The sequence below is a fragment of the Modestobacter sp. Leaf380 genome, assembly GCF_001424485.1.
Taxonomy (GTDB): domain Bacteria; phylum Actinomycetota; class Actinomycetes; order Mycobacteriales; family Geodermatophilaceae; genus Klenkia.
This window is the reverse complement of the sequence record NZ_LMQC01000020.1, coordinates 399,115-453,726: the sequence shown is the minus strand read 5'-3', so window position 1 is coordinate 453,726 and position 54,612 is coordinate 399,115. Positions and strand designations below refer to the sequence as shown.

The following is a 54,612-nucleotide window of genomic DNA, read 5'->3' as shown; positions in this document are numbered from 1 at the left end:
ACCGCCTGGTGCCCGGCTTCGAGGCCCCGATCAACCTGGTCTACTCCGCGCGCAACCGCTCGGCCTGCACCCGGATCCCGATCTCGGGCGACAACCCGAAGGCCAAGCGCATCGAGTTCCGCGTGCCCGACCCGTCGGCCAACCCCTACCTCGCCTTCTCGGCGATGCTGATGGCCGGCCTGGACGGCGTGAAGAACAAGATCGAGCCCCCGGCCCCGGTGGACAAGGACCTCTACGAGCTGCCGCCCGAGGAGGCCCTGGGCATCGAGAAGGTCCCGGCCTCCCTCGACGCCGTCCTCGACCGGCTCGAGGTGGACCACGACTACCTGCTCGACGGTGGCGTGTTCACCTCCGACCTGATCGAGACCTGGATCGAGTACAAGCGGGAGCACGAGATCACCCCGATCCGCCTGCGCCCGCACCCGCACGAGTTCGCGATGTACTACGACATCTGAGTGACACTCGCCCCTGACCTGCGGGTTCTCCGCAGGTCAGGGGCAGAAGTCCGCACAGAGTCCGCGCGAGTCGCCAGCACTGCACCCACGGCGGCTCGCGCGGACTCGTCTCTGTCGGGCATCAGGTGCCCGTAGGTGTCCAGCGTCGTGCTGGCTGACCCGTGCCGGAGCCGGTGCTGCACGACCTTGACGTCGAGCCCGGACGCGATGAGCAGGCTCGCCAGGTAGTGCCGCAGGTCGTGGAACCGGAACCCCACCGGTAGGCCGGCCACCTTCGGCCGGGCCGCCCGCACGGCGCGCTCGATCGCCCACGTCGATGACGGGCCCCCTATGCCGTCGGTCACCAGTCGGTCACTCCCCCACCGCTTCACCGCGGCCGCCAGGGTCAGCGCGAGCTCGTCCGGGATGGGCAGCGGCGTGCGAGACGTCTCGGTCTTCAGCGGCTGTCCGTCGCCCTGCTGCACCGGCCGGACGATGCCGCGCATGAAGTCGACGTCGTCGACGCGCAGGCCCACCACCTCGGCCGTGCACAGGCCGACGAAGGCGCCAAGCAGGACGGCGGGCTGCAAGTGCTCGGGGACGGCGTCGTGCAGCGCCCAGACCTGCTCCGTGGTCGCGACGTAGGGCCGCTGCTTGCCGGCGCCCGGGCTGGTCCGCCTCGAGCACGGGTTCCTCGGGATCAGCCCGTCGTGCACGGCGTCGCTCATGACCTGGGACAACCGGCTGTGGAGCGCGTAGACGTAGCTGTCGGCCAAGCCCTGGGCGCGCAGCCCAGTCGTCCAGGACCGGACGTCGGACGGCTTCACCGAGGAGAGCCGGCGCGGCCCGAACGCAGCAGTGATGTGCGCCAGGTGCACCTCGGCCTGGCGCACCGTGCTGGCCCGCCGGGTGCCGTAGCCGGCCAGCCACGTCTCGGCCCACTCCCCCACCGTCGTGCGGGCCGTCCGCGGGTCGATGTAGGCGCCCGTGACGACCGCCGTGGTGACCTCGTCAAGCCAGCGCTGGCCGTCGATCTTCCGGTCGAAGTGGCGGGCGTGCTCTTTGCCGGCGAGGTCCCGGTACCGAGCCATCCAGCGACCGTCAGGCCTCTTCGCGAGGCTCGCCACGATCTTCCTTCTCCTTCGCCGCCTGGAGTCGGGCTTCGCACCGCGTGATCTCAGCGATGTAGCGCTCGCGCATGGGCGCCAGCTTCTTCATCTCGTCGTCGAGATCCATCTGCCGCATGAGGATCTCTTCCAGTGCCAGTTGAGCCCGCTCAAGGGCAGCCGCGGCTCGGGCTACCTCCTGCGTCGGAGACCGCTCAAGCAGCACGGCGAGGGGTACACCGAGCGCCGCAGCGAGAGCGTCGACCTCGTTCACGCGGATCGGCCGCTGGCCGGCCTCCAGCTTGGCGATGAGCGACTGGTTGCCGGAGCCGAGGTTGGCGAGCACCCCGAGCTGGGTCTGCGTAAGTCCGCGCTGCTCCCGCAGCTGCCGGACGTGTCGCCCCACAAGCCCCTCTAGATCGCTGCCATTCTTTGTCGCCACAAGACAAAGACTATCATCCCACACACGCTTGCGTCAATGTCGCCTAGCGCGTACTACTCATTGTCGGGACAGGAAAACGCCTGTCATGATGAAGAGGCGGGCACTCATGTCGACATCCGATCAGCTGCTCCTACCGCCTCAGCGAAGGAGAGCGGCTCCGGCCCTACTGACTGGCCAGCCCCGACGGGTCGGGGCGTAGGAGGGCCACCCGATGGGGTTGACCCAGCGTGGGTTCCTTGCCACGGGTCAGCGTGTGGATGCATCCTGTCTGCAATCGGTTGGTCGCGGGTTCGATCCCCGTCGGCTCCACTCGTGGGGCTGTAGCTCAGCGGTAGAGCACCCGACTCTCCGATAGAGGGGGCCATGACCCAACGGTCATGGCCCCCTCGCCACTTCAGGGCCCTGCTGGCGGGTTCGACCTGGGCGACGGCTTCTGACGTGCCGCCTCCGATCGGGCACGATGTGTTAGGTGGTCGACGAACAGACACCCGAGGAGCTTGACGCCCAGGTCGGCCCAGGTAGCGCCGTGGAGATGGTCTGGGCCTGGGTCGACGTCGTCCTAAACGAGGGGGACTGGAGCACGGCCATGAGGGCGTCCACGCCGGAGCTGCGCCTCGCGTGTGCGCAGCACTGGGTGCTGGCTGCTCAGCGGGCGCGGGTCTCGGTCGTGGCTGGATGGGACCGAGATGACCTAGCCCGTGCGCTGGCCGCACCCGATGAGACCAACCCGTGCTGGCCCACCTACGCCCACGACAGGGTCAACAGCTTCAGTCACTTCCGCGGGATCAACTTCGGCGCCGGGAGTCGCCCTCGCCCCGTCGACCTCGACCACGAGCGGGTCGTGCTCATCGACCTGGACGACAACTCGCACGGGCGCCGCACCATCGGTGGCCGTGACCTCGCTTACCGAGACGAAGGTCAGCAGATCGTCGGGTGGCCGCTGCTCGCTCGCCGCTCCCGCGGCACGTGGATCGTGGCCAGCTACGGCTACGACCTGCCGGTGCCGGGATGGCCACCGGCCCTGGGGTGACGCAGGAGGACACGCAGCCGTTTCTGCTGCGCCGTCGACAGTGGCGGTGCCTCGCGTCCAGCACGACGACCAGCCTCGCGGGCCGCAGCCAAGGGGCCAGGACGTGGGTCTTGCTCGCTGCTCTCCACCCTGATCACCATGCCCAAGTATGCCGGGCAGATGGAGAGGTGTCGTGGCCGCCGGCCGCCGCGACCGGTCGCGACAACGAGGTGGACGCGTCGGGCGGCACCCTAGTGGACGCGTCTCCGCTGGCCACCAGCGACATGTGTCGTGCTGTCCTCGAGGACGACGCGACGCTCAGGACCGGTTGGACGCGTTGCCGTCGGCCGCCCGCGACGCGTCGCCTAAATCTGCACGACGTGTCGGGCCCCCTTTTGAAATCGAGCCCTACGTCCGTGGCGGGCGGTGACTACGGTCCTCGGCATGGGTGATGCGGCGACCTGGACGGCCGCAGTCGTGGCCGCGCTCGCGCTGGTGGTCTCGATCGTCGCTCTCCGGTGGGCCAGGCAATCTGCTGTAGCCGCAGAAGCATCGGCGGTGGCCGCCCGAGACGCCGCCGACGCCGCCCGAGACGACGCAGATGTCGCGATTCGCGGGGAACAGGCCCAGCTACGCGCCCAGGAGGAGGCCGCCGTCACCTGGTTCATCAGCTGGCCGGGAACCTCGACTGTCTTACTGGAGAACGTGGGCGCCCAGACGGCACACCACGTGGAGGTCGTGCTCAGCCCGCACGGCGGCAGCGCCGTCCCCAGCCTGCGGTCAATGTCGCAAGCCGTCTACCCCGGAGGCGGGATGCGCATCGACGTCCGCCACCACACCAAGACCGGCACCTGGCTAGAGGTGTCCTGGCGACTGTCGGATGACCTGCAGGAGGCGCCGCGCACCAAGCGGCTCGGCCTCGGCAGGCGCTGAAGCAACTTTTCTCGACCCCCCGGACCCCAGGAAACTGTCGGTGCCCCCGTGCACCATCCCGGCTCATGGACATCCTCAAGCGTTTCGGCACCGTCGTGGTCATCAGCCAGCTCGTCGCTGTGCACGGCGGTCAGTCCCTCTCTGACCGACGTCAAGGCCGTCTTCGCGCACGGCTTCGTCTTCATTCGCGACAACCACAAGGTCACCGCCATCCCTGCGGTGTCCGTTCAGCGGGCAGACGGCATCACCGAGTATCGGCCGTGAACCTTCGTCGGGGTCGACGGGTCCCGGGCGAGCGAGAAGTGCGCATCCGAGCCGGAGCAGACTCGTTGCTCATCGACAGGTTCCACACAACGACGAGAGGGATCGACCGATGAGCTCAAGAACCATCCGGGACCGCGTGACCGAGCGCCTCGAGGTGAGTGGCAGCTTGAAGGTGCAGGGGTCGGTGGAGGCTGGCGCGACGGTCTCGGGCTCGCTGATGGTGCAGGGTGCGTCGGCTGGCGAGTTCGTCGTCGAGTCCGGCGGCAACCTCGTGCTGCAGGGCGCTGCTGCCGGCGACTACACGATCCGGCACGGTGGTGTTATCGCTGTCCAGGGTGCTGCTGCAGGGTCGTTCTGGGTAGAAGACGGCGGAACTCTTGGAATCAGCGGGGTCTGGAGCGGGCAGGTCCGCCAGTGGGACGGCCGGGTCCTGGTGTCGGCCGGCACCGTGTTCGCGCAGGGTGAGTCGGGCGAGGTGCTGCAGGCGGACGGCTCGTTCGTCGCCCACCCCCACGGCGGCAACGTCAGCATCAACGTCGGCAACGAGACCTGGCTCGAGTGGGACGAGGACGACACGTTCTACCCGGCGCGTCGCCGAGAGGACTGACGGCAGCTACTGGTGCCTGTCGGGGTTGGCGCACCGGTAGCTACCGGGGATCCAGCGGTCGTCGCGGTGATCGATCGAGTTCGCTGGGATCCAGGTCGTGACCGTTCGTCCCCCGCACTGCGGGCAGGGGCCGTCGCTGTACGTGGAGCGCTCGCTGGTGCTGTAGGTGCCGTCCTCGGCGGGCATGGCCCGTCCCTTCCGTCGCGGTGCACCGGCACGTGCCGGTGCGCCGTGATTGTCGCGCGGGGGCAGTCTGCCCGGACGGGTGGCAGCCTCCGGTCATGACACTTCTCAAGCCGCCCAGTGACGACGGAACGCTCGTGGTGACCTACAAGGGCAGTGCTGGCTTCGGCGGGAGCGTCTTTGGCCCATCCGAACTGTTCCGGGACGTCGCCGGCTACGAGGGCTCGCAAGCATTGACGGTCGTCCACTTCAACGACGGGACGACGGTCGAGTGCAGGGATGTGCTCATGGTCAGGACGTAACCCGCCGGCCCAGCGGCGGCACTTGGAGTCGAGGACCAGTACCTGAGCGCGCCCTGTGTAATGCTGCACACACTGTTCAGCGAGCGGGGAGTCAGCGAGTGCCCACCTTCGGCTACCGGGTCTTCGGCCTTCGAATGACCCCTCGAGGTCGACCCGAGGACTTCATGGACTTCGGCAACGTCCACGACGGGGACACTGCTCTGCAGCTGCTTCGGCGGGTCCTCTCGCCGGCCGACGCCAGTCGGGACGACCGCAACCAGCGCCTGACCGCTATCGACGACGTCGTCGACCTCCGCCGCGGCCTGCTGGCCGAGGTGTCCTCCGGAGTATTCGGGGAGGCGGGATACCTGCAGGATGCGGACGACCCGACCAAGCGCATCCCGATCGGGTTGGGCGACGCCACCATGCGTCCTCTCCGCAACCTGTTCGTGGTCCCGGAATTCGGGACCTACGGAATGATCGTTGCCGAGGCTCGCGGTCGAGGCACGGTCCTCCCCGGCTTGATCAAGTACCTGAACGGCGTGCTGCCGGTCTACCTACGGACCGATCGAGATGTCGTGGACGCCAGCGCCTGGGCCGACGAGCTGGCCAACTCCAGCGTTAAGGGCTTCGAGCTGCGCAGCCAGCACCGATCCGCAGACGGGACGCCGTTCGTTCGGGAACAGGGCGTGCGACGGGTCAACCTCTCTGTGTCCGTCGAGAAGAATTCCGAGCTCGCCGAGCGCTTGTCCGGTGCGTTCCGGGAACTACGCTCGGGTGGTGAGCGGCTCAGCCTCTCCGGCCTGGTGCACCTCGACGGCATCAACGAAGACGAGTTCGACGAAGAGCGCATCCTCTATAGCGACGGGTTCGGACGCCCCCGATCTCTGGTCGTTTCGTCAGACCTGCCTGCTTTCGTGTACCCGTTCGACCCGCCCGACGAGCGACCCGACGACGACGCCTTCCTCGCGGAGGCCAAGGACACGGTCGAGCGCCTGGCGCCCAACATCGACGACATGGCCGACCTGCCCGACGACTGGGCGGGCCGACCGCGCACCACGTAGACCACCGAGGGAGACACCGTGAGCATGATCGAGCGCTTCTCCGTCTCCCCGGTGCTCGTGGACTACTGGGGCACCCTCACCGACCGGAACACCAACCGGCCCGACCGCCGCGCCTACGCCATCTCGTACGGGTTGCCCGCGGTCCTGACCGCCGTCGCGGTCTGGCGGGGCTGGAAGCTTCCCGAACTGTCCGTGCTGCTCGGTGGCACCTCGCTGCTCGTTGGGGCGCTGATCGGCCTGTTCTTCCACCTGTCCAGCGTCCGCCTGCAGGTGGAGAACGACCCGCGTCTACGGTCCCTGCGGCGAGTGCCAACGCTGGTCGATAACACGGCCATTACCGTGCTTTACGCCGCTGGCGTGGCCATCTTTGTGTCGGTGGTCATCGTGGTCGCCGCGGCTCTCCCGAGGACCGCGCCCAGCTGGTCCACGCTGACGACCACCGTGGCGTCGATCTACCTCTGCACCCACCTGGTCGTCACCATGCTCACCGTGCTGCGCCTGGCCTGGGGGGTGTACGTGGAGGTCTACAACGTCCCCACGCCCAGCACTACCGGCCGGCGCTGACCTCGGCAGCAGCCTCGCGCCCGGCGATCCACCTCAGCAGGGCCACGTGAGTGATGCCCCGACGTCGGCGTCCTTCTGCATAGGTGATGGTGGGCACGTCGCCAGCGCGGATCAACTCCCATAGCACGGTGGTGCTAATGGACAGCTGCTCGGCGGCTTGGTCGACGCTGTAGACCAGGCGGTGGTGCGGCCCTGGGCAGGCCGTCAGGGTGTCGACCATCGGGACGTTGACGGTCGACGCCGGAGGCAGCGGCTCTGACACCGGCCGCGCGACGGGTGCCGATGGGCTGGGCGGGAGCCCCCGGCGCGTGCGGATGCGGCGCTCGAGCTCGGCAACCGACGGGCCACCGCGCTGGTGGGCGGCCTCCGCTGCCTCGCGAGGGGTCCTCGCGTTCTGCTTCGCGATGGCCTGGGCGAGCGTGCGGCCGGCAGAAGCGATGCACTCCTCTCGCGTCCGGGGTCCACCCTGGTGCTGTTCGTCCACTCGGCCAGCATGGCGGGGTGACGCGTCACGTGGTGCGTCTCGTGACGCTTCACTCGAACCGGCCGCACGGAGCGAATTCGGTCAGCCCCAGGGTTGCCACCCGGCCCGCAACTTCTCGACGAAGGCGACGAGGTCCTGCTCGGCCACGTAGCGACGGCCGCCCATCAGGACCGACGGGAGCTGGTCATCGCGCATCAGCCCGTAGAGCTTGGTCCTGCTGATCGACACCCGCTCGGCGGCCTTGTCCAGGGTCCACAGCAGTCGTGGTGGCTCACCGCCCGGCTCCGCGACGGGGAACTGAGGTGCCGGGGCGGGGATGTGAGCCGCCAGGAGGGCGGCCAGCGGGCAGACGACGTTAGCTGGCGGGTTCACACCCCGATGTTGGGCCCAGCGCGGCGCCGGCGGTACGTCGCCGAGCGAGGCACCAGCCCAGTCGTCGACGCTGGGGCCGGGGCGCGGTGCAGCTCAAGCACAGCCTCGACGTCCACGACGGTGAAGTGCGGGGCCTCGCGGGCCATCCGAACGTGCGGCCACCGACCGGCACGGGCCTGTGTGCGTACGTAGTGCTCCGAGCAGCGCAGCGCCCGGGCCACCTCCTCGACGGTGTAGAGGAGGGGCAGTCCGGGCGCGCGCTGGTGCTGGGTCACGCCTCAGATCGTGGCCGTCACGCAACCAGCCCGGTGACCTGACCGGCCCACATCACCGCGGTGAAGAACCCGACCGAGATCGACTGCGCGAACACTGCGGCGCCCAGCGCGATGCCGCCGGCCACCATGTCCCGCACGATCCGACCGCGGCGGGTCAGCCGCAGCGGCCCGGCCGGCGCCCGATCGGTGCTCACGCGACACCGTCCAGGCGGTCAGCGGCGGCGCGCAGCGCGGCAGCTGTCTCGGTCGGGGTGCCCTGCTGGATGGCCAGGTGGCGGTCCTCGTCCCACCAGGCGAACGGCTCGCCCAGGCCGGGCACCACGGAGATCGTCACCGGCCCGTCAAGCGCAACCGGTGGCGGCCCATCGCCGTCGAGCCGGTCGCAGGCCGCCAGCAGGTTGGCCGCGAACACCCGGGCCTGCTCGGTGCTGGTGAACCGTGCGTCCAGCGCAGACAGGAAGATGTGCGGGTCGCTCCCGACGATCGCCATGGCCCCGCCCGGGGCGGAGATGCGCACCTCGAGGGTGGCCTCGGCGTAGCAGGCGGTAGGCAGCTCGTCGCCGCCCACGTGCACCATCGCCGGGGGCGCTGCCCATGTGTGCAGCACCACCGCCGACTGGTCGACGCTGTCGACGTTCAGGTGGGTGTTGACGGCCCACGCGGGCCGAGCGAGCTGTCCCTCGGCAGGGTGATTGCCGGCGGGGTGGGGTCAGTAGTGTCGATCATGGGTCCTCGTCCTCTACTCAGGGTGGGGATCAAGGCCCTGTCGTCGGTTGCACCCGACGGCGGGGCGGCTTTGTTCTGGTCCGCAGGTAGTCCGCAGGTCCGCGAAAAGTCCGCAACAGAGCTAACTCTCTTCGACAACACCTCGTTTTCCTGGTGCGATTACCCGCAGCTCAGACGGTAGAACTAGCACCAGCTCATCGCAACCGTCTAGCGGGAACGAGTTCGCGATGTACTACGACATCTGATCCACCGGCACGCGACCGCGGCCCCCGACCTCACCCGAGGTCGGGGGCCGCGGTGCGTCTGCCCGTCGGAGGGTCGGGGGGCGGCCGGGTGGACGACCCGGCCGGGAAGCGTCCACCACCAGGGCGCGACCTGCCCGAGCCGACCGGCGGTCTCGGCACTCCTCGCCGTCGAATCGACATGTCTCCCCGCACTATCGTCGAGTCAACACCCGACCACGAGGAGCAACCGATGGCCCGCACCACCCCTGCCGCTCCCCGCCCCGAGCTGGCCCTGGTCGGCGGTTGCGCGTGCGAAGGCGCCCGCTGCTCCATGAGCGGTCCCTGCCTGGACGCGGCACTGTCCGACGAGCGCTTCGCCGTCTGGGCCCCGCGCCGCCGGACCCGCCTGCGCCTGGCCTCCTGACCCACCCGCCGGCTCCCCTGAGGGACCCGGTTTTTCGACTCAACTAGTTCCGCATGTGTCCGTAGTGAGGTCGTCGGCACCACCGCCACGACCACGCCGAGGAGCCACCGTGCTGGGACGACCCAAGACCCGGGTGACCACGACCCACCCCGCCGACGTCCCCCGCGACGTCGAGGCGCTGGAGGAGGTCATCGCCGCGCTGGACTCCGGGGTCTCCGACGAGGCCTCGGCGCACCGCGTCGTCGTCGCCACGCTGGTGCGGGCCCTGGGCCTGGACTACGGCGCCGTCTGGCTGCCGGGCCCCGGTGGCCTGGTGCTGGCCCACGAGACCGGGCCGCTGGTCCCGACCATGGAGCGCTCCTGGGACCGGGCGCGGGTGCTCACCCGGGAGTCCGGGCTGGGCGGCCAGGCACTGGCCCGCCGCACCCCGGTCCTGGCCGGCCCCACGACGGACGCCGCCACCTGCACCCGCTGGGCCACGGCCTCGGCCGCCGGGGCGGGCCAGGGGTGCTTCCTGCCGGTCCTCGAGGACGGCGAGGTGGTGGCCCTGCAGGAGTTCTACGCCCGCACCGAACTGCCCTTCTTCGGCGCCCGGGCGGAGAAGTGGGAGGCCCTGGCCCGGCTCACCGCACACGCCCGCCGCCGCGCACTGGCCGAGGCGCTGCTCCAGGAGACCGTCGACGACCGCCTCGCCGTCACCTCCGTCGTCACCGAGATCGGGAACGCCACCACCCAGGCCGACGCCCTGCGCACCGCGCTGGACACCGTCCGCAGCGCCTTCGGGTGGGCCTACGGGTCGTTCTGGGCGCTGGACACCGTCAGCGGCCTGCTCCGCTTCGAGACCGAGTCCGGTTCCGCCGGTGCCGAGTTCCGCGAGGTCACCCTGGGCGCCAGCTTCGCCGAGGGCGTCGGGCTGTCCGGGCGGGCCTGGCGGGCCCGCGACCTGGTCTTCGTCCGCGACCTCGCCGAGATCACCGACTGCGTCCGGGCGCCCGCCGCTCAGCGGGCCGGCGTCCGGTCCGGGGTGTGCTTCCCGATCACCATCGGCGGTCAGGTCATCGGCACGATGGACTTCTTCACCACCGCCACCATCGACCTGTCCGAGTCCCGCGCCTCGGCGCTGCGCAACGTGGCCCAGCTGGTGTCCCAGCGCTTGGAGGTCGTCCGCCGCACCGAGAACGACGCGACCAACGCCCGCGCGCTGCTGGACACCGTGGCCCGGCTCCGTCAGGCCGCCGACGACGCCGGCCGGGTGGCCGAGGCCGCCGTCGGCCAGGCCGCCGCCATGACCGCCGAGGTCGACGCGCTGGGCGAGGCGTCCACGGCCATCGGCGAGGTCATCCGGATCATCTCCGGCATCGCCGACCAGACCAACCTGCTGGCCCTCAACGCCACCATCGAGGCCGCCCGGGCCGGGGAGCTGGGCCGCGGGTTCGCCGTCGTGGCCAACGAGGTCAAGGAGCTGGCCCGGGAGACCGCCGGCGCCACCCAGCGGGTCGCCGACCAGATCGCCGGCATCCAGGACACCACCCGCTCGGTGTCCGCCGGGATCCTGGCGACCAGCCAGCAGATCGGCCAGCTGGACGCCGTCCAGGCCCGGATGGGCGACGTGCTGGAGGAGCAGGCCCGGATGGCGGCGGCCTTCGAGGGCTGAGGCGACCCGGCGCCCCGTGTCGGGGCGCCGGGTCTGCGGTCACAGGACGAAGAGCATCTCCTGGTAGGTGGGCAGCGGCCACAGGTCGTCGGCGACCAGGGACTCGACCTGGTCAGCCGCCGCCCGCACCGAGGCCATCGCCGGCAGCAGGGCGTCGCGGGCGTGCTCTGCCTCGGCCGACGCCCCGTGCCCGGTCTCCGCGGCCAGCGCCGAGCGGAGCACGGCCAGCCCCTCGCGCAGCTGCGCCAGCGGGGCGCTGATCTCCTCCAAGGGAACCAGGTCCGGCTCGAGCCCGACGGCCTTCAGAGCGGCCAGGTTGGTGGCGATCTCGGTCTGGTGCCGGACCGCCGCCGGCAGCACGGACGTCGTCCCGATCTCCAGGGTCAGCCGGGCCTCGACGCCGATGGTGAGCGCGTACTGCTCGAGGCCGATCTCGTAGCGGCTGTGCATCTCCCGGTGGCTGAAGACCCCGTACCGGCTGAAGAGCTCCAGCGCCGGCTCGCTGACCAGCTCGGGCAGCGCGTCCAGCGTCGTGCGCAGGTTGGGCAGACCGCGCGCGGCCGCCTCGACCTGCCACTCCTCGGAGTAGCCGTCCCCGTTGAAGACGACGGCCCCGTGGTCGCTGATCAGCTCCTCCAGCAGCTTCTGGACGGCGGTGTCGAACGCGGTGCCCGCGGCGACGGCGGCCTCCAACGTGGTGGCGATGTGGTCCAGCGCCTCGGCCATGATCGTGTTGAGCGTGACCATCGGCCCGCCGACGGACTGCAGGGAACCGGGCGCGCGGAACTCGAAGCGGTTGCCGGTGAAGGCGAACGGGCTGGTCCGGTTGCGGTCGCCGGGGTCGGTGGGCAGCACCGGGAGGGTGTCCACGCCGATCATCAGCGTGCCTTTCTCCTTCGACGAGGTCGCACCGCCCTTGGCCACCTGGTCGAACACCTCGGCCAGCTGGTCGCCCAGGAAGATCGAGATGATCGCCGGCGGTGCCTCGTTGGCGCCCAGCCGGTGGTCGTTGCTGGCCGAGGCCACCGACGCGCGCAGCAGGCCCCCGAACTTGTGCACCGCGCGGATGACGGCTGCGCAGAAGACCAGGAACTGGGCGTTCTCGTGCGGGGTCTCACCCGGCAGCAGCAGGTTGCCCTCGGAGGCGTTGCCCAGGGAGAAGTTGACGTGCTTGCCCGACCCGTTGACGCCCTCGAAGGGCTTCTCGTGGAAGAGGCACTCCATGCCGTGCTTCTGGGCGATCCGCTTGAACGTGGTCATCAGCAGCTGCTGGTGGTCCGCGGCGACGTTGCCCCGCTCGAACACCGGCGCGATCTCGAACTGACCGGGGGCGACCTCGTTGTGCCGGGTCTTGGCCGGGATGCCGAGCTTGAACAGCTCCCGCTCGGTGTCCATCATGAAGCCGAGCACCCGCTCGGGGATGGCCCCGAAGTAGTGGTCGTCGAACTCCTGGCCCTTGGGCGGCTTGGTGCCGAACAGGGTCCGGCCGGCGTTGAGCAGGTCGGGGCGGGCCAGGTGGAAGTGCCGGTCGATGAGGAAGTACTCCTGCTCGGCGCCGCAGTAGGAGACGACGGCGTCGGGCTGCTCGTGCCCGAACAGCCGCAGGACCCGCTCGGCGTGCACGGCCATCGACTGCTGGGAGCGCAGCAGCGGGGTCTTGTGGTCCAGGGCGTCACCCTGCATCGACACGAAGACCGTCGGGATGCACAACGTGTTGCCGTTGGGGTTCTCCAGCACGTAGGCCGGGCTGGTGACGTCCCAACCGGTGTAGCCGCGGGCCTCGAAGGTGTTCCGCAGCCCGCCGCTGGGGAAGCTGGAGGCGTCCGGTTCGCCCTGGGTGAGGGTCTTGCCGGCGAACTCGGCCAGCGCCGAGCCGTCCCCGGCGGGCTCGAGGAAGCTGTCGTGCTTCTCCGCGGTCAGGCCGGTGAGCGGGTAGAAGACGTGCGCGTAGTGGGTGGCCCCCTTCTCCATGGCCCAGTCCTTCATCGCCGAGGCGACGGCGTCGGCCACCAGCGGGTCCAGCGGGGCCGCGTGGTCGATGGTGGCCAGCACGGAGCGGTACACCGACTTGGGCAGTCGCTTCTGCATGACGGTCTTGGAGAACACGTTGGCCCCGAACACCTCGCCGGGGGTCTCCCCCAGGTCGAAGCTGACGGCGGGCGGTACGTACGCCTCGACGTCCTTGATGGCCTGCAGACGGACGGCGTTGCCGCTCATGGGCGCTCCTGGCTCGACGGCCGGACCTGTCGGTCCCGGTCCTGCGCCATGGCACCAAGTCCCCGGATCGGGCGTGTTTCCCGGTCGTGAACACCGCGCACGGGCCTGACCTGCGGGTGTTCAGGACCCCCACCGGGCTGGGCATGACCAGGAGCATGCCGCTGCCTGAGCCCCGGGGTCCCCTCTCCTCCGCGCTGTTCGCCGACCTCGTCGGTGGCCGGTCGATCTCCCCCGCCACCCTCGCGCTGGCCGACCAGGCCGCCGCCACCCCCGTGCCGGTGGCCGACGACGACCTGCAGATCACCCTGCACACCTGCTACGAGCTGCACTACCGCGGTTTCCCCGAGGTCGACGAGCGCTGGGAGTGGGACCCGGACCTGCTGCGCCTGCGTGCGGTTCTCGAGGACCGGTTCGAGGCAGCCCTGCACGAGGCGGCCGACCGCTGGGTCGACGACGTCGCCCCGGCCGGGGAGACGGTGGACCGGCAGCTGGCCGCCATGGTGTCCGCCGACGACGGGCCGTCGCTGTCCTCGTTCATGGCCAAGCAGGCCGACGAGCGCCAGTGGGCCGAGTTCCTCACCCTGCGGTCGGTCTACCACCTCAAGGAGGCCGACCCGCACACCTGGGCGATCCCGCGGGTGACCGGCCGGGCCAAGGCCGCGCTGGTGGAGATCCAGGCCGACGAGTACGGCGGCGGCTCCGCCGTCCGGATGCACTCGGCCCTGTTCGGGCGCCTGATGCGCACCTTCGGCCTCGACGACACCCACGGCACCTACGTGGACGCGGCCCCCGCCGAGCAGCTGGCCACGCTGAACGCGATGAGCTTCTTCGGACTGCACCGACGCCTGCGGGGGGCCACGATCGGCCACCTGGCGCTGCTGGAGATGACCTCCACCGAGCCCAGCCGCCGGTACGCCGCCGGGCTGCGCCGCCTGGCCAAGGGCGACGACGCCACGCTGTTCTACGACGAGCACGTCGAGGCCGACGCGGTGCACGAGCAGGTCGCCTCGGTGGACATGTGCGGGTCGCTGGTGCGCGACGAGCCGCAGGTGCACCGCGACGTGCTCTTCGGTGCCGCGGTCGCGCTGGAGCTGGAGACCCGGGCCGGTGCCCGGGTGCTGCAGGAGTGGACGTCGGGCCGGACCGCCCTGCGCACCGTCGCCGGGGTCCCCGCGCACGCCTGACCACGTGGACGCCTGACCCGCCGCAGACGACGGCCCGCCCCCCACGTGGGAGGCGGGCCGTCGTGGCGTCTCAGGACTCCTCGGCCTCCAGGGCGGCCAGCCGGGTGGCCGGTCGTTCCTTGCGGGGTGCCGACGGCGCGGAGAAGCCGGACCGCTTGTGGCTGCCGTCGCAGAAGGGCTTGAGCCCGGACTTGCCGCAGCGGCACAGCGCGACGACGTCGCGGCCCGGGTCGAACTCGTTGCCGTCGGCGTCGACGAGCCGGAAGTCACCGCGGACGACCAGCGGGCCGTCGCGGTAGGGGGTGATGGTGGCGGGCTCACGGTCGTCGGGCACGGTGCTGCCATTCCCCACGGGCCCGGGGGTCCAACCCCCCCGGGCGGCCGCGGCGTCCCGACGGTCCCGGCGGGTCAGGACCCGTCGGGCTCCATGCCGTAGAAGACCTGCTCGACGACGGTGCGGGCGTGCCGGGTCGCGCGGCGGTAGTCGTCGAGGAACTCCCCCGGGTCGACGTCGGCGCCGTAGCCGCTGGCCCGGGCGACGCCGGACAGCTCCAGGCCGGGGCGGGGCAGCTGGTCCCCCGGGCGGCCGCGGACCAGGAAGACCGCGTTGCGCGCCTGGCTGGCCCGCTCCCACGCCTCGCGCAGCGCCGCCACCTGCTCGCCGGTCAGCAGCCCGTCGGCGGCCAGCACGTCCAGCGCGGCGATGGTCGGGGTGACCCGCAGGCCCGGGTGGTCGTGGGCGTGCTGCAGCTGCAGCAGCTGCACCGTCCACTCGACGTCGGCCAGCCCCCCGCGACCCAGCTTGGTGTGCGTGGCCGGGTCGGCGCCGCGGGGCAGCCGCTCGCTCTCCACCCGGGCCTTGATCCGCCGGATCTCGGCGACCTGGGCGTCGGTGAGGCCCTCGGCCGGCCAGCGCATCGGGTCGACCAGGTCGCAGAACTGCCGGCCCAGCTCCTCGTCCCCGGCCACCGGCTCGGCCCGCAGCAGCGCCTGCACCTCCCAGACGGAGACCCAGCGGGCGTAGTACTCCCCGAACGCGGACAGGCTGCGCGACATCGAGCCCTGCCGGCCCTCGGGGCGCAGGTTGGCATCCACCTCGAACGCGGGGTCCGGGGCGGGCTCCCCGAGCAGCCGGCGCAGGGCGTGGGCGATCGCGTTGGCCGCCCCGACCGCCTTGGACTCGTCGGCGCCCGGGCGCACCCGGTGCACGAAGAGCACGTCGGCGTCCGAGCCGTAGCTCATCTCCCGCCCGCCCAGCCGGCCCATCCCGATGACGGCCATGTCCACGGGGACCTGGTCGACGGTGACCTTGGCGTCCGCGGCCCAGCTGCGGACGGCGGCGTCCAGCCCGGCCTGCAGGGTGGCGACGGCGACGTCGCGCAGCGCCACCCCGACCGCGACGACGTCCAGCCGGCCCAGCAGGTCCGCGCAGGCCACCCGCAGCAGCTCGGTCCGGCGCAGCGCGCGCAGCACCTTGACGCCCTCGGCGGCGTCCCCGGCGCGGGCCACGGACTGCCGCCAGGCCGAGGACAGCGTGGCGGCGCTGCGGGGTTCGAGCTCCTCGTCGCGGGCCAGCAGCCGCAGCGCCTCCGGTGTCCGGGTGAGCAGCCCCGCGACGTACTGGCTGGAGCCCAGCAGCATGGCCAGCCGCTCGGCGACCTGGCCCTCGTCCCGGAGCAGCCGCAGGTACCACTGGTTGCCGCCCAGGGCCTCCGACACCTGCCGGTAGGCCAGCAGCCCGGCGTCGGGGTCGGCGCAGGAGGCCAGCGTCTGCAGCAGCACCGGGAGCAGGTACCGCTGCATCGACGCCGAGCGGGACACCCCGCCGGTCAGGGCCGCCAGGTGGCGCAGCGCGCCGTCGGGGTCGGCGAAGCCCAGCGCCCGCAGCCACGCGCCGGCGGCCTGGGAGCCCAGCGCGAGCTGCTCGCCGGGCACCCGGGCCACCGCGGACAGCAGCGGCCGGTAGAAGAGCTTCTCGTGGATCCGGCGCACCTCACGGGTGTGCAGTGCCAGCTCCGCGCGCAGCACCGCGACGGCGTCCCCGCGGTGGTCGGGCTTGTAGCCCAGCGAGCGGGCCAGCCAGCGCAGCTGCACCTCGTCGGTGGGCAGCAGGTGGGTGCGGCGCAGCCGCAGCAGCTGCAGCCGGTGCTCCACGGTGCGCAGGAACCGGTAGGAGGCCAGCAGGGTGGCGGCGTCGTCCCGGCCGACGTACCCGCCCACCTGCAGGGCGAGCAGCCCCGGGATGGTGCCGCCGGTGCGCAGCGTGACGTCGACCCGGCCGTGCACCAGCTGCAGCAGCTGGACCGAGAACTCCACGTCGCGCAGCCCGCCACGCCCCAGCTTGAGCTCCCGGTCGGCCTGCGCGGGCGGGATCAACGACTCGACCCGACGGCGCATGGCCTGCACCTCGGCGACGAAGCCGGGCCGGTCGCCGGCCTTCCAGACCAGCGGCCACAGCGCGTCGACGTACTCCCGGCCCAGCGAGGGGTCACCGGCCACCGGGCGCATCTTCAGCAGCGCCTGGAACTCCCAGGTGCTGGCCCACTGCCCGTAGTAGGCGGCGAAGGAGGCCACCGTGCGCACCAGCGCACCGGCCTTGCCCTCGGGCCGCAGCGCCGCGTCGACCTCCCAGGCCGCCTCCCGGCAGACCCGCATCAGGGTGCCGGCGACCCGGGTCGCGCTGGCGACGGCGGCCCGCTCGTCGGGCTCGCCGGGCCCGTCGGTGACCGGCTCGGCCACGAACACGACGTCGACGTCGCTGACGTAGTTGAGCTCCCGGCCACCGGTCTTGCCCAGCGCGATGACGGCGAGCCGGCAGGGCGTGGCGTCGGCGGGCTGGTCGGCCACGGCGATGGCCAGCCCGGCCGACAGCACCGCACCGGCGATGTCGGCGAGCTCGCCGGCGACGTCCTCGGCGGGCAGGCCGTCGCCGAGGTCCCGGCCGGCCAGCGACAGCACCGCCCGGTGGTAGGCCCGGCGCAGCATCCGGACCCGCTCGGGCGAGGCATCCGGGGCGGCGGAGCCCAGCCGGACGCCCCACGGCGGGTCGTCGGGGTCCGCACCGACGGCGGCCAGCAGCTGGCGCTCCAGGAAGTGCGGGGTGGGCCGGGCGGTGCCGCGGCCGTCGTCGTCGAGCACCGTCCAGTCACCGGGGTGCGCGACCAGGTGGTCGGCGAGCCCCGAGGACGCCCCGAGGACGGCGAGCAGCCGTCCACGCAGCGTCGCCGACCCGCGCAGCCGGGCCAGCAGCGCGGCGGCCGAGCCGCCGGCGGGGTCCGCGCCGTCCAGGGCCTCGACCAGGCGCCACAGCGACAGGGCCGCCAGGTCGGGGTCCCCGGCGCGGGCGAGCGCGGCCACCACGGGAGCGGCCTCGGGGTCGGCGGGCTCGTTGCTGTCCAGGTCCCACAGGCCCAGCGCGGGGTCGCTGAGCAGACGGGCGGCGCGGGCGCCGTCGTCGAAGCCGAACCGGACCAGCCGGACGACGGCCCGGCGGGGGACGTCGGCCAGGTCGACCATCGCCACCGGGTCAGTCCGTCGCGGGGTGGTGCGCGGCCCGGGCCTGCGCGTGGGCGTGCACGACGGCGGCGAACCGGCCGGCGAACGGTGCCCACACCGCCTCGAGGTCGGGGTGCACGTCGGCCGCGGCCAGGCAGACCGTCTCCAGGTCCCGCCCGCTGGCGGCGACGCCGGTGGGGTCGCCCTCGGCCCACTGGCGGACGATCTCGGGGGTCGTCTCGATGTGGAACTGCAGGCCGTAGACGTTCCGGCCGACCCGGTAGGCCTGGTTCGGGTACGCCGGGTTGCTGGCCAGCAGGGTGGCGCCCTCGGGCAGCCGGTCGATCTCGTCGTGGTGCCACTCGAGCACGTCGGGGCTCAGCGGCAGGCCGGTGAAGACCGGGTCGACGTCGGCGGCGTCCCGCTTGGCGACCAGCGTGGCGCCCACCTCGGGCCCGTCCGCCCCCACCCGGGTGCTGCCGCCGCCGACCTGCGCCAGCAGCTGGGCGCCCAGGCAGACCGCCAGCGTCGGCACGTCGGCGGCCAGCGCCTGGGCCAGCAGGTGCCGCACACCGACCAGCTCGGGGCTGGTCTCGGCGTCGTCCAGGGAGGACTGCGGGCCGCCCAGCACGAGCAGCCCGTCGTGCCCGGTCAGGTCGGCGGGCAGCTCGTCACCCCGGTCGCAGTGCCGGGCGTCGAGCTCGAGCCCGGCGTCGGCCAGCCACTGCCCCAGCCGGGCCGGCGGGTCGGTGTCGGAGGGCACGACGACGAGCAGACGGGTCACGGGGGTGAGCATATGGAACGGCCCCGGTGCAGGGTCCCGGCCCGCGCGGAGCGTGGGCCGGGACCCTGCACCGGGGCCCTTCGTCACAGGCCCGGCAGGTACCGCCGCAGCTCGAAGGGCGTCACGTTGCGCCGGTAGGAGTTGAACTCCTCCCACTTGTTGCGCAGGAAGAACTCGAACACGTGCTCCCCGAGGGTCTCGGCGACCAGCTCGCTGTCCTGCATCGCGGTCAGCGCCTCGCCCAGGCTGACCGGCAGGTCCTCGTAGCCGGCGGCCCGGCGCTCGGTGTCGGTGAGCGACCAGACGTCGTCCTCGGCCTCGGGCGGGAGCTCGTAGCCCTCCTCGATCCCCTTGAGCCCGGCGGCCAGCAGCACCGCGAAGGTCAGGTAGGGGTTGCAGGCGCTGTCCGGGGAGCGGACCTCGACCCGGGCCGAGTTGGCCTTGGAGGGCTTGTAGGAGGGCAGCCGCACCAGCGCGGAGCGGTTGGCCTTGCCCCAGGTCGCCGCGGTCGGGGCCTCGGTGCCGGCCAGCAGCCGCCGGTAGGAGTTCACCGTCTGGTTGGTGACGGCGGTGACCTCGCGGGCGTGCCGCAGCAGCCCGGCGATGAACTGCTTGCCCGTGGTCGACAGCCGCATCGGGTCGTTGGCGTCGTGGAAGGCGTTGCGGTCGCCCTCGAACAGCGACAGGTGCGTGTGCATGGCCGAGCCGGCCAGGTCGGTGAACGGCTTGGGCATGAAGGTGGCGTGCACGCCCTGGGCCAGCGCCACCTCCCGGACGACGTGCCGCAACGTCATGATGTTGTCGGCCATCGACAGGGCGTCGGCGTAGCGCAGGTCGATCTCCTGCTGGCCGGGGGCGACCTCGTGGTGGCTGAACTCCACCGAGATGCCCATCGCCTCCAGCGCGAAGACCGCCTCGCGGCGGAAGTCGTGCGCCACGTTGTGCGTCGACAGGTCGAAGTACCCGCCGGTGTCGGCCGGGGTCGGCGGCGTCCCGTCGTCGGGGAGGTCCTTGAGCAGGAAGAACTCGATCTCGGGGTGGGTGTAGAAGGTGAACCCCATGTCGGCGGCCTTGCCCAGCGTGCGGCGCAGCACGTGCCGGGGGTCGGCCCAGGACGGCGACCCGTCGGGCAGCGAGATGTCGCAGAACATCCGCGCGGTCTCGCTGGCCTGGCCCTTGACCCCGGGCATCACCTGGAAGGTGCCGGGGTCGGGCTTGGCGAGCATGTCGGACTCGTAGACCCGGGCGAAGCCCTCGATGGCCGAGCCGTCGAAGCCGATGCCCTCGGCGAACGCGGCCTCGATCTCGGCGGGCGCGACGGCCACGGCCTTGAGGTAGCCCGAGACGTCGGTGAACCACAACCGCACGAAGCGGATGTCGCGTTCCTCCAGGGTGCGCAGGACGAACTCCTGCTGACGGTCCATGGCGGCCATCCTCGCCTCCGAGCGTGTCCGGTTCGTTACGACACCCGGGAGCCTGCCCCGTCCGGGTGCCGGCTCACACGGCGGGGTCTCAGGTGACGGTGGGCGCCAGCGCGGAGCCGGCCACCCACTCCTCCCAGCCGACGTTCCAGTCACCGAAGCCGTCGGTCTCCTCCAGCGTGCCGCCGGCGCCGGCGACCTGGACGACGTCGCCGCGGCCGAAGTTGTCGTAGAACCAGCCGGCGTTCGCCGTGGACACGTTCAGGCAGCCGTGGGACACGTTGCGGGAGCCCTGGTCGCCGACCGACCACGGGGCGGCGTGCACGAAGATCCCGGAGTTCGACAGCCGGGAGGCGTAGTCTACCGGCGTCCGGTAGCCGCCGGGGGCGTCGGTCGGCACGCCGTAGGTGGAGCTGTCCATCGTGTACTGCCGGGACTGCTGCATGACCACGTAGGTGCCCGACGGGGTGGGGCTGGAGTCCTTGCCCAGCGAGGTCGGCATGGTGCGGACCAGCGCGTCGTCGACGTAGAGCCGCAGCTGCAGCTCCTCGGCGTCGACGACGGCGACCTTCTTGGGCCCGATGTCGAACTCGACGTGCTTGCTGGCCTGGCCGTGGATGCCCTCGCCCACGTCGACGCCGTAGGTGTCCACGTCCACGGCGACGTGCGTGTACGCGGGCCAGAAGTCGGCCGGCCGGTAGTGCACGGTGCGGTCGGACAGCCACGACCAGGACCCGGCGACGGCGGGGGTGGTCACGACCGACAGCCGGCGTTCGACGGCGGCCCGGTCGGTGACGTCCTCGTCGAAGGTGATCGAGATGGGCTGGCCCACGCCGACGACCGGGGTGTCGGCGTTGGGGAAGACGGTGGGCATGGTCAGCGTGCGGGGGGTGACCGTGCCGACGGTGCCGGAGGTGGTGCTGGTGGTGCCGGCGGCGTCCGCTGCGGTCACCGACACCGAGTAGGTGGTGCCGTAGGCGAGGTCGGTGGCGGCGGTCCAGGTGGACCCGGCCGGGTCCAGGGCGCCGTCCAGCGGCGTGCCGTCCGCGGCGGTGACGGTCACCGCGGTGAGCTTGCCGTGGCCGGCCCGCACCGACAGCGGGGTGACCGGGTCGACGTCGGTGGCACCCAGCGGCGGGTCGACGCTCACCACGGCCGCCGGGACGGGCTGCGTGCTCGGCGCGGCGGACGTGGCGGTCGGGGCCGACGTCGCCTCCTCGGGAGCGCCGGCGGAGCAGCCGGCGAGCAGCACCGCGGCCACCGCGGTGAGCGCGACGAGGGGGGTGCGGAGGGTGCGGGCACCGAGCATGTTCGTGGACCTCTGCCTCTGGTCGGGCGCCGGGACGAGCCGGTCGACGCAGAGTCTGACATGCGGGAACGCCCCGTCCCGGTCGACCGGAGTGGAGGATCGACGGACTTCCCGGGCGGACACTGGCAGGTGTCTCCCGGGACGTGCGGGTGCAGGATGGCCGGGTGACCACACCGTCGTCGTCCGACCACACCGAGTCCGTCCTCTACGGCGGCACGTCCACCGCCCGGGTGCGCATCCACCACCTCCAGCAGGCCAAGGCCGCGGGCGAGCGGTGGGCGATGCTCACCGCCTACGACACCTACGCGGCGCGGGTCTTCGAGGAGGCCGGCATCCCGGTGCTGCTGGTCGGTGACTCCGCCGGCAACGTGGTGCTCGGACACACCTCGACGGTCCCGGTGACCGTGGAGGACCTGCTGGTGTTCACCAAGGCCGTCACCCGGTCCACGTCGCGGGCGCTGATCGTGGCCGACCTGCCCTTCGGCAGCTACGAGGAGTCCCCGCGCCAGGCGTTCGAGACCGCCGTCCGGATGATGAAGGAGGGCGGCGCGCAGGCGGTGAAGCTCGAGGGCGGCGCCCGGGTGGCCCCGCAGGTGCGGCTGCTCAGCGAGAACGGCATCCCGGTGATGGGCCACGTCGGGTTCACCCCGCAGTCCGAGCACTCCCTGGGCGGGTTCCGGGTGCAGGGCCGCGGCGACGGCGCCGACCAGGTCCTCGCCGACGCGCGCGCGGTGGCCGACGCCGGTGCCTTCGCGGTCGTGCTGGAGATGGTGCCGGCACCGGTGGCCGCCCGGGTGACCGCCGAGCTCGCCGTCCCCACGATCGGGATCGGCGCCGGACCGGACTGCGACGCCCAGGTGCTGGTCTGGCCGGACATGGCCGGGCTCAACGGGGGCCGGGTCCCCCGGTTCGTGAAGAAGTACGCCGACCTGCGCGGGGAGCTGCTGCGCGCGGCCCAGGAGTACGCCGCCGAGGTGCGCAGCGGCGAGTTCCCGGCCGCCGAGCACAGCTTCGAGTGAGGACGCCGGGGAACCGGCCCGCCGGGCTCACCCGTGCGGGCGGTACCCGGCCATTCAGCTGAACCAGAACGTCCGTAATGCCGAAGACCCGGAGGACCACCCCCGTTCGAGAGGACCCTCCGTGCCCATCACCCGCAGCAGCGTCATCGGCGTCGCGTCCGGGATCGCCTTCCTCGCCGCCGTCGTCGGCGGCGTGGCGGCCAACGCCGCCCCCGGCGACCCGGTCCCGTCCCTGAGCACCGAGGCCGACGGGGCGGCGGTGACCGCACCGACGGCCCCCGTGGCCGAGGCCGCCCCCACCGCGGAGACCGCTGCCGTGGCCCAGGCCGCCGACCCGGCCGACACCGCGGCCACCGCGGCGGTGGCCGGGACGGCCCCGGTCGCCAGCGCCGACACCGTGGCGGGCACCGCGCCGGTGGGCACCCCCGGTGTCGCAGGCACCCCGGGGACGACGGCGGAGACGGCACCGGTCGGCACCGCCGGCACCCCGGCCCCGGTCGCGGGCACCGCGGGCACCGCTCCGGTCGCCGGGACGGCCGCCGTCGGGACCGCCGGCACCCCCGGTGTCGCCGGCACGACCGCGACCACGGCCGACGTCGCCACCACCGCGCCCGTCGGGACCGCGGCGCCGACCGCGACGACCGCGCCGACGGCGCCGGACGCCAACGGGGGGTGCCCTCCCGGGACCACGCTGGGTGTGGGCCTGCTCGGCATCGAGGTCTGCGTCTGACCCGGGCGACCGGGGCCGGGCAGTGGGTCTCCCCGACCGCCCGGCCCCCGTCGTCGGGGGGACCTGCCCTCAGACGTCGGTGACCCGGATGCCGGCGTGCACCTCGTACCGCCGGTTCACCGAGACCAGGTTGATCGTCAGCGCCTCCACCTGGCGGGCGTTGCGCAACCGGCCCGCGTAGACCCCGCGCATGCCGGGGAGCCGACCGGCCAGGGCCTGCACCAGGTCGGTGGCCTCCCGGTCGTCCCCGACGACCATCACGTCGCCCTCCAGGGTGGGCCGGGACAGGTCCTCCAGGGTCACCGCGGACAGGTGGTGGAAGCCACCGACCACCGAGCTGTCGGGCAGCAGCGCCGCCGCCTGCTGGGTGACGCTGCCCTCGGGCACGTCCAGCACGTAGGCGCCGAGCTCGTCCCAGCCCATCGGCACCACGCAGTCGACGACGACCTTGCCGGCGAGCGGGGCGGCCAGCCCGGCCAGGGTGTCGGCGTGACCGGCGAAGGGCACCGCGACGACGACCAGGTCCGCGGCGCCGGCGACGTCGTCGTTCGACCCGCCCTGCACCGACACCTCTCCCCCGCCGGCCGCGCCGGCCCGGCCGGCGACCGTGGCGGCCACCTCGGCGGCCCGCTCGGCGTCTCTGGAGCCCAGCAGGACCCGCTGGCCGGCCGCCGCCCAGCGCACCGCCAGACCGCGCCCCTGGGGCCCGGTCCCGCCCAGGACCCCAACGACCAGGTCCTCCACCGCTCGCCGCTCGGCCACGCCGCCTCCAGTCCCCCGGGCCGCCCCGGTCGGGTGGCCCTGCCGACGATCATCCCCCGCCCGGTCGCCCCGGGCAGGGTGGGTCAGGCCTGCTCGCCCCGGTCCCAGGCGCGGTCCTCGGCGTCGGCCCGCTCGTTGCGCTCGGCGACCCTCTCCAGGGCGTGCGCGGCCTCGTCGCGGGTCTCGAACGGGCCGAGCCGGTGCCGCTCGGCACAGCCCTCGGCGCCCTCCACCGTCTGGTGCTTGATGCAGTAGAACCACGGCCCCTCGGCCATCGTCGGACCTCCCAGTCGGTCTCACGTGCAGACGTGCTCACCCTGGCACCCGTCGTCACCGCCCGCCCCTCGGTGGCAGTGAGCCACCTGGCGTGACGCATCGTGAGGGCGCGCGCTACACCCCGGGGTGCGGTGGCAGGCCGGGGCGCCTCCGTCCGGCCCGGTTCCGGGTACCGGTGCGGCAGACTCCGACGGTGCCCCGTTCCTGGAGCGACTCCACCGATGCGGTCCGACGGACCGGGTCCCCTGCCGGCGCGCCCGGCCGCGGTGCCGACTCCCGGACCCCCGCCCTGGTGATCGCGGCACTGCTGGTCATCGGAGCGGGGTTGGGGACGATCAACCTCTTCGTCGACGGTGTCCTGCGCGACGGCACCCCCCGGGTGGTCTACGCCGCCACCATGGCGCTGCTGGCGGTGATCGGGGTGCTGCTGGCGGTCCGCCGCCGGGCCGGGCGGTGGACGACGTTCGGCCTGGTGCTGACCGGCGACGTCGTCTACGTGGTGATCGCGATGTCAATCACCGACCCACTGCGGTACGCGAACCCGCTGATGATGCTCTTCGCCGCCTTCGTCGCAGCCTGGTTCCTGGACCGCTGGATGCTGGCCGTGCACGTGGCGCTGGTGCCGGTGGCGTGCTGGATCGCGCTGGCACCCAGCTTCCCGGACACCCCGGCGCTCGCCGTCCAGGTGGTGGTCAGCGCCGGGATGCTCGACGTCGCCGCCCTCGGGGTCTTCGTGCTCCGCCGCCGGGTGCAGCGACTGCTGAGCGACACCCAGCGGCTGTCCTCCACCGACCCGTTGACCGGGCTGGCGAACCGCCGTTCCCTGGTGTCCAGCGCCGACCGGCTGTGGCGCCAGGCGTTGCGCGACCGGCAGCAGGTGGCGGCGCTGGTGCTGGACCTGGACCACTTCAAGGAGCTCAACGACCACCACGGGCACGCCACCGGGGACGCGGTCCTGCAGGCGGTGGCCCGCGGGCTCGCGGGCGTCGTCCGCCCCTCGGACGTGCTGGCCCGCACGGGCGGTGAGGAGATGGTCGTGCTCGGGCTGGCCGCCGACGCCGGGGAGGCCCGTCAGCTCGGGGAGCGGCTGCGCGCCGCGGTGCGGGCCGCGGCCGTCGACGGGACGTCGGTGACCGCCTCGGTCGGTGTCGCCCTGGTGCACCCGCTGGTCTCCGACGACCCGCAGGACGCCGTGTGGCGGTTGATCGACCGGGCCGACGCCGCGATGTACGAGGCCAAGCAGGCCGGCCGGGACCGCACCGACCTGGCCCCCGACCGGCTGCCCGTGCCCCGGACGCCCACCTCACCGCTGTCGGTCGACGGCGTCGGGATGGCCTGACGCGGGCGGTCCCGCGCCCGTTCTGCTCTAGTGGGGGCATGGCCCAGGGACTGCTGCACCGCACCGCCGGGATCGATCCCACGGCGGTGGTCCCGCTGCCGCTGCGGGACCAGGCCGAGGTCCGCGACCGCTGGCTGACCCAGCGGCTGCAGGACCTGCTGCCCGACCTGATGGACGACGCCGGCATCGACCTGTGGGTCGTCGTGGGCCGGGAGTACAACGAGGACCCGGTGCTGCCCACGCTGCTGCCGGCGTCCTGGCTGTCGGCCCGCCGGCGGACGATCCTGCTGCTGCACCGCAGCGACGACGGCGTCACACCGATGGCCGTCGCGCGCTACCCGGTCGGCCAGTTCGTCCAGGCCTGGGACCCCGACGACGACGAGCCGGGCGCCACCGCCGAGCAGTCCCAGTGGGCCGCCGTCCGCCGGGTGGTGGAGCAGGCGCGGCCGCGGGCGATCGGCGTCGACGTGTCGGCGACGTTCGCGCACGCCGACGGGCTGTCGCACACCGAGCACGGGCTGCTGGTCGACGCGCTGGGCCCCTGGGCGGAGCGGATGGTGCCCGCCGAGCAGCTCGCCGTCCGCTGGCTGGAGACCCGGCTCCCCGAGGAGGTCAAGGCGCTGCACGCGATGAACGCGCTGGTGCACGACACGATCGCCGAGGCCTTCTCCCCCGCCGTGGTCACCGTCGGGCAGACCACCGCGCTGGACGTGGCGTGGTGGATCCGCCAGCGCTTCCACGACCTGGGCGTCGAACCGTGGTTCCAGCCGACGGTCGGGCTGCAGCGGGCCGGGGTACCGCTGCTCGACGAGCGCGGCACGGTGCTGGCCGGTGTTCCGCACGACGCCGTCGTGGGGCCCGGGGACCTGCTGCACTGCGACGTCGGGCTCAAGACGCTGGGACTGACCACCGACACCCAGCGCAACGCCTACGTGCTGCGCCCCGGGGAGACCGCTCCCCCGGCCGGCCTCGTGCACGCCCTGGCCGTCGGGAACCGGATGCAGGACCTGGTGACCGAGGCGATGGTGCCCGGCCGCACCGGGGACCAGGTGCTGGCCGCGGCCCGCGCAGCCGCGGCCGCGGAGGGCGTGGACGGCGACGTCTACAGCCACCCGGTCGGCTTCTACGGCCACGGCGCAGGCCCGGCGATCGGCATGTGGGACGCCCAGGGCGGTGTGCCCGGCACCGGCGCGGTGCCGGTCCGCACCGACACCACCTGGGCGCTGGAGCTGTGCGTCCGGGTGCCGGTGCCCGAGTGGGACGGCCAGCTGCTGCGGATGGCCCTGGAGCAGGGCATCGCGCTCACCGCCGACGGCGTCAGCTACCTCGACGCCCGGCAGACCGAGCTGCTGACCCTCTAGCGCGCGTCCCGGGTCGCCTTGTCGTTGGCCTCCTGCAGGGCGTCGGCGAGCTCGTCCTTGGTCATCGTCGAGCGGCCCTCGACGCCGGCGTCCTGGGCGAGGGAGTACAGGTGCTGCTTGGAGGCGTTCGCGTCCACACCGCCCTTGGAGTCCAGGTCGGTGTCGCGGTCCCCCTCGGCCGACTGCTGGTCCGAGGGGCCCTTCCCGCCGTCCTCCTTGGGCTGCCAGTGGTCGCCCACCTTCTCGTGGGTGTGCTTGACCGCGCCCCACGCGACCCGGTTGGCGGCCTGCTCGTCGCCGTCGTAGGTCCCGATCGCGCTGTCGTGGGTCTTCGCGTTCGTCTCCTGGGCCTTCGCGTCCGAGCGCTGCAGGGTGCTGGGCAGCTCGTCGGCGATCGGCTTCCCGCTCTTCGTCGTCTTCGGCATGGCCGCGCTCCTACCCGGCCGGCTCCTCCAGGAACGTCGTCCAGAAGGCGCGTTCGTCCTCGGTCAACGGTCGTGAGGCACCCAGGCCCGGCTCGACCACCACCAGGACGGCCACGACGGCGATCGCCACGTGCCCGTCCTGGCGCAGCTCCTGACGGGTGGTGACCGAGCTGGTGCCCAGCCGGGTCACCCAGCTCTCGATCGTGACCTGCTCGTGCGGGCGGTAGTACAGCTGCCGCCGGTAGTCGACCTCCAGTCGCGCCAGGATGACGGGCGGCGCGCTCGAGCCGTCGCCGCCCGCGGCGGTCTCGCTGGCCATCGTGAGCCGGGCGTCCTCGAGCAGGCTCAGCGCCCGGGCGTGGTTGACGTGCCCGTAGACGTCCGGGTCCGACCACCGCAGCTGGACGGCGTGCTGGTGCCGCACCGCTCAGACCGTCTCGTCGCTGCTGCGGTGGCCGCCCTGCGCGTCGTCGGCGTCGGGGTGCAGGGTGCGCTCCTCGGACTCGGCCAGGATCGCCTCGGCCTGGGCCTCGGGGTCCGCGCTGCCGCCGGTGCTCTGCTCCTCGGGCAGCAGCTCGGCGCGGGTCTCGACGTTGTGCTCGGTGACGTTGGCGCGGGCCTCGGGCGAGGGGTCCTTCTGCGTGGTCATGCCCCGAACCTAGGTCCCGGGCCCGCGCCCACGCGCGCTCAGTCCGTCAGCCCCGGCGTCGAGGCGTCGGTGTAGCGCAGGACCGCCGCCACCGGGACGTCGCCGGGCACCGCGGCCCGGGGGACGACGACGACCGCGGCGTCGCTGCCCGCGGCGGCCCGGACCAGCGCGCGGTCGGCCGGGACGGCGGTCCCCCCGTCCAGCCCGAGTGCGGTCATGTCGGCATGGTCCACCCCGACCTGCAGCGGGTCGGGTCCGACCAGCAGGGCCTCGTCGACCCCCTCGTCGGGCAGCACCAGGGTCTCGACCTGGGCCTTGCGCAGCGCCTCCACGACCGGCGCCACCCCGGTGACGGCCAGCCCGTGCGCGGCGGCGGCCTGCACCTGCTCCAGCACCCGGGTCTGGTCGGCGGCCTCGTGCTCCGCGACCAGCTCCGCGGCCCGCCGGTCGACGACGTCCCGGTCGGCGCCGGCCGCGCGGCCGCCCTCCTCCATCGTCACGGTGAGCGCACCCAGCTCCGTCCCGGCCCGGTCACGGAAGAGCTGCCGGGCCCGGACGTCGCCGGCCACCAGGACGAAGCGGGCCCCGACCCGGGCGGCGAGCCGGTCCACCACGGCCAGCACCCGGTCGGCGTTGTGCACCCAGGTGTTCTCCGCGGTGTGCTGGTAGCGGTGGTGGGCCCACCCGCCGCCGGGGACCTTGCGCATCGGGAACGTCTCGCCGTCGACGGACTCCTCGTCCAGCACGACGTCGGGGGCGGTCTCGACGGTGACGTCGGCGCCGACCCGGTCGGCGACCACGACGACGTGCGGCACCCGGCCGGGGAGCTGGCGCAGCACGCTGGTGACGTCGGGCAGCGGCGCCCACTCGACGAGCTCGCGCAGCGGTGCACGGGCCAGCGGGGTGTCCACCAGCACCTCGCCGGTGGGGCCGACGACGAGCGCGCGGCCGCGCAGCTCACCGGACACGCCCTCGGGCGGACCACTGGACAGCCGCTCGCGGACGGCGGTCACGACGGGCTCCGGCGCGCCGGTGCCGGCGAGCTGCTCGGTCAGGCCACGGACGCGCAGCTCGAGCTCGGTGTCGGCGTCCTCGGTGGTGTGGCTGACGTCGGCGCAGACCGTCGCGTACGGGCCGGGGGGCTGCAGGGCGGGGGTCAGGAAGGACACGTCCATCGGACGGGGCTCCTCACGGGGGACGCGGGCGGGCCGGTGCTGGGCCGCGGGGTGCGTGCCCCTGCGCCTACCCGCGGTCTCCCGCCGCGCACACCCGACGTGTCGTCCCGGACCGGGCGGGTAGCCCCGCGCTGCGGGCGACCACCGCCGGAGCCTGCAAGAGCCCTGCCGGGGCCTGCGCGGGGGCCTGCCGAGAGGACACCGCCGTGAGCGAGCACGACACCCTGCCCCTGCCCGACCACGACCACCTGCCCCTGGGCAGCCTGACGTCGCGGATCCGGACCCTGGACGCCGGCGGTCTCGGGCAGGTGCTGGCCTACGAGCGGGCGCACGCCGACCGGCTGCCCGTCGTCCAGGCGGTGGAGCACCGGCTGGAGCAGCTGCGCTCGGGCGCGGAGCCGTCGGAGGGGTCGCCCCTGGCCGCGCAGCCCGAGCACGCGCCCCCGGCCGCGGGCGGGTCGCAGGTCGGCGAGGCGACCGCCGGGCCGGTGGTGGACCCGCCGTCGCACGGCGACCCGACCAACCCGGCGCAGCCCCGGTCGACGGGCTGAGCCCAGCCCCCGGAGGACTCAGCCCCCGCAGGACTCAGCCCCCGAAGGACTCGGCCACACCCAGCACCGCCGGTCCGACCAGCACCACGAGCAGCGCCGGGAGGATGCACAGCATCAGCGGGAAGAGCACCGTGACCGGGATCTTCATCGCCTTCTCCTCGGCGCGCTGGCGCCGCTTGACGCGCATCTCGTCGGCCTGCACCCGGAGCACGTCGGCCATCGCGATGCCGAACTCGTCGGCCTGGTTGACCGCGCGGACGAAGCGGGCGAGGTCGGGCACGTCGGTGCGTCGGGCCAGGGCGTCGTAGGCGTCGCGGCGCGGCCGACCCACCGCGACGTCCTGCAGGGTGGTGGCGAACTCGGCGGCCAGCGCACCCCTGCCGCCGGCGGTGGTCCGGGTCAGCGCGGCGTCGAAGCCCAGGCCGGCCTCGACCGCGATCGTCGTCTGGTCGAGCACGTCGGGCAGCTCCCGGGCCAGCAGCTCCCGGCGCTCCTCGCCGCGCCCGTGCAGCAGCACGTCGGGGAGCACGTAGAGACCGGCGGTGAGGGCAAGCAGCACCAGGACGGCGGGCAGCCCGGGCCGGGCGGCGAGGACGGCACCACCCGCGGTGGCCCCGACCGCCGCGCCGGCCAGCTTGGCCCACAGCACCCGGGCCATCGTCCAGCCGGCGGGGCTGCCGGCCCGGCCCAGGGCACGCCGCACGTGCCCGGCCACCCGGTCCGGGGTCAGCGCGCGCAGCACGGCCCCGCTGGCCGTGCGCGCCTCCGCCGTCCCCGCCGTGCCCGCGGTCGCCACCGTCCCCGGGAGCAGACCCCGGGACAGGTTGTCGGCCACGACCCCGGCGACCACCCCGGGACGCAGCACCCACAGGGCGGCCGCGACGGCGGGGGGCAGCACGAGCGCGGCGACGGCGGCCAGCACCAGGGCGGGCATCAGAACGCGATCCGGACGACGGAGCGGAGCCAGACCCCGCCGACCAGCCACAGCACGGCACCGGTGGCCGACAGCACCAGCCCGGCACCGGAGGTCAACCGCCCGACGTACTCCGGGCTCACCAGGGCCAGGAAGCCCAGCGCGAGGACCGGCAGGGCCATCAGCACGTACCCCGACACCCGGCCCTCGGCCGAGAGCGCCTGCACCTGGCGACGGACCTGCGCGCGCTCCCGGATGGTCGCCCCGACGCGGTCCAGCACCTCGGCCAGGTTGCCGCCCACCTCGCGGTGCACGGCGATGGCCTGCCCGACCCAGCCCAGGTCCTCGTTGCCGGTGCGGTCCACGACCTCCTCCAGCGCGGCACCCAGGTCGCGGCCCACCCGGGTCTCGGCGACGACGCGGCCGAACTCGACCGACATCGGCGGCTCGGTGTCGGTGGACAGCGCGTCCATCGCCCGCAGCACGCTGTGCCCGGCCCGCAGGCCTCCGGCCATCAGCTGCAGGGCGTCGTCCAGCTGCTCGGCGAAGGCCGCCTGCCGCCGGCGGGTCAGCACCCCGAGGACGATGCGCAGCCCCACCGGGACGACGGCGGCGGCCAGCAGCCCACCGAGGACGCCGGTCAGCGCGAGCCCGAGGACACCCAGGGCGAGGGCGGCGGTGCCGCAGCGCAGCACCACCTCGCCGGGGCGGGCCTGCAGGCCGGCGCGCTCCAGCGCGGCGGACAGCGGACGGGCCAGCCCGCGGGCCTCCAGCACCCGGTGCACCCGGACGGCCAGCGCGGCGGCGGTGACCGAGCCGGCCGGCTGGGGCGGCAGCGAGGGGTCCAGCCGCGACCGGGGCACCAGGACCGGGCGCGGGACCAGCACGACGAGGGCCACGACCAGCACGGCGCCCGCGCAGCACGCGACGCCGAGCTCGACGGCGCTCACCAGGCCGCCCGCGCGGAGGAGGCACCGAAGGTCCCGGCGGGCACCGTGATGCCCAGCTCGGCGAACCGGTCGGCGAAGCGCGGGCGCACGCCGGTGGGGACGGTGGTGCCCAGGAACCGGCCCGAGGCGTCGACCCCGGCCGCGGCGTCGAAGCGGTAGACGTCCTGCAGCACCGGGGTCTCGGACTCCAGGCCCTGGACCTCGGTGACGTGGGTGACGCGGCGGCTGCCGTCCCGCAGCCGGGACAGCTGCACCACGACGTCGACGGCCGAGACGATCTGCTCGCGGATGGCCCGCGAGGGCAGGTCCAGCCCGGACATGAGGACCAGCGTCTCCAGCCGGGCCAGCGCGTCGCGCGGGGAGTTGGCGTGCACGGTGGACATCGAGCCGTCGTGGCCGGTGTTCATCGCCTGCAGCATGTCCAGGCTCTCCCCGCCGCGGACCTCGCCCACGACGATCCGGTCCGGGCGCATGCGCAGCGCGTTGCGGACCAGGTCGCGGATGCTGACGCCGCCGCGACCCTCGATGTTGGCCGGGCGGGACTCCAGCCGGACGACGTGGTCCTGCTGCAGCTGGAGCTCGACGGCGTCCTCGATGGTGACGATGCGCTCGTCGGCCGGGATGAAGGAGGACAGCGCGTTGAGCAGCGTCGTCTTCCCGCTGCCGGTGCCGCCGGACACGATGACGTTGAGCCGGGCCTGGACACAGGCCCGCAGCAGGTCCGCCGTCTCCGGGCTCAGGGTGCCGAACCCGACCAGGTCCGCGACGGTGAAGGGCTGCGCGGAGAACTTGCGCACGGTCAGGGACGAGCCGCCGAAGGACAGCGGCGGGATGACGGCGTTGACCCGGGATCCGTCGGCCAACCGGGCGTCCACCAGCGGTGAGGACTCGTCGATGCGACGGCCGACCTGGGAGACGATCCGCTCGATCACCCGGCGCAGGTGCGCCTCGGAGGCGAAGCGGGCGTGCGTGCGGACCAGCCGCCCGCCGCGCTCGACGTACACCGCGTCCGGGCCGTTGACCATGATCTCGGTGACCGAGGGGTCCTCCAGCAGGGGCTGCAGCGGGCCGTAGCCCAGGACGTCGTCGGTGACCTCGCGCAGCAGCAGCTGCCGCTCCTCCGGGGTCAGCGGGGTCTGCTCGAAGGACACCACGCGCTGCAGCTCGGTGCGGACCAGGGCGTGCAGCTGCTCCTCACCCAGGTCCGGGTTGCCCAGGCGGGTCCCCAGGCGGGCGAAGAGGGCGGTGCTGGCCCGCTCCTTCATCTGCAGCAGCGCGTCGCTGGGTGCGGCGGCGGCCGCCGGCTCGGGGGACGTCGCGGTGGACACCCGGACCGGTCCGGCCGAGGGCGCCAGTCCGCGGGCGGTGGCGACGCGTTCGGCGAGGCTCACCGGGACTGCCCCGCGCTGCTGCGACGACGCAGCCAGGACCGCGCCGGCGCCGGGGCGAAGACGTCGAGCAGGGGTGCGAAGGAGCGCACGAACGGGTCGCGGGTGCCGCTCTGCAGCAGCGGGGCGCCGACGTTGGTGGACAGCCGGACCGCCTTGCTGTGCGGCAGCAGCACGTCCGGGCGGACCCCCAGGGTCGCAGCGACGTCGTCGGGGCCCGGGGTGCTGCGGCGCTGCACGGCGTTGAGGACCAGGTGCCGGGTGGGCAGCAGGGAGAGCTCCTCGAGCAGGGCGAGCTCGCTGCGCAGGCCGCGCACGGAGGGCACGTCGGTGCTGCTCAGGGCGACCAGGTCGGTGCTGGCCTCCACGGCGGCCAGGGTCGGGTCGGTGAGCCCGGGGGCGGTGTCGACGACGACGTGGCGGAACTGCCGGCGCAGGGTCTGCAGCAGCCGGGTGACCTGCTCGGCGGTGACGGCGTCACCGGCGACCGGTGAGTCGGCGCCGCAGACCACGAGCAGACCGGTGGGGTGCCGCTCCAGCAGGGCCTTGAGGGCGATCGGGTCGGTGGCGGCGGACCCGCTGACCAGCTCGGGCAGCCGGTGGACCGGCTCCATCGCCAGGGCGCTGGCCACGTCCCCGAACTGCAGGTCCAGGTCGACCAGCACCGTGCTGCCCTCCCCGGCGCGCTGGGCGAGGCCCACCGCCAGGTTGGTCGCCACGGTGGTCTTGCCGACGCCGCCCTTGGGCGACACGACCGCGACCACCTGGTGGTCGGCGCCCTCGACGCGTGCCGCGGGACCGGTGGCGTCGCGGCGGGCCGCGGTGAGCGAGGCGGCCCGGGCGAGGGCCCCGGCCAGCTCGTCGGCAGCGCCCTGCGGGTCCAGCACGTCACGCACCCCCGCCTGCAGGGCGCTCTGCCAGGACGCCCGGTCCAGCCGGGCCACGAGCACGACGCTGGTGCCCGGCACCTCCTGGTCGATCCGCTGGGCCAGGCCCAGGGCGACGTCGTGGCCGGCGGCGTCCCCGAGCACGACCACGTCCGCGGCCTCGGCGCCGCGCAGCCAGCCGACCAGCCGGGCGACCAGGCGGTCGCGGTGGTCCTCGGCGCGCAGCGCGGTGGCGGGGACGACGAGCAGGTCGGTCCCGGGCACGCCCTGCAGCCGGGTGTGCAGGACCTCGTCGGCAGCGATCAGCAGCACCCGGTTCACGACAGGACCTCCTCGACGGTGACGGTGCGGGTGCCGTCCTCGACGGCGTCCTCGGCCTCGGCGGACAGCCAGACGGAGCCGTGCTCCATGGCCCAGACCAGCTCCTCGGCGTCGGCGGCGCTCAGCGCCAGGGTGACGAGCACGGCGCCGTCGGTGACGCCGCCGGTGGTCGTGGTGGCCGCGGTCTCGGCGAGACCGCCACCGGCGGGTGCGCCGGCGACGTCGTCCGCGCCGGTGTCGACCGCGGTGACGAGCACCTTGTGCAGGGTCAGGTGGGTCGCCCCGAGGACCTGGCTGGAGACGAAGACACCGACGGTGTCCCCGGCGGCCAGTCGGCCGCCCAGGGCGCGCTGGGCCTCCAACGAGACGCTGACCTCCTGCAGTCCGGCGGGCACCGGGACGGTGCCGGGCGGCAGCAGGCTCTCCGGGCTGGCGAAGCGCGCGGTCAGCAGCTGCTCCCCCGGCTGCAGGTCCACGGTGGTCACCAGGCCGGTGAGCGGGGCGAGGGTGTCCAGCGCACCGTCGGCGACCAGCCGGGCGGGGACGGCGGTGAGCTCCACGGAGCCGGCCACGTCGGCGGCCGGGGTGCCGGCGGGCACCGGGTCCACCACGACGTAGCGCTCGACGGTGCGGGCCCCGGCCAGGGCGCGGTCGTCGGCCCCCTGGACCCACTGGACCAGCACCCCGGCACCGGCGGTGGCCAGCACGGCGGCCACGAGCAGGGCGAGCAGACGGCGTCTCATCAGGTCACCTCGAGAGCAGGACGGCCCGGGCACCCAGGTCGGGTGCACCGCTGACCGTGTCGGAAGGGGCGGCGTCGAGCGCGGCGTAGCCGGTCGGGTGGCCGAGGAGGCAGGGCTGGTCGCCGCAGGCGGCGCCGGCACCGACGACGGTGGTCCCGGTCGACCAGCCGGTGATGCGGAAGCCGGCGATGCCCAGGACCCGCGCGGACGAGCCGGAGGCGGTGCCGGTGAGCCGGTCGAAGACCGGCACCGGGACGACGGTGCCCAGCAGCGGGCGGAGGGTGTCCAGGTCGCAGCCCGGCGGGACGTCGTCGGTGACGGCGAGGTCCGCCCCCGCGACGACGTCCACGGAACACCCGTCGGCGGCCAGCAGGACCAGGCCCGTCGCGACCGGGCCGGCGGGGCCCTCGCAGGTGGCGTCTGCACTGGGGCGGACGACCTGCGGGCGGTCGCCGGTCGGCACGCCGGCCGGACCGGGACGCTCGCAGACCGACAGCGCGACGGGCACCGGGGAGGTGACCGCGGACAGCGGTGCCCAGCGGGCGGTGGTGCTGGCCTCGACCCGACTGGCGCCGACGCCCAGCACGCCGGCGAAGACCGGGGTCACCCGGGACGCCACGGTCACCGTGACCGTGGCGCCGTCCACCGTGGCGGTGGTCCGGGCGGTGTCGTCGCCGGCGCGGTTGGCGGCGGTGAGGGCGGTGGCGGTGCCCGCGACGTCGCCGCAGGTGCCGCGGGCGCAGTCGGCGGCCACGGCGAGGGCCCCGGCGTCGCTGGCGTTGTGCAGCTGGGTGCGGGCCACGTAGACCACGGCGGTGTCCACGGCGAGCGCGGCGAAGCCGAGCAGCGGCACCAGCAGCAGCGCGACGACGAGGGCGACGGCGCCGCGTTCGTCGGTCACCCGCCGCATCGCATGGCCGCCTGCCCGGTGAGGTCCCAGCCGCCGTAGAGGCCGGTGAGCGAGGGGGCGGTGTAGTGGACGAGGACGGTGGCGGTCGCGGACGGGTCGGTGCAGCGGCCGGGGTCGACGACGACCTCGTCGGCGCGCAGGACCGGGGACAGCGAGGTGGCGGTGGTCAGCACGGCGGTCCGGGCGGCGTCGGGGTCGTCCTGGACGGCCATCACCCGCACGCCCTCGCGGGCGGCGGCCGACAGCGTGGCCTGGACCTGGAACAGCCGGCCGACCTCCATGATGCCGAACAGCAGCACGAGCAGGACCGGCAGCACGAGGGCGAACTCGACGGCGGTCGCGCCGCGCTCGTCGCGGGTGCGGTGCACGGTGCCTCCTCTGCTGCGGGTCGTGGGTGGGGTGGGTGGGGGGGGGTGGGCGCGGACCGGGGCGGCGGGTGCCGCCCCGGTCCGGGTCGAGCGGTCAGTGACCGCCGGGCAGGGCGCGCAGGACGTCGGTGAACATCGCCCGGAGGTCCGAGCCGAGGAAGACGACAGCGCCGACGATGACGGCGGCGATCAGGGCGACGAGCAGGCCGTACTCGACGGCGGTGGCGCCCCGCTCGTCGTCGACGAGCCGGTCGCGCAGGCCCTCGACGAGGACGACGAGGGCGATGAAGGGGTTGACCATGGGTGGACTCCTCGCGAGCCGCTGTCCGTGCAGGCCTGGATGGCCTGGCGACCCGGTCGCGGCTCCCTGGACATCGGCACGGGGGCGGCGTGGTGCAGCGCGGGCCGGCCGGTCTCACCCAGGGGGGTGAGTACCGCACGCGATGGCGCCGGATCCACTGGTTCCGGTGGGGCGGGCCCGCACGGGCCCGCGGTCAGCCGCCGGCGAGGAAGAGCACGGCGAGGACGCCGCCGAGCAGCGCCGGCCCGAAGGGCAGCGCCGTACGGCGCCCGGCCCGCCCGGCGGCCAGCAGCACCAGGCCCACCGCGGCCTGCGCGACCGCGGCCAGCAACAGCCCGACCAGCACCGAGGGCCACCCCAGCCAGCCCAGGTACAGCCCCACCAGGAGCCCGAGCTTGACGTCGCCCATGCCCAGACCGGCCGGGTTGGCCAGCGCCAGCAGCAGCAGGCCGGTCGCGACGACCGGGGCGGCCACCAGGGCCCGGCCCAGGTCCGGCCACGTCCCGGCACCGGCGGCCGCACCGGCCAGCAGCACGACGGCACCGGTGGTCAGCGGCAGCAGCAGCCGGTTGGGCAGCAGCAGGTGCTGCAGGTCGACCACGGTCAGCAGCACCGCACCCAGCGCGAACCAGAGCCACGCCGCCGTCGCGGGACCGAGCCCCACGTGCAGCACGACGGCGGCCGACAGTCCCGCCGTCCCCAGCTCCAGCCAGGGCGGCCGGACGGCGAGGGCGCGCGTGGCCACCGGGCCGGGCTCGGAGCGCGCGGCCGGGACCCGGTGCGCCAGCCGGTTGAGCACCCGGCCGGCGGGCAGCCCCAGCGCGGCGACCAGCGCGGCCACCGTCAGCAGGGTCGGGTCCACGGCCAGGAGGGTGACACGGTGCCGCCGCCGGGACCGTCAGGCACGCGGCCGGCGCCCGGGTGGGTCAGGCGGTGCGGTCAGGCTGTGCGGTCAGGCTGTGCGGTCAGGCGGCGCGGTCAGGTTGTGCGGTCGTCCGCACCCGCCCGCTCGGCGCAGACCGGGCAGGCGTCGGCGTCGGCCCGGTCGAAGGGCCGCTGCCCCCACACCCGGACGGCGACGTTGCACAGCGAGGTGACGCGGGCGAGGTCCTCGCCCCCGGCCGGCACCGCGTGCAGCGGCCCGGCCATCTGCTCGGCGGTGGTGCCGCCCTCGGCGTCGGGCAGGGTCACCGGGGTGGTCTCGCGGCCGGTCCAGGGGGTGCTCACCGCCCGACTGTGCCCTGCGCGACGACGCGGCGCCCGGCGTGCCCGACGGACCCCGACGTGGCGCGGGCCACCCGCGGGCGGCAAGGTGGTCTGGTCGTGCAACCGTCGCACGCGCAGACCGAGGACTGGAGCCGCATGCACGCACAGCGAGGCACCCCCACCGACGGCGGTCGGGCCTGATGGCCGGCTGGGTGTCGATCCACCGGGTGAGCACGCACGAGCACCTGCGGACCAAGGAGCAGATGGTGGCCGCGACCGTGCGCGCCGTCGAGGAGGCCGGGCTGGACGGCCCGTCGCACCGGGTGCTGGAGGCGGCGGTGGCAGCGGAGGACGCCCCGCACTGAGGCGCGCTCAGGCGGTCCGGTCGACCAACCGGGGCAGGTCGGCGAACACCGCGTCCAGCACGCAGTGCCCGGCGCCGAGCAGGCCGGCCCGCGGTCCGGCCAGGCTGACCACGACCTCCAGGCCGTCGGTCACCAGCGGCGGGCTCTGGGCGTAGACGGCGGACCGGACGCCCGCGACGAAGGCCTCGGCCTGGCTGAGCCAGCCGGCGAGCACGAGCCGGTCGGGGTTGACCAGGTTGACGATGGTGGCCAGCACCGTGCCGGTCCGGCTGCCCGCCTCGCGCAGCAACCGGGTCGTCTGCGGGTGGGCGTCGCGGGCCAGGTCGAGCAGGGCGTCGACGCCGGTGACCTCGACGCCCTCCTCGCGCAGCCGGGTGGCCAGCGCGGCACCGCTGGCGACGGCGTCCAGGCAGCCGACCCGGCCACAGGAGCAGGCGACCGGCTCGGCGTCGGGCACGGTGACGTGGCTGATGTCGCCGGCGAAGCCCCGGGCACCGCGCTGCAGGACGCCCTGCACGACGATCCCGCAGCCGATCCCGGACCCGGCCTTGACCAGCACCAGGTGCTCGGGTGAGGGGTCGGTGGCGTGCTCCCCGAGCGCCATCAGGTTCGCGTCGTTGTCCACGACGACCGCGGCCCCCTCGGGCAGGTGGCGGCGGGCGAGGGCCGCGACGTCGGCGCCGTTCCACCCGGGCATCCGCGCCGGGGAGGTCACCACACCGGCCGGGAACGACACCGGGCCCGGGACGCCGAGACCCAGCCCGAGCAGCCGTCCCGCGTCCGGGCCCTGCTCCTGGTGCAGCTGGGTCAGCACCCCGGACACGGTGCCCAGGACGGCGTCCGGGCCGTCGGCGACCCGCACCGGCACCCGGCGCTCGGCCAGCACCGCGCCGCTGACGTCGAGCACCGCACAGTCCGCGTGCTGCTCCCCCAGCCCGACCGCGCCGACGACACCGAGGCCGCGGGCGAGGGCCAGTCGGCGGGGCGGTCGTCCGCTGCCGGCGGCCGGGCCGTCCACCTCGGCGAGCACCCCGGTGCGCAGCAGCTCCTCCACCCGGCCGGCGACCGTGGTGGGCGAGGCGCCGGTGAGCCGGGAGAGCTCGGCGCGCGAGCTCGCCCGCCCGGAGCGGAGCAGGGACACCAGGGAGGCAGGGGACCCGGGTCGGGCCGGGGGGTCGACGCGCACGGCGGCAGTAGAGCACGCAGGGGGTCGAATGTCCCGGTGGTTAAAACTCTTTTGGATTAAGTCGCAGGCCTTTTGCATGCAACCAGTGGGTGCTTAGTGTTCGCGGCGTCACAGCCCCGGTCCACCCGTCGAGAGGAGCACCCGTGTCCGTCGCACCCGGCAGCGCGATTCCGATGGTCAGCCTGCGGTCGGTCGACAAGCACTTCGGCGACCTGCACGTGCTCCGCTCCGTCGACCTCGACGTGGCCGCCGGCGAGGTGGTCGTCGTCATCGGCCCGTCCGGGTCGGGCAAGTCCACCCTGTGCCGAACGATCAACCGGCTCGAGCCGATCGACTCCGGCCAGGTGCTGGTCGACGGCGTCCCGGTGCCCGCCGAGGGCGCCGCGCTGGCCCGGCTGCGCGCCGACGTCGGCATGGTCTTCCAGTCCTTCGACCTCTTCGCGCACAAGACCGTGCTGGACAACCTCTGCCTGGCCCCGGTGATGGTCCGCGGCACCCCGCGGGCCCAGGCCCGCCGCGAGGCGCTGGAGCTGCTGGAGCGGGTGGGCATCGCCGACAAGGCCGGCCACTTCCCCGCCCAGCTCTCCGGGGGCCAGCAGCAGCGCGCGGCGATCGCCCGCGCCCTGGCCATGCGGCCCAAGGTGATGCTCTTCGACGAGCCCACCTCGGCCCTGGACCCGGAGATGGTCGCCGAGGTGCTGGCGGTCATGACCTCGCTGGCCGAGGACGGCATGACGATGGTCGTGGTCACGCACGAGATGGGCTTCGCCCGCCGGGCCGCCGACCGGGTGGTCTTCATGGACGCCGGCGCGATCGTCGAGGTCGCCCCGCCCGAGGAGTTCTTCGCCGGCGGCGGCAGCGCCCGCACCCGCAGCTTCCTGTCCGCGGTGCTGTCGCACTGACCCCTGATCTCCGGCGCGCGGTCCGCGCTGCCGGCCCTCCCCCCGCCCCGGCGGGTCCGTCGAAAGGCAAGGAATGAGCCGCACCCTCCGGCGACGCTCCACGATCGCCGCTTCCCTCGCGCTGGTCGCCTCGCTCGGCCTCACCGCCTGCGGGGGCTCCGACTCGGGGTCCTCCGCCGTGCCGCCCTCCGCGGGCGGGGGCGGGGAGGACGTCCTGCAGGAGGTCTACGACGACGCACCGGTCGCCGAGGCGGCGGCGTTGCTCTCGGACTCCACGATGGCCGAGATCCGCGAGCGCGGCGTGCTGCGCGTCGCGGCAGCACTGGACGCCCCACTGCTGAGCCAGCAGGACCCCAGCAACCCCGACGACGTCCAGGGCTTCGACATCGACCTGGCCAAGCTGCTGGCCATCTACATCATCGGCGAGCCGAACATCGAGATCGTGCCGCCGGCCTCGGAGACCCGGGAGGCGCTGCTGACCAACGGCACCGTCGACGTCGTCTTCAACACCTACACGATCACCGAGGAGCGGGCCGAGCAGATCTCGTTCGCCGGCCCCTACTTCGTCTCCGGACTGGCCGTCGCCGTGCGCGCCGACGAGGAGGAGATCCAGGGCATCGAGGACCTGGGCGGGCGCACCGTCATCGTCGGGGCGAACACCCCCGCGGTCACCGCGGTGCCCGAGGAGCAGCCCACCGCCGAGGTGGTCAGCTTCGCGACCGACCCGCAGGCCGTGCAGGCCCTGACCCAGGGCCGCGGCGACGCCTACGTGCAGGACTACACCCTGCTCGCCGCCGACGCGGAGTCCAACGACGGCATCAAGGTCGTGGGCCAGCCCTTCACCGAGGAGGCCTACGGCATCGGCCTGCCGCCGGAGGACCAGGACTTCAAGGACTTCGTCAACGACTGGCTCGAGCAGGTCTACGCCGACGGCTCCTGGGCCGCGGTCTTCGACGCCACCCTCGGCACGGTCGGCGACGGCAGCACGCCCGAGCCGCCGGTCATCGGCTCGGTCCCCGGCTCCTGACCGGCCCGTCCCACTGACCGCATGAGCAGCAGCAGCGCCGACAGGAGGTCCCGGTGAGCGCTCTGATCGACTCCTGGCCCGCCCTCCTCGCGGGTCTGGGCACCACCGTGCTCGTCCTGGTCACCTCCGCCGTGGGGGCCCTCGTCCTGGGGGTCCTGGTGACGGTGGCCCGGGTCAGCCCGGTCCCCGTCCTGCGCGCGGCGGCCTTCGGGTACGTCCAGGTGCTGGTCAACGTGCCCCTGCTGGCGCTGCTGCTGCTCGCCGTCTTCGCCCTGCCCGACGCCGGGCTGATCGCCCCGCTGACGGTGACCGCGATCATCGTGCTCACCGTCTACGAGGCCGCCTACGTCGCCGAGGCCCTCCGCAGCGGGATCAACACCGTCCCGCGTGGACAGGTCGAGGCGTCCCGGGCGCTGGGCTTCACGCTCGCCCAGACGCTGCGGCTGGTCGTCGTCCCCCAGGCGGCCCGGGCCGTCGTCCAGCCGCTGGGCAACGTGCTCATCGCGCTGCTGATGAACACCGCCCTGGCAGCCACCGTGGGGGTCGTCGAGCTGACCTCGGCGGTCAACAAGGTCAACCTGGTCCAGGCCCAGCCGATCCCGATCTTCGGCGCGGCCGGGCTGGTCTACATGGCGCTGGCCCTGGTCATCGGGCTGGGCGCCGGCCGCATCGAGAAGAAGGTGGCGATCCGGCGATGAGGGCCCGCAGGGTCTCCGAGACCGCCTACCTCTACGACGAGCCCGGGCCGCGCGCCCGCCGCCGCATCCGGATCGCCTCGGCGGTCAGCGTGCTGGTGCTGGCCGGGCTGCTGGCACTCGCGCTGGTCCAGTTCGGCTCCCGCGGGCAGCTGGACGCCGACCGCTGGACGCCGTTCCTGTCCTGGCCGATCTGGGAGTACCTGCTCGTCGGCCTGCGCGGCACGCTGCTGGCCGCCGCCGTCGTCGCCGTCCTGGGCGGGGTGCTGGGCGTGCTGCTGGCGCTGGGCCGGCTGAGCCCGGTCCGTCCGCTCCGCGTGCTGTGCACCGGGTTCATCGAGGTCTTCCGCACCCTGCCGGTGCTGCTGCTGATCTACCTGATGCTCTTCGGGCTCCCGGCCTACGGGATCAACCTGCCGGTGCTGTGGAAGCTCGTCGTCCCGCTCACCATCGCCAACGCCGCCGCGTTCGCCGAGATCGTCCGCGCCGGGGTGCTCAGCCTGCCCCGCGGGCAGTCCGAGGCCGGCGCCTCGCTGGGGATGCGACGCCTGCAGGTGATGCGCGCCGTCGTCCTCCCCCAGGCGCTGCGCGCGGTCACCCCGTCGCTGGTGGTCCAGCTGGTGAGCCTGCTCAAGGACACCTCGCTGGGCTACGTCGTGGCCTACACCGAGCTGCTCTACCGGGCCCAGGTGCTCAGCTCCTACAACCGGCTGCTGATCCAGACCTTCCTGGTCGTCACCCTCGTCTACCTCGTCGTCAACGGTGCGCTGTCCGCGCTGGCCTCCCGCATGCGCCGCCGGACCACGCGCACCGCCGCCCCGGTCGCCGCTGCCGTCCCCCCGCAGCAGGGCGCACCCGCACCCACCGTGGAGGCCCCCCGTGGCTGAGCACCCCGTCGTCACCCCCGCCCCCGTCCTGGCCGAGCTGGCCGTCGTCGTCCGGTCCGGGTTGGTCGAGAGCCGGCACCTGGGTTCGCTGGTCGCGCTGGGCGCCGACGGCACCCCGGTCCTGGAGCTCGGCGACCCGGACGCCGTCGTGCTGCCGCGCTCGACCACCAAGCCGCTGCAGGCGCTGGCCTGCCTGGAGGCCGGCGCCCCGCTGGAGGGCCCCGCGCTGGCCATCGCCGCGGGCTCGCACACCGGCGAGGACCGGCACGTCGAGGTCGTCCGGGCGGTGCTGGCCCGGGCGGGGCTGGACGAGTCCGACCTGCGCTGCCCGCCGGACCTGCCCGAGGACGAGGAGACCCGGCTGCGCCTGCTGCGCGCCGGTGAGGGCCCCTCCCGGGTGCGGATGAACTGCTCGGGCAAGCACGCCGCGATGCTGTCGGCCTGCGTCGCCGCCGGCTGGCCCACCGAGGGCCACCTGGACGCCGACCACCCGTTGCAGCAGCACGTGCGCACCGTCGTGGCCCGGGAGATCGGCGCGCCGGTCGGGCACACCGCCGTCGACGGCTGCGGCGCAGCCCTCTTCGGGACGACGGTGCGCGGCCTGGCGACCGCCTTCCGCTCGCTGGCGCTGGCGCCGTCGGGCAGTCCGGCCGCCCAGGTCGCCGCCGCGATGCGCGCGCACCCGGAGTTCGTCGGCGGCCGCGGGCACGTCAACAGCCGGCTGATGGCCGACCTCCCCGGCGTGCTGGCCAAGGGCGGGGCCGAGGGCGTCATCGGGGTCGCCGGGCCGCGGGGCCAGGCCGTGGCGATGAAGGTCGTCGACGGCAGCCCCCGTGCCACCACCGTGGTCGCGCTGGCCGTGCTGCGCGGCCTGGGCGTGGACACCTCGGCCGTGGCCGACCTGACCTCGGTGCCCGTCCTCGGTGGCGGGGTCCCCGTCGGCGCGGTCCTGCCCGGCGCGGCGCTGGCCGCCTGGTGACGACCGTCGAGATCTGCGTCGAGGACGTCGAGGGCGCGCTGGCCGCGGCCGGCGCCGGGGCCGACCGGGTCGAGCTGTGCGCCGCCCTGTCCGAGGGCGGGGTGACCCCGAGCGCCGGCACCCTCGCCGCGCTGGGCACCCGCGCACCCGCGCTGTCGGTCACCGTCCTGGTCCGCCCCCGCGGCGGGGACTTCGTGCACTCCCCCGTCGAGCTGGACGTGGTGTGCGCCGACATCGCCGCAGCCCGCCGCACGCTGCCCGTCGTCGGGGTCACGGTCGGCCCGCTGAGCCCGCGCGGCCGCATCGACCGCGCCGCGCTGGACGCGATGGTCGCGGCCGCCGGCTCCGCGCCGGTGACCTTCCACCGGGCCTTCGACACCCTGGCCGACCAGCCCGCCGCGCTGGCGGAGCTGGTGGACGCCGGGGTCAGCCGGGTGCTCACCTCCGGCGGGGCGGCCACCGCGGCCGAGGGCACCGCCGCGCTGCGCGACCTGGTGGCCGCGGCAGCCGGGCGGATCGAGGTGATGGCCGGCGGCGGCGTGCGCGCGGGCAACGTCGCGGAGCTGGTCGCCGCCACCGGTGTCCCGGCCGTGCACCTGCGCGCCGCCCGCACCGTGCCCTCGCCCGGGCACCGCAGCACCACCGGCGTCTCCTACGACCCCGGCACCCGCACGATCACCTCCACCGACGAGGTCGCTGCCGTCGTCGCTGCCCTCCGGGAAGGGCGGGCCGGGTGACCGCGGAGCCCGACCGGGCCGTGCTCGGGCTCGACGTCGGGGGCACCACCACCAAGGCGCTGCTGGTCGACGTCGCCGGGCGGGTGCTGGTCGAGGACGTCCGGCCCACGCCGGCCGGACCCGACCCGGTCGGCCACCTCGCCTCCGAGCTGGACCGCCTCAGGGCCGTGGCCACCGGACGCGGCCTGACCGTCGTCGGGGCAGGGGTGGTCACCCCGGGCCTGATCGAGGAGTCGACCGGGACCGTGCACTACGCCTCCAACCTGGGCTGGCGTGACCTGCCGCTGCGGTCGGCCCTGCAGGACCGGGTGGCCGTGCCGGTGACCACCGGGCACGACGTCCGGGCGGCCGGGCTGGCCGAGCGGCTGCTGGGGGCAGCCCGCGGGGTCGACGACGTGCTGCTGCTGACCCTGGGCACCGGGATCGCCGCGGCCCTGGTCAGCGGCGGGTCCGAGGTCACCGGCGGCACGGGCGCGGCCGGCGAGGTCGGCCACGCACCGGTCCGGCCCGGCGGTGAGCGGTGCACCTGCGGCCAGCGAGGCTGCCTGGAGGTCTACGCCTCCGGGGCCGGCGTCGCCCGGCGCTACGCCGCCCGCACCGGCGTCACCCGGTCGGCCGCCGAGGTCGTCGCCCGGCTCGGTGCCGACGACGACGCCACCGCGGTGTGGGCGGACGCGACGTCCGCACTGGCCGACGCGCTGGTCACCGCGACCCTGCTGCTGGACCCCTCGGTCGTCGTCCTCGGTGGCGGGCTGGCCCGGGCCGGCAGCGCGCTGGTGGACCCGGTGGCCGAGGGTCTGGCCGCCGGGCTGACCTGGCGGGCCGCCCCGCCGGTGCGGCTGACCCCGCTGGGTCCGGCGGCCGGCTGCCTGGGCGCGGCGGCGATGGCCATGGCCCACGCCGGGCTGGCCGGGCTGCTGGCCGACTGGCCGGCGCCTCAGCCGCGGCCCAGCTCCAGCGTCGTCGTCACCTCGTAGCGGTCGCCCCGGTAGACCGACCGGGTGTGCTCGACCGGGCGGCCGCCGGAGCGGGCCACCCGGTCGAAGGCCAGCACCGGGGCGCCGGCCGGCAGGCCGAGCAGGACCGCGGTGTCCGGGTCGGCGGCGGTCGCGCGCACGGACTGCTCGGCGCGGTCCACGGTCGCGCCGTAGACCTCGCCCAGCAGCGTGTAGACCGAGCCGGTCAGGTCGTGGGCGTCCAGGTCCGGGGCCACGTCGGCGGCGTACCAGCCGTCGTCGACGGACATCGGTGCCTCGTCGGCCAGCCGGAGCCGGCGCAGGTGCCAGGCGGGCTCGTCCGGGGCCAGCGCGAGCGCCTGCCGGGTGGCCGGCGGCGGGTCGGCCAGCGCCAACCCCAGGACGACGGTGGAGGGCGTGAGCCCCATCCGGCGCATGTCCTCCGCGAAGGACGCCAGGTGCAGCCGGGACCGCGCGGGCCGCTCGCCGACGAACGTGCCCGACCCGGGCACCCGGACCAGGACGCCCTCGGCGACCAGCTGGCCGACGGCCTCGCGCACGGTGATCCGGCTGACGCCGTGCAGCTCGCACAGCCGGCGCTCCGAGGGCAGCGCCGCACCTGCGGGCAGCTGGGTGGCGAGCTCGACGAGGCGGGCGCGCAGCTGCTCGTGCTTGGCCGTGGGCCCCCGGGTGATCGGGTCGCTCACCAGCCCTGCTCGGTGAGCTTGTGGGCCAGGACGTAGCGGGCGTAGTCGGCCCGCTGCAGGCCGGCGGCCGCGGCCTCGTCGACGACCAGGGTCACGTGCGGGTGCAGCTGCAGCACCGAGCCCGGGCAGGACGCCGTCACCGGACCCTCGGCGGCGGCGGCCACCGCGGCCGCCTTCCCGTCGCCGGTGGCGACGAGCACCAGGTGCTCGGCGTCGGAGATGGTGCCCAGGCCCTGGGTCAACACGTGCCGCGGCACGGCCTCGACGTCGCCGTCGAAGAACCGGGCGTTGTCGCGGCGGGTCTGCTCGGTGAGGGTCTTGACCCGGGTGCGGCTGGCCAGCGAGGAGCCCGGCTCGTTGAACCCCACGTGCCCGTTGGCGCCGATGCCCAGCACCTGGACGGCGACCGGCCGCAGCGACGTCACCAGTGCCTCGTAGTCCCGGGCGGCCTGCAGCGGGTCCGCCGAGGACCCGTCGGGCCCGTGCACCCGGTCCGGGTCGATGCCCAGGGCGTCGGTGAGCTCGCGGCGGATGACCGCGCGGTAGGACTCCTGGTGCCCGGCGGGCAGGCCGACGTACTCGTCGAGCAGCACCGCGGTGACGGCGGCGAAGGACAGCCCGGCCTCGTGCCGGGCGACCAGCTCGCGGTAGGCCAGCAGCGGGGAGGACCCGGTGGCCAGGCCGATCGTGACCTCGCCGGGGGCGTGCTGCACCGCGGCGCTCACCACGTCGGCGACCACCCGGCCGCAGTCCTCGGGGGTGGGCAGGACGACGACCTCCACGGTCAGTTCTCCTCTCGGTGCACCCGGACCCCGGCGGCGTACACCGCGGCGGGGACCAGGTCGGGGGTGGTGACCAGCACGTCGGCGCGCCGGCCGGGGGTCAGTTCGCCCACCTCGGCGTCGAGGCCGAGCAGCCGGGCGGGGGTGCGGGTGGCAGCCGTGACCGCGGCGGCCAGGTCGACGCCGGCGTCCCGGACGGTGCGCCGGAGCACGTCGGCCAGCGTCGCGGTGCCCCCGGCGATGGCGCCCGGGTCGGCGGTCAGCCGGGCCACGCCGTCCCGGACGGTGACGTCGAGGGCGCCCAGCCGGTAGGCGCCGTCGGGCTGCCCCGCTGCGGCCATGGCATCGCTGACCAGCGCGACGTGGTCCGGTCCGACCAGCTCGAAGACCGTCGCGACGGTCTCGGGGGCCAGGTGCACGCCGTCGGCGACGAGCTCCACGACCAGGTCCCCGCGGGCCGCGGCGGCCAGGCACGCGGCGACCGGACCGGGTGCCCGGGACAGCAGCGGCGGCATGCCGTTGAACAGGTGGGTGGCACTGGCCCGTGGGCCCGCGCGGCGGACCCACCCGGTGGTGGTCGCGGCGTCGGCGTCGGTGTGGCCCAGGCTGGGCAGCACCCCGTGCATCCGGCAGACGGCGAGCAGCTCGGCGGCGTGCGCGGTCTCCGGGGCCACGGTCACCGACCGGACCAGCCCGGTGGCCAGCAGCGCGTCGAGCTCGGCCGGGTCCCCCGGCCGGAGCGCGGCGGGGTCCTGGGCACCGCAGCGGGCGGGTGACAGGTACGGGCCCTCCAGGTGCACCCCGGCGACCAGGTCGCCGACCAGGGGGGCCAGCACCGCCAGCCGCTCGCGGAGGACCTCGGGTGCCGCGGAGACCAGCGAGGCCAGCAGCGTCGTCGTCCCGGCGGCCCGGTGGTGCCTCGCCGCCCGCCGGACGCCGGCCTGGTCGCTGTCGGGGAAGGACCCGCCGGCACCGCCGTGGCAGTGCACGTCGACCAGACCGGGGAGCAGGAGCAGGTCGGTGGCCGGCGGCGGGTCGGGGTGCTCGGCGGCCGGGCCGACGTGGGTGACCCGGTCACCGTCCAGCACCACGACGGCGTCGTCGACGACGCTGCCGCCGGAGACCAGGCGTCCACGCAGGGCGGTGGGCACGGGTCCTCCTCTGGCACGTATGACCGGTCATGACCAGTGTGCCGGACGGGACGTGTCGACCACCAGCGCGGTCCCCGCACCGGGCCAGGGGCGTACGGCGACCGCGCCTGGGCGCGGGCGGCGGGGTGGCGACGGACGAGTCGGCCTGTACGCCGGGTTCTGTCCCCGGGCGCCTCGCGGCGGTCCCGGTGGGCGGTCATCCATCTAGGCCTGCGGTTGCCCGCAGGCTCGAGCGGTCTACCCGGAGACTCGGGCGGGCAGCCCTCGAACGCCTCCGCAGTGCAGCGGCGGACCGCTGCACCTTCCTGACCTTGCTCCGGGTGGGGTTTACCGAGCCACACCGGTCACCCGGTGTGCGGTGGTCTCTTACACCGCCGTTTCACCCTTACCAGCGGCGAACCGCTGGCGGTCTGTTCTCTGTGGCACTGTCCCGCGGGTCACCCCGGGTCGCTGTTGACGACCACCCTGCCCTGTGGAGCCCGGACGTTCCTCGGGGTGCAGGGTCTCCCCCGCACCACGCGACCGCCCAGCCGACTCGTCCGTCGTGCCCGCGACCCTACCGGGCCCGGCTCACCCCCAGAAGAGCCGGAAGCCCACCCGCCGGTCGCCGTCCTCGGTCAGGGTCGCCGAGTCGATCTGTCGACGTGCCTGCTCGTCGACCGGGTCGTCGCTGAGTGCCCCCAGGTAGACGGCGTGCTCGGCCAGCGAGGCCACCGCCCGCTCGACCCCGGCGGTGACGTCGACGGTGTGCGGCGGCTCCCCGATCGTCTGGACGGCGACGTACTCGACGCCCGACCACGGGTCGCCGGCCAGGTCCGGGAAGATCCACTCGTTGCCGGCGTCGGCGACGGCGTCCAGCACGGAGCGGGACAGCGCGCGGTGGTCGGCGGAGTTCCAGGCTGCCGGGGTGACGTCGGGCGTCGTCCAGGTGTCCCCGCCGTGCAGGGTGACGACGAGGTCGGGCCGGTGCCGGCGGAGTGCGGCGGCGAGGTCGCGGCGCAGCGCCGGGCCCTCGACCAGGGTGCCGTCCCGGTGGTCGAGGAACTCGACCTCGGTGACGCCGACGACCGCGGCCGACCGGCGTTCCTCCTCCTCGCGCAGCGGCCCGGCCTGCGCCGGTGGCATGCCGGCGATGCCGGCCTCGCCGCGGGTGGCCAGCAGGTAGCGGACCTCGTGGCCGGTGTCGGTCCAGACGGCGACCGCGGCGGCCACGCCGTACTCGATGTCGTCGGGGTGGGCGGCGACCACGAGGGCGCGGGACCAGTCGGTCGGGAAGGGTGCGGGCACGGGCCCGAGTCTGGCCCGCCGGTCAGCCGGCGGCGACGCGGAGCAGCTCGGCGGCCAGCAGCCCGGGCGCGCTGACCATCGGGTCGCGCCCGGTGGCCAGCTCCACCACGTCCCAGCCGGGCTGGGACCGCACCCGCGCCCGGGAGGGGTCGATGGTCGGCAGCGGTGGGGTGGTGCAGTCCAGGAAGGTGCGGGACCGGGCCAGCCAGCGCGGCAGGGAGAAGTCGACCGGGTCGTCGTAGACCCCGCCGGGCTGCGGGGTCTGCCGGCGGTCGACCCAGGCCGCGTCGCCGCCGGTGAGCCCGAAGGCGGATGCCGGGGGCGGCGGGAGCGCGCCGGTCGCGGCGATGGTGGCCCGGCGCGCGGCCGCCGTCTCCGGCGGGCTCAGGGAGGACCAGCACTCCCCCGGCGCCGGGACGACGGCGTCGACGTAGACCAGCGGGCCCACGGCGTCACCGAGCACGTCAGCTGCCGCGGTCACCGGCACGCCGCCGTAGCTGTGCCCCACGAGCACCGCGTCCCGGCACTCCTCCGCCCGCACGGCAGCGACCACGTCGGCCACGTGGGTGGCCACGGTGACCGCGGGGCCCAGCAGGTGCGCCTTCTCCCCCACCCCGGTCAGCGAGACGGTGACCGCGCGGGCTCCGGCGTCGGCCAGCAGCGGGAGCACCCGGCGCCAGCACCACGCGCCGTGCCACGCACCGTGGACGAGCACCAGGTCACGCACGGCGCCCATCCTGGCCCGTCGCGGGGCTCAGTGGGTGGGCGTGGCCTCCGGCGTCCGGTCGGCGGACCGCTCGCCGTCGCCGGGGCGGGCGCTCCGCGGGACGGGCCCGCGGACCATGAGCACGACCAGCAGCGCCCCGACGAGCCCGGCCGCGCCGGCGACCAGCAGGACGTCGCGCAGCCCGTCGGCGTAGGCGGCGGTCAGCAGGTCGGTCAGCCCCGCCCGGGCCTCCTCGGGCGCGGAACCGACGATCTGCTGGGCCTGCCCGCCGGACAGTGCGGATGCCGTCCCGGCCGGGTCGGGCGCGCCGCCGTCGGTGAGCCGGGCCGTGGCGCCGGCGGAGAAGACCGACCCCAGGACGGCGACGCCGACCGCGAAGCCCAGCTGGCGGGCGGTGTTGACCGCACCGGAGGCCATCCCGCTGCGCTCCCGCGGCACCGAGGACAGCGCGGCCGACGTCACCACGGGGTTGGAGATGCCGACGCCCAGACCCAGCACGGCCAGGCCGGGCACGAGGATCCCCCAGCTGGCCCCGGCGTCGACCCGGGCCATCAGCAGGCTGCCGATGCCGATGACGGCCAGCCCGATCGTCAGGGTGACGCGCGGCGGTGCGTCGGACAGCAGCCGGCCGGTGAGCGCGGCGGTGGCGAAGGAGACCGCCGACAGCGGGATGAACACCGCCCCGGCCTGCAGCGGGCTCAGCCCCAGGATCGACTGCAGCCACAGCGAGAGGTACAGGCTGCCGGCGAACGCGGACAGGTTCAGCAGCAGCGAGCCGATCATGATGCCGCTGAACCGGCCGCTGCGGAACAGCCGCAGGTCCAGCATCGGCGCCTCGCGGTGCAGCTCGAGGAACACCCACCCGGCCAGCACCGCGACACCGGCCACGATCGGGCCCCACGAGCCGACCGACGACCAGCCGTTGGCAGCGGCCTCGACCAGGCCGTAGACGACCGCGCCCGCACCCACGGTGAACGCGGCGATGCCCGGGACGTCGGGCTGCGGGGCGCCGGACTGCTTGGACTCGGCGACCACCCGCAGGGTCAGCACGACGGCGAACACGCAGATCGGCAGGTTGACCAGGAAGATCCAGCGCCAGGACAGCTCGGTGAGCAGGCCGCCCAGGATGGGGCCGGCCGCAGCGGCGGCACCGACGACGGCACCCCAGATGCCGAAGGCGGTCCCCCGGTCCCGGCCGGTGTAGATCGCGTTGATCAGCGCGATGGTGGTGGCGAACATGGCCGCGGCACCGATGCCCTGCACCGCGCGGGCCGCGATGAGCAGGCCGGCGTCCGGCGCGAGGCCGCAGGCCAGCGAGCTGACCGCGAAGAGCACGAGCCCGGACAGGTAGAGCCGCCGCCGGCCGTACAGGTCGGCCAGCGAGCCCGCGCCCAGCACCAGCGCGGCGAGCGCCAGGGCGTAGACGTCGACGACCCACTGCAGCTGGTCGAACGACGTCCCCAGGGACGAGGCGATGTCGGGCAGCGCGACGTTCACGATCGTGACGTCGATGAGCAGCATGAACGTGCCGGCACAGACCGCGACGAGCGGCCACCACTTGCGCATGGCGCCCAGCATGCCCGGTCGTTGCCCTGGTCAACCGCTCCGGGGCCCCACTGTCCCGACCTGCGGAAGTGCTGGTGGTCACAGCACTCCCGCAGGCCGGGGAGGGGTCAGGCGGCGGGGACCTCGGTGGCGGGGTCGCCGTCGGTCGCCGCGAGCAGCTGCGGGACGAGCCGCTCGTAGATGAAGGGCAGGCTCAGCGCCGTGACGAAGGAGAACGCCGTGCCGTAGTCGTCGGAGCCGGGGACGTAGAACGCCCGGCCCTCGGTGGCGACCGGGAGCGCCGCGTAGGCGCCGTTGGAGGTGATGGCGTCCTGCTCGTCGCCGACGTCGGCCAGCCAGACGAGGGCGTCGAGGTCCAGCAGGTCGACCCGCTCGGCGCTGATGTTGCCGCCGAAGGCATCGGGCAGCTGCGCGGTGAGCTCCTCGGGGTAGACCATCCCGAGGTCGGTCATCAGCCGGCTGCGCGGGTCGGTCGGGCCGTAGACGTACACGCCCTCGAAGGGCGCGGCCACCGCCGCGGTCTGCCCGGCCAGGTCGGGGTTGTCCGCGGCGTACTGCGCGATCGTCGCCTCGGTCTCGGTGACCAGCTCCTCGGCGGCCTCCGGGCGGCCCACGGCCAGCCCGACCGAGGTCAGCTCGTCCTGCCAGCTGATCCCGTAGCTGGGCACGTCACCGGGCTGCGCGACGACCGGCGCGATCGCCGACAGGGTGTCGAAGTCCTCCTGGGTCAGCCCGGCGTACAGGGCGATGATCAGGTCGGGCTGCTCGGCGGCGATCTGCTCGAACTGGATGCCGTTGGACAGGTTGTCGATCAACGTCGGCGTCTCGGCGTCCCCGAGCAGGTCCTCGGCCCACGGGTAGACCGCGCCCGGGGTGTCGTCCAGCCAGGCCGACGTGGCGACCGGGACGACGCCCAGCGCGAGCAGGTCGTCCTGCTCCTTGAGCCCGACGGTGACCACCCGGGTGGGTTCCTCCTCGATGGTGGTCTCACCGAACGTGTGCTCGATGGTCACCGGGAAGGCACCCTCCTCGGCACCACCGGAGGACGACGCCGTCGCCGCGGCGTCGGAGTCGTCACTGCTGCTGCCCCCGCACGCGGTGAGGACCAGGGCGGCACTGGTGACGAGGGCGGCGACCGGCGCGAGCCGGCGTCGGGTGGTGCGAGAGGACACGGTGTTCTCCGAAGGTCAGGTAGGTGAGGCTCACCTACCTTAGGCGACCCTCACCTCGACCTGGCGACCCGGAGGGCGGCGGCCACCATGGGCACCTGGAAGGGCAGCCGGGCCAGCGCCACCGTCCGCCGCCGCCCGCGCAGCGCACGCACCGTGTGCAGGTGCGCCGGGACGAAGGCCGCCAGCAGGCCCGCGGCGGCCCAGCCACCCAGCCACCGCGTGCCGGGGACGGCGAGCAGCCCCGCCGTCGCCAGCTCCGCCACCCCGCTGCCGGTCACCCACGGCCGGGCCGGGCCCAGCTCCGGCGGCACCATCCAGTCGAAGGTCCGCGGCCGGACCAGGTGCAGCACCCCCGACCCGCCCAGCGCCACGGCCAGTCCTGCTGCACGCACGTCGATCCCCATGGGGTGACCGTAGGCTCGCCGGTCGTGTCCGCCGTCGACCTCCTCATCGCCGCGGGGGTGGCCCTGCTCGCCGGGGGCGTCAACTCCGTCGCCGGCGGTGGTTCGCTGATCCTCTTCCCCACCCTGGTCGCCCTCGGGCTCCCCACGGTGGCCGCGAACGTCACCAACTCCGTCGCCCAGTGGCCGGGCTACCTGGGCGCGGTCATCGGGTTCCGCGACCACTACCGCGGGCAGCGCCGCCGGCTGGTGGCCATGTCGGTGGCCGCGGTGCTCGGCGGGACGGCGGGGAGCATCCTGCTGCTGACCACGCCGTCCTCGGCCTTCGACACGGTGGTGCCGGTGCTGGTGCTGCTGGCCAGCCTGCTCATCGGGTTCCAGCCCCTGCTGACCCGGAGGCTGAAGGCAGCCGAGACCGACGGCGAGCGCCGCGACCCGGTCTGGCTGTACGTCGTGGTGTTCCTGGCCTGTGTCTACGGCGGCTACTTCGGCGGTGCCCTCGGCGTCATCCTCACCGCGGTGCTGGCGGTCGGGCTGGGCCGCCTGAAGCTGGCCAACGCGATCAAGAGCCTGCTGGCGCTGGTCACCGCCAGCACCACCGTCGTCGTCTTCGGGTTCTTCGGGCCGGTCGACTGGCTGCTGGTCGCGGTCTGCGCGCCGGCCGCGCTGGTCGGCGGGTTCCTCGGTGCCCGGGTCGCCTCCAGGATCCCCAGCAACCCGCTGCGGGCGTTCATCGTGGTCTTCGGCGTCGCGGTCGCGGTCTACCTCTTCCTGCGCGCGTGACCGTCGACGCAGTCGCCCTGGTCGTCGCCGGGGTGCTGCTGGTGGCCAGCCTGGTCGCCGCCGTCGTCGACTCCCCCCGGGTCCCCGGTGCGGCCATCGCCGTCCCCGGGGCTGTGCTGCTGACCGCGCTGGGCGTCGTCGGCTGGCCCGACGCCGAGGCCACCGTCCGCGAGGTCGCCCCCACCGTCGGGTTCCTCGTGGTGATCCTGCTGCTGGCCGACCTCGCCGACCGGGAGGGCCTGTTCACCTGGTCGGCCGCGGTCACCGCGCGGCGGGCCGGCCGCTCGCCGCAGGGCCTGCTGGTGCGGGTGGTGGCGCTGTCCGCCGTCGTCACCGCGGTGCTCAGCCTGGACGCCACCGTCGTCCTGCTGACCCCGGTCGTGCTCGCCACCGCCGCCCGGATGCGGGTGCCCTCCCGGCCGCACGCCTACGCCGCCGGCCACCTGGCCAACTCGGCGTCCCTGCTGATGCCGGTCTCCAACCTGACCAACCTGCTCGCGTTCGCCGCGACCGGGCTGACCTTCCTGCACTTCACCGCCCTGATGGCCGCTCCCTGGGTGGTGGCCGTGCTG

Annotated in this window: 63 protein-coding genes and 1 other RNA gene (2 of these 64 cut by a window edge); 25 read left to right on the top strand and 39 right to left on the bottom strand. The window is 74.4% G+C overall.

Features of this window, described 5'->3' with window-relative positions:
* Positions 1 to 455, top strand: partial view of a type I glutamate--ammonia ligase gene (gene glnA, locus ASG41_RS17600; RefSeq protein WP_056297918.1) — the final stretch only. It extends 982 nt beyond the left edge of the window; only the last 455 of its 1,437 coding nucleotides appear in the window; its start codon lies off the left edge, out of view; its stop codon occupies positions 453 to 455.
* Here the strand turns inward: glnA and xerC are convergent.
* Both xerC and ASG41_RS17590 read right to left on the bottom strand, forming a co-directional pair.
* On the bottom strand, positions 443 to 1,525 hold the full coding sequence (gene xerC, locus ASG41_RS17595; RefSeq protein WP_082557082.1) for a tyrosine recombinase XerC: 1,083 nt from the start codon (positions 1,523 to 1,525) through the stop codon (positions 443 to 445). The genes glnA and xerC overlap by 13 nt on opposite strands.
* Before the next feature lie 10 nt (positions 1,526 to 1,535).
* A complete protein-coding gene (locus ASG41_RS17590) occupies positions 1,536 to 1,946 on the bottom strand; it encodes a helix-turn-helix domain-containing protein (protein WP_056297913.1) in 411 nt (136 codons plus the stop codon).
* Between the two features lie 505 nt (positions 1,947 to 2,451).
* On the opposite strand from ASG41_RS17590, the gene ASG41_RS17585 reads away from it, so the two are divergent.
* From ASG41_RS17585 to ASG41_RS17560, 6 genes are all read left to right on the top strand, one after another.
* Complete coding sequence (locus ASG41_RS17585; protein WP_056297910.1) at positions 2,452 to 3,012, top strand: hypothetical protein; 561 nt, start codon at positions 2,452 to 2,454, stop codon at positions 3,010 to 3,012.
* 423 nt (positions 3,013 to 3,435) lie between these two features.
* The gene (locus ASG41_RS17580) at positions 3,436 to 3,924 is read left to right on the top strand and encodes a hypothetical protein (RefSeq protein ID WP_157519496.1); all 489 of its coding nucleotides are present in this window, start codon (positions 3,436 to 3,438) and stop codon (positions 3,922 to 3,924) included.
* 400 nt (positions 3,925 to 4,324) lie between these two features.
* Entirely contained in the window at positions 4,325 to 4,795 is a 471-nt protein-coding gene (locus ASG41_RS17575; RefSeq protein WP_056297903.1) for a hypothetical protein, read from the top strand.
* 281 nt (positions 4,796 to 5,076) lie between these two features.
* The gene (locus tag ASG41_RS23760) at positions 5,077 to 5,280 is read left to right on the top strand and encodes a hypothetical protein (RefSeq protein WP_157519495.1); all 204 of its coding nucleotides are present in this window, start codon (positions 5,077 to 5,079) and stop codon (positions 5,278 to 5,280) included.
* 164 nt (positions 5,281 to 5,444) lie between these two features.
* Positions 5,445 to 6,323 (top strand): hypothetical protein, encoded by an 879-nt coding sequence (locus tag ASG41_RS17565; RefSeq protein WP_056297898.1) that lies wholly within the window; start codon positions 5,445 to 5,447, stop codon positions 6,321 to 6,323.
* A 24-nt stretch (positions 6,324 to 6,347) separates the two neighbouring features.
* The gene (locus tag ASG41_RS17560) at positions 6,348 to 6,887 is read left to right on the top strand and encodes a hypothetical protein (RefSeq protein ID WP_157519494.1); all 540 of its coding nucleotides are present in this window, start codon (positions 6,348 to 6,350) and stop codon (positions 6,885 to 6,887) included.
* Here ASG41_RS17560 and ASG41_RS17555 read toward each other — a convergent pair.
* The 5 genes from ASG41_RS17555 to ASG41_RS17545 form a co-directional block, all read right to left on the bottom strand.
* Positions 6,871 to 7,371, bottom strand: a complete 501-nt coding sequence (locus ASG41_RS17555; RefSeq protein WP_056297891.1) for a helix-turn-helix domain-containing protein — start codon at positions 7,369 to 7,371, stop codon at positions 6,871 to 6,873. The two genes, ASG41_RS17560 and ASG41_RS17555, sit on opposite strands and share 17 nt — an antisense overlap.
* An 81-nt stretch (positions 7,372 to 7,452) precedes the next feature.
* Positions 7,453 to 7,743 (bottom strand): helix-turn-helix domain-containing protein, encoded by a 291-nt coding sequence (locus ASG41_RS23755; protein ID WP_157519493.1) that lies wholly within the window; start codon positions 7,741 to 7,743, stop codon positions 7,453 to 7,455.
* The gene (locus ASG41_RS17550) at positions 7,740 to 8,018 is read right to left on the bottom strand and encodes a DNA-binding protein (protein WP_056297887.1); all 279 of its coding nucleotides are present in this window, start codon (positions 8,016 to 8,018) and stop codon (positions 7,740 to 7,742) included. The genes ASG41_RS23755 and ASG41_RS17550 overlap by 4 nt, the downstream gene beginning before the upstream one ends.
* 17 nt (positions 8,019 to 8,035) lie before the next feature.
* Positions 8,036 to 8,212 (bottom strand): hypothetical protein, encoded by a 177-nt coding sequence (locus ASG41_RS23750; protein ID WP_157519492.1) that lies wholly within the window; start codon positions 8,210 to 8,212, stop codon positions 8,036 to 8,038.
* The gene (locus ASG41_RS17545; protein ID WP_157519491.1) at positions 8,209 to 8,628 is read right to left on the bottom strand and encodes a hypothetical protein; all 420 of its coding nucleotides are present in this window, start codon (positions 8,626 to 8,628) and stop codon (positions 8,209 to 8,211) included. The genes ASG41_RS23750 and ASG41_RS17545 overlap by 4 nt, the downstream gene beginning before the upstream one ends.
* A 590-nt stretch (positions 8,629 to 9,218) precedes the next feature.
* Between ASG41_RS17545 and ASG41_RS23745 the strand changes: the two genes are divergently transcribed.
* Positions 9,219 to 9,392 (top strand): hypothetical protein, encoded by a 174-nt coding sequence (locus tag ASG41_RS23745; protein WP_157519490.1) that lies wholly within the window; start codon positions 9,219 to 9,221, stop codon positions 9,390 to 9,392.
* A gap of 109 nt (positions 9,393 to 9,501) precedes the next feature.
* A complete protein-coding gene (locus tag ASG41_RS25310) occupies positions 9,502 to 11,046 on the top strand; it encodes a methyl-accepting chemotaxis protein (protein WP_056297879.1) in 1,545 nt (514 codons plus the stop codon).
* Positions 11,047 to 11,085: 39 nt separating this feature from the next.
* Here the strand turns inward: ASG41_RS25310 and ASG41_RS17535 are convergent, their stop codons facing one another.
* Positions 11,086 to 13,263 (bottom strand): glutamine synthetase III, encoded by a 2,178-nt coding sequence (locus tag ASG41_RS17535; protein WP_056297876.1) that lies wholly within the window; start codon positions 13,261 to 13,263, stop codon positions 11,086 to 11,088.
* A 155-nt stretch (positions 13,264 to 13,418) separates the two neighbouring features.
* On the opposite strand from ASG41_RS17535, the gene ASG41_RS17530 reads away from it, so the two are divergent.
* The gene (locus tag ASG41_RS17530; RefSeq protein ID WP_056297874.1) at positions 13,419 to 14,447 is read left to right on the top strand and encodes an iron-containing redox enzyme family protein; all 1,029 of its coding nucleotides are present in this window, start codon (positions 13,419 to 13,421) and stop codon (positions 14,445 to 14,447) included.
* Positions 14,448 to 14,517: 70 nt separating this feature from the next.
* On the opposite strand, the gene ASG41_RS17525 is transcribed toward ASG41_RS17530, so the two are convergent.
* From ASG41_RS17525 to ASG41_RS17505, 5 genes are all read right to left on the bottom strand, one after another.
* Complete coding sequence (locus ASG41_RS17525; RefSeq protein WP_056297869.1) at positions 14,518 to 14,781, bottom strand: CDGSH iron-sulfur domain-containing protein; 264 nt, start codon at positions 14,779 to 14,781, stop codon at positions 14,518 to 14,520.
* 74 nt (positions 14,782 to 14,855) lie between these two features.
* The gene (locus ASG41_RS17520) at positions 14,856 to 17,963 is read right to left on the bottom strand and encodes a bifunctional [glutamine synthetase] adenylyltransferase/[glutamine synthetase]-adenylyl-L-tyrosine phosphorylase (RefSeq protein WP_056298295.1); all 3,108 of its coding nucleotides are present in this window, start codon (positions 17,961 to 17,963) and stop codon (positions 14,856 to 14,858) included.
* A gap of 10 nt (positions 17,964 to 17,973) precedes the next feature.
* Positions 17,974 to 18,726: a type 1 glutamine amidotransferase gene (locus ASG41_RS17515; protein WP_082557081.1), complete on the bottom strand. Its 753-nt coding sequence runs from the start codon at positions 18,724 to 18,726 to the stop codon at positions 17,974 to 17,976.
* 83 nt (positions 18,727 to 18,809) lie between these two features.
* Complete coding sequence (locus ASG41_RS17510; protein WP_056297864.1) at positions 18,810 to 20,150, bottom strand: glutamine synthetase family protein; 1,341 nt, start codon at positions 20,148 to 20,150, stop codon at positions 18,810 to 18,812.
* Between the two features lie 88 nt (positions 20,151 to 20,238).
* Complete coding sequence (locus ASG41_RS17505) at positions 20,239 to 21,456, bottom strand: Ig-like domain-containing protein (protein WP_056297860.1); 1,218 nt, start codon at positions 21,454 to 21,456, stop codon at positions 20,239 to 20,241.
* 164 nt (positions 21,457 to 21,620) lie between these two features.
* Between ASG41_RS17505 and panB the strand changes: the two genes are divergently transcribed.
* On the top strand, positions 21,621 to 22,475 hold the full coding sequence (gene panB / locus ASG41_RS17500; protein ID WP_056297857.1) for a 3-methyl-2-oxobutanoate hydroxymethyltransferase: 855 nt from the start codon (positions 21,621 to 21,623) through the stop codon (positions 22,473 to 22,475).
* Positions 22,476 to 22,596: 121 nt separating this feature from the next.
* The gene (locus ASG41_RS17495; RefSeq protein WP_056297854.1) at positions 22,597 to 23,205 is read left to right on the top strand and encodes a hypothetical protein; all 609 of its coding nucleotides are present in this window, start codon (positions 22,597 to 22,599) and stop codon (positions 23,203 to 23,205) included.
* A 69-nt stretch (positions 23,206 to 23,274) separates the two neighbouring features.
* On the opposite strand, the gene npdG is transcribed toward ASG41_RS17495, so the two are convergent.
* Complete coding sequence (gene npdG / locus ASG41_RS17490; protein ID WP_056297851.1) at positions 23,275 to 23,967, bottom strand: NADPH-dependent F420 reductase; 693 nt, start codon at positions 23,965 to 23,967, stop codon at positions 23,275 to 23,277.
* Between the two features lie 83 nt (positions 23,968 to 24,050).
* Positions 24,051 to 24,242 (bottom strand): hypothetical protein, encoded by a 192-nt coding sequence (locus tag ASG41_RS17485; RefSeq protein WP_056297848.1) that lies wholly within the window; start codon positions 24,240 to 24,242, stop codon positions 24,051 to 24,053.
* A 194-nt stretch (positions 24,243 to 24,436) separates the two neighbouring features.
* On the opposite strand from ASG41_RS17485, the gene ASG41_RS17480 reads away from it, so the two are divergent.
* Positions 24,437 to 25,582 carry a diguanylate cyclase gene (locus ASG41_RS17480; protein WP_056297844.1) on the top strand — a complete coding sequence of 382 codons (1,146 nt, stop codon included), beginning with the start codon at positions 24,437 to 24,439 and terminating at the stop codon, positions 25,580 to 25,582.
* Positions 25,583 to 25,620: 38 nt separating this feature from the next.
* Positions 25,621 to 26,943 (top strand): M24 family metallopeptidase, encoded by a 1,323-nt coding sequence (locus tag ASG41_RS17475; RefSeq protein WP_056297841.1) that lies wholly within the window; start codon positions 25,621 to 25,623, stop codon positions 26,941 to 26,943.
* Here the strand turns inward: ASG41_RS17475 and ASG41_RS17470 are convergent.
* From ASG41_RS17470 to ASG41_RS17455, 4 genes are read right to left on the bottom strand one after another with little or no spacing between them, the layout of a single operon-like run.
* A complete protein-coding gene (locus ASG41_RS17470; RefSeq protein ID WP_056297838.1) occupies positions 26,940 to 27,368 on the bottom strand; it encodes a ChaB family protein in 429 nt (142 codons plus the stop codon). The genes ASG41_RS17475 and ASG41_RS17470 overlap by 4 nt on opposite strands.
* 10 nt (positions 27,369 to 27,378) lie before the next feature.
* Positions 27,379 to 27,792, bottom strand: a complete 414-nt coding sequence (locus ASG41_RS17465; protein WP_056297835.1) for a thioesterase family protein — start codon at positions 27,790 to 27,792, stop codon at positions 27,379 to 27,381.
* A 3-nt stretch (positions 27,793 to 27,795) separates the two neighbouring features.
* Positions 27,796 to 28,017: a hypothetical protein gene (locus tag ASG41_RS17460; protein WP_056297831.1), complete on the bottom strand. Its 222-nt coding sequence runs from the start codon at positions 28,015 to 28,017 to the stop codon at positions 27,796 to 27,798.
* Between the two features lie 38 nt (positions 28,018 to 28,055).
* Positions 28,056 to 29,192 carry a Vms1/Ankzf1 family peptidyl-tRNA hydrolase gene (locus tag ASG41_RS17455; RefSeq protein WP_056297828.1) on the bottom strand — a complete coding sequence of 379 codons (1,137 nt, stop codon included), beginning with the start codon at positions 29,190 to 29,192 and terminating at the stop codon, positions 28,056 to 28,058.
* Between the two features lie 206 nt (positions 29,193 to 29,398).
* On the opposite strand from ASG41_RS17455, the gene ASG41_RS17450 reads away from it, so the two are divergent.
* Positions 29,399 to 29,743: a hypothetical protein gene (locus ASG41_RS17450; protein WP_056297825.1), complete on the top strand. Its 345-nt coding sequence runs from the start codon at positions 29,399 to 29,401 to the stop codon at positions 29,741 to 29,743.
* A 34-nt stretch (positions 29,744 to 29,777) separates the two neighbouring features.
* On the opposite strand, the gene ASG41_RS17445 is transcribed toward ASG41_RS17450, so the two are convergent.
* The 10 genes from ASG41_RS17445 to ASG41_RS17400 all read right to left on the bottom strand — a co-directional run bounded on the left by ASG41_RS17445 (position 29,778) and on the right by ASG41_RS17400 (position 37,751).
* On the bottom strand, positions 29,778 to 30,677 hold the full coding sequence (locus tag ASG41_RS17445; protein WP_082557049.1) for a type II secretion system F family protein: 900 nt from the start codon (positions 30,675 to 30,677) through the stop codon (positions 29,778 to 29,780).
* Positions 30,677 to 31,606, bottom strand: a complete 930-nt coding sequence (locus ASG41_RS17440) for a type II secretion system F family protein (protein WP_056297822.1) — start codon at positions 31,604 to 31,606, stop codon at positions 30,677 to 30,679. Before ASG41_RS17440 ends, ASG41_RS17445 begins: the two co-directional genes overlap by 1 nt.
* Complete coding sequence (locus tag ASG41_RS17435; RefSeq protein WP_056297819.1) at positions 31,603 to 32,997, bottom strand: CpaF family protein; 1,395 nt, start codon at positions 32,995 to 32,997, stop codon at positions 31,603 to 31,605. Before ASG41_RS17435 ends, ASG41_RS17440 begins: the two co-directional genes overlap by 4 nt.
* The gene (locus ASG41_RS17430) at positions 32,994 to 34,202 is read right to left on the bottom strand and encodes an AAA family ATPase (protein WP_056297816.1); all 1,209 of its coding nucleotides are present in this window, start codon (positions 34,200 to 34,202) and stop codon (positions 32,994 to 32,996) included. Before ASG41_RS17430 ends, ASG41_RS17435 begins: the two co-directional genes overlap by 4 nt.
* The gene (locus tag ASG41_RS17425) at positions 34,199 to 34,945 is read right to left on the bottom strand and encodes a Flp pilus assembly protein CpaB (RefSeq protein WP_056297812.1); all 747 of its coding nucleotides are present in this window, start codon (positions 34,943 to 34,945) and stop codon (positions 34,199 to 34,201) included. The genes ASG41_RS17430 and ASG41_RS17425 overlap by 4 nt, the downstream gene beginning before the upstream one ends.
* A 4-nt stretch (positions 34,946 to 34,949) precedes the next feature.
* Positions 34,950 to 35,846: a pilus assembly protein TadG-related protein gene (locus ASG41_RS17420; RefSeq protein WP_162245573.1), complete on the bottom strand. Its 897-nt coding sequence runs from the start codon at positions 35,844 to 35,846 to the stop codon at positions 34,950 to 34,952.
* Positions 35,843 to 36,223 (bottom strand): TadE/TadG family type IV pilus assembly protein, encoded by a 381-nt coding sequence (locus ASG41_RS17415; protein WP_056297806.1) that lies wholly within the window; start codon positions 36,221 to 36,223, stop codon positions 35,843 to 35,845. The genes ASG41_RS17420 and ASG41_RS17415 overlap by 4 nt, the downstream gene beginning before the upstream one ends.
* Positions 36,224 to 36,317: 94 nt before the next feature.
* Positions 36,318 to 36,524, bottom strand: coding sequence for a Flp family type IVb pilin (locus ASG41_RS17410; protein WP_056297804.1), 207 nt, complete (start codon positions 36,522 to 36,524; stop codon positions 36,318 to 36,320).
* A gap of 193 nt (positions 36,525 to 36,717) precedes the next feature.
* Positions 36,718 to 37,386: a prepilin peptidase gene (locus tag ASG41_RS17405; protein ID WP_056297801.1), complete on the bottom strand. Its 669-nt coding sequence runs from the start codon at positions 37,384 to 37,386 to the stop codon at positions 36,718 to 36,720.
* 116 nt (positions 37,387 to 37,502) lie between these two features.
* Complete coding sequence (locus tag ASG41_RS17400; protein WP_056297796.1) at positions 37,503 to 37,751, bottom strand: hypothetical protein; 249 nt, start codon at positions 37,749 to 37,751, stop codon at positions 37,503 to 37,505.
* Positions 37,752 to 37,930: 179 nt separating this feature from the next.
* Between ASG41_RS17400 and ASG41_RS23740 the strand changes: the two genes are divergently transcribed.
* On the top strand, positions 37,931 to 38,095 hold the full coding sequence (locus ASG41_RS23740) for a hypothetical protein (protein WP_157519489.1): 165 nt from the start codon (positions 37,931 to 37,933) through the stop codon (positions 38,093 to 38,095).
* Between the two features lie 7 nt (positions 38,096 to 38,102).
* Here the strand turns inward: ASG41_RS23740 and ASG41_RS17395 are convergent, their stop codons facing one another.
* Complete coding sequence (locus ASG41_RS17395; protein WP_056297793.1) at positions 38,103 to 39,281, bottom strand: ROK family protein; 1,179 nt, start codon at positions 39,279 to 39,281, stop codon at positions 38,103 to 38,105.
* A gap of 173 nt (positions 39,282 to 39,454) precedes the next feature.
* On the opposite strand from ASG41_RS17395, the gene ASG41_RS17390 reads away from it, so the two are divergent.
* The 7 genes from ASG41_RS17390 to ASG41_RS17360 all read left to right on the top strand — a co-directional run bounded on the left by ASG41_RS17390 (position 39,455) and on the right by ASG41_RS17360 (position 45,485).
* Complete coding sequence (locus tag ASG41_RS17390) at positions 39,455 to 40,183, top strand: amino acid ABC transporter ATP-binding protein (RefSeq protein ID WP_056298289.1); 729 nt, start codon at positions 39,455 to 39,457, stop codon at positions 40,181 to 40,183.
* A 73-nt stretch (positions 40,184 to 40,256) separates the two neighbouring features.
* The gene (locus tag ASG41_RS17385) at positions 40,257 to 41,210 is read left to right on the top strand and encodes a glutamate ABC transporter substrate-binding protein (RefSeq protein WP_056297788.1); all 954 of its coding nucleotides are present in this window, start codon (positions 40,257 to 40,259) and stop codon (positions 41,208 to 41,210) included.
* 53 nt (positions 41,211 to 41,263) lie between these two features.
* Positions 41,264 to 41,908, top strand: a complete 645-nt coding sequence (locus tag ASG41_RS17380) for an amino acid ABC transporter permease (RefSeq protein ID WP_056297786.1) — start codon at positions 41,264 to 41,266, stop codon at positions 41,906 to 41,908.
* Positions 41,905 to 42,792: an amino acid ABC transporter permease gene (locus tag ASG41_RS17375; protein WP_056297783.1), complete on the top strand. Its 888-nt coding sequence runs from the start codon at positions 41,905 to 41,907 to the stop codon at positions 42,790 to 42,792. Before ASG41_RS17380 ends, ASG41_RS17375 begins: the two co-directional genes overlap by 4 nt.
* Positions 42,785 to 43,771: an asparaginase gene (locus ASG41_RS17370; RefSeq protein ID WP_056297780.1), complete on the top strand. Its 987-nt coding sequence runs from the start codon at positions 42,785 to 42,787 to the stop codon at positions 43,769 to 43,771. Before ASG41_RS17375 ends, ASG41_RS17370 begins: the two co-directional genes overlap by 8 nt.
* Positions 43,768 to 44,508: a copper homeostasis protein CutC gene (locus ASG41_RS17365; protein ID WP_056297779.1), complete on the top strand. Its 741-nt coding sequence runs from the start codon at positions 43,768 to 43,770 to the stop codon at positions 44,506 to 44,508. The genes ASG41_RS17370 and ASG41_RS17365 overlap by 4 nt, the downstream gene beginning before the upstream one ends.
* Entirely contained in the window at positions 44,505 to 45,485 is a 981-nt protein-coding gene (locus ASG41_RS17360) for an ROK family protein (RefSeq protein WP_056297775.1), read from the top strand. The genes ASG41_RS17365 and ASG41_RS17360 overlap by 4 nt, the downstream gene beginning before the upstream one ends.
* Here ASG41_RS17360 and ASG41_RS25105 read toward each other — a convergent pair.
* From ASG41_RS25105 to ASG41_RS17320, 9 genes are all read right to left on the bottom strand, one after another.
* Complete coding sequence (locus ASG41_RS25105; RefSeq protein ID WP_056297771.1) at positions 45,446 to 46,171, bottom strand: GntR family transcriptional regulator; 726 nt, start codon at positions 46,169 to 46,171, stop codon at positions 45,446 to 45,448. The two genes, ASG41_RS17360 and ASG41_RS25105, sit on opposite strands and share 40 nt — an antisense overlap.
* Positions 46,168 to 46,953, bottom strand: a complete 786-nt coding sequence (nagB, locus tag ASG41_RS17350) for a glucosamine-6-phosphate deaminase (RefSeq protein ID WP_056297768.1) — start codon at positions 46,951 to 46,953, stop codon at positions 46,168 to 46,170. The genes ASG41_RS25105 and nagB overlap by 4 nt, the downstream gene beginning before the upstream one ends.
* Positions 46,954 to 46,955: 2 nt before the next feature.
* Positions 46,956 to 48,104 (bottom strand): N-acetylglucosamine-6-phosphate deacetylase, encoded by a 1,149-nt coding sequence (locus tag ASG41_RS17345; protein WP_082557047.1) that lies wholly within the window; start codon positions 48,102 to 48,104, stop codon positions 46,956 to 46,958.
* A 132-nt stretch (positions 48,105 to 48,236) separates the two neighbouring features.
* Positions 48,237 to 48,642: RNase P RNA component class A (gene rnpB / locus ASG41_RS17945), an RNA gene on the bottom strand.
* Between the two features lie 32 nt (positions 48,643 to 48,674).
* Positions 48,675 to 49,391 carry a PIG-L deacetylase family protein gene (locus tag ASG41_RS17340; protein WP_056297765.1) on the bottom strand — a complete coding sequence of 239 codons (717 nt, stop codon included), beginning with the start codon at positions 49,389 to 49,391 and terminating at the stop codon, positions 48,675 to 48,677.
* Positions 49,392 to 49,413: 22 nt separating this feature from the next.
* Complete coding sequence (locus tag ASG41_RS17335) at positions 49,414 to 50,127, bottom strand: alpha/beta fold hydrolase (RefSeq protein WP_056297762.1); 714 nt, start codon at positions 50,125 to 50,127, stop codon at positions 49,414 to 49,416.
* An 18-nt stretch (positions 50,128 to 50,145) separates the two neighbouring features.
* Positions 50,146 to 51,696: an MFS transporter gene (locus ASG41_RS17330; RefSeq protein WP_235564873.1), complete on the bottom strand. Its 1,551-nt coding sequence runs from the start codon at positions 51,694 to 51,696 to the stop codon at positions 50,146 to 50,148.
* Between the two features lie 95 nt (positions 51,697 to 51,791).
* Positions 51,792 to 52,856: an ABC transporter substrate-binding protein gene (locus tag ASG41_RS17325; RefSeq protein WP_056297758.1), complete on the bottom strand. Its 1,065-nt coding sequence runs from the start codon at positions 52,854 to 52,856 to the stop codon at positions 51,792 to 51,794.
* Between the two features lie 50 nt (positions 52,857 to 52,906).
* Entirely contained in the window at positions 52,907 to 53,260 is a 354-nt protein-coding gene (locus tag ASG41_RS17320; protein WP_056297755.1) for a MauE/DoxX family redox-associated membrane protein, read from the bottom strand.
* A gap of 24 nt (positions 53,261 to 53,284) precedes the next feature.
* On the opposite strand from ASG41_RS17320, the gene ASG41_RS17315 reads away from it, so the two are divergent.
* Both ASG41_RS17315 and ASG41_RS17310 read left to right on the top strand, forming a co-directional pair.
* A complete protein-coding gene (locus tag ASG41_RS17315) occupies positions 53,285 to 54,040 on the top strand; it encodes a sulfite exporter TauE/SafE family protein (RefSeq protein WP_056297752.1) in 756 nt (251 codons plus the stop codon).
* On the top strand, positions 54,037 to 54,612 hold the 5' portion of the coding sequence (locus tag ASG41_RS17310) for an SLC13 family permease (protein WP_157519486.1). It continues 675 nt past the right edge of the window; the window shows 576 of its 1,251 coding nt (coding positions 1-576); the start codon lies at positions 54,037 to 54,039; its stop codon lies off the right edge, out of view. Before ASG41_RS17315 ends, ASG41_RS17310 begins: the two co-directional genes overlap by 4 nt.

What these genes read in the sequence shown, in the direction of transcription:
- ASG41_RS17410 (WP_056297804.1), bottom strand. Translation starts at nt 36,524, where the DNA reads ATGGTCAACCCCTTCATCGCCCTCGTCGTCCTCGTCGAGGGCCTGCGC.
- ASG41_RS17335 (WP_056297762.1), bottom strand. Translation starts at nt 50,127, where the DNA reads ATGGGCGCCGTGCGTGACCTGGTGCTCGTCCACGGTGCGTGGCACGGC.
- ASG41_RS17475 (WP_056297841.1), top strand. Translation starts at nt 25,621, where the DNA reads ATGGCCCAGGGACTGCTGCACCGCACCGCCGGGATCGATCCCACGGCG.
- ASG41_RS17470 (WP_056297838.1), bottom strand. Translation starts at nt 27,368, where the DNA reads ATGCCGAAGACGACGAAGAGCGGGAAGCCGATCGCCGACGAGCTGCCC.
- ASG41_RS17425 (WP_056297812.1), bottom strand. Translation starts at nt 34,945, where the DNA reads ATGAGACGCCGTCTGCTCGCCCTGCTCGTGGCCGCCGTGCTGGCCACC.
- ASG41_RS17560 (WP_157519494.1), top strand. Translation starts at nt 6,348, where the DNA reads ATGATCGAGCGCTTCTCCGTCTCCCCGGTGCTCGTGGACTACTGGGGC.
- ASG41_RS17460 (WP_056297831.1), bottom strand. Translation starts at nt 28,017, where the DNA reads ATGACCACGCAGAAGGACCCCTCGCCCGAGGCCCGCGCCAACGTCACC.
- ASG41_RS17530 (WP_056297874.1), top strand. Translation starts at nt 13,419, where the DNA reads ATGCCGCTGCCTGAGCCCCGGGGTCCCCTCTCCTCCGCGCTGTTCGCC.
- ASG41_RS23760 (WP_157519495.1), top strand. Translation starts at nt 5,077, where the DNA reads ATGACACTTCTCAAGCCGCCCAGTGACGACGGAACGCTCGTGGTGACC.
- xerC (WP_082557082.1), bottom strand. Translation starts at nt 1,525, where the DNA reads ATGGCTCGGTACCGGGACCTCGCCGGCAAAGAGCACGCCCGCCACTTC.
- ASG41_RS17320 (WP_056297755.1), bottom strand. Translation starts at nt 53,260, where the DNA reads ATGGGGATCGACGTGCGTGCAGCAGGACTGGCCGTGGCGCTGGGCGGG.
- ASG41_RS17520 (WP_056298295.1), bottom strand. Translation starts at nt 17,963, where the DNA reads ATGGTCGACCTGGCCGACGTCCCCCGCCGGGCCGTCGTCCGGCTGGTC.
- ASG41_RS17580 (WP_157519496.1), top strand. Translation starts at nt 3,436, where the DNA reads ATGGGTGATGCGGCGACCTGGACGGCCGCAGTCGTGGCCGCGCTCGCG.
- ASG41_RS17385 (WP_056297788.1), top strand. Translation starts at nt 40,257, where the DNA reads ATGAGCCGCACCCTCCGGCGACGCTCCACGATCGCCGCTTCCCTCGCG.
- ASG41_RS17390 (WP_056298289.1), top strand. Translation starts at nt 39,455, where the DNA reads ATGGTCAGCCTGCGGTCGGTCGACAAGCACTTCGGCGACCTGCACGTG.
- ASG41_RS17535 (WP_056297876.1), bottom strand. Translation starts at nt 13,263, where the DNA reads ATGAGCGGCAACGCCGTCCGTCTGCAGGCCATCAAGGACGTCGAGGCG.
- ASG41_RS17455 (WP_056297828.1), bottom strand. Translation starts at nt 29,192, where the DNA reads ATGGACGTGTCCTTCCTGACCCCCGCCCTGCAGCCCCCCGGCCCGTAC.
- ASG41_RS17485 (WP_056297848.1), bottom strand. Translation starts at nt 24,242, where the DNA reads ATGGCCGAGGGGCCGTGGTTCTACTGCATCAAGCACCAGACGGTGGAG.
- ASG41_RS23740 (WP_157519489.1), top strand. Translation starts at nt 37,931, where the DNA reads ATGGCCGGCTGGGTGTCGATCCACCGGGTGAGCACGCACGAGCACCTG.
- ASG41_RS17445 (WP_082557049.1), bottom strand. Translation starts at nt 30,677, where the DNA reads ATGCCCGCCCTGGTGCTGGCCGCCGTCGCCGCGCTCGTGCTGCCCCCC.
- ASG41_RS17330 (WP_235564873.1), bottom strand. Translation starts at nt 51,696, where the DNA reads ATGCTGGGCGCCATGCGCAAGTGGTGGCCGCTCGTCGCGGTCTGTGCC.
- ASG41_RS17565 (WP_056297898.1), top strand. Translation starts at nt 5,445, where the DNA reads ATGGACTTCGGCAACGTCCACGACGGGGACACTGCTCTGCAGCTGCTT.
- ASG41_RS17375 (WP_056297783.1), top strand. Translation starts at nt 41,905, where the DNA reads ATGAGGGCCCGCAGGGTCTCCGAGACCGCCTACCTCTACGACGAGCCC.
- ASG41_RS17510 (WP_056297864.1), bottom strand. Translation starts at nt 20,150, where the DNA reads ATGGACCGTCAGCAGGAGTTCGTCCTGCGCACCCTGGAGGAACGCGAC.
- ASG41_RS17505 (WP_056297860.1), bottom strand. Translation starts at nt 21,456, where the DNA reads ATGCTCGGTGCCCGCACCCTCCGCACCCCCCTCGTCGCGCTCACCGCG.
- ASG41_RS23745 (WP_157519490.1), top strand. Translation starts at nt 9,219, where the DNA reads ATGGCCCGCACCACCCCTGCCGCTCCCCGCCCCGAGCTGGCCCTGGTC.